The sequence below is a fragment of the Nostoc sp. genome (assembly GCF_036918245.1).
Lineage (GTDB): Bacteria > Cyanobacteriota > Cyanobacteriia > Cyanobacteriales > Nostocaceae > Nostoc.
The window spans coordinates 1-57,671 of the sequence record NZ_JBALEF010000016.1 but is presented as its reverse complement, the minus strand read 5'-3'; the positions used below and the strand labels follow the sequence as shown (position 1 = coordinate 57,671).

General features: G+C 41.9%; 44 protein-coding genes and 1 pseudogene (1 of these 45 running past the window's edge). 26 read left to right on the top strand and 19 right to left on the bottom strand.

Features of this window, described 5'->3' with window-relative positions; genetic code table 11:
• Positions 1 to 132: the 5' portion of a hypothetical protein gene (locus V7L12_RS02960; RefSeq protein ID WP_335082006.1), read on the bottom strand. 129 nt of this gene lie to the left of the window's left edge; the window shows 132 of its 261 coding nt (coding positions 1-132); its start codon is at positions 130 to 132; the stop codon falls past the left edge of the window.
• Between the two features lie 273 nt (positions 133 to 405).
• Between V7L12_RS02960 and V7L12_RS02955 the strand changes: the two genes are divergently transcribed.
• Both V7L12_RS02955 and V7L12_RS02950 read left to right on the top strand, forming a co-directional pair.
• Positions 406 to 717 carry an anthrone oxygenase family protein gene (locus V7L12_RS02955; protein ID WP_335082004.1) on the top strand — a complete coding sequence of 104 codons (312 nt, stop codon included), beginning with the start codon at positions 406 to 408 and terminating at the stop codon, positions 715 to 717.
• Positions 718 to 764: 47 nt separating this feature from the next.
• Positions 765 to 1,076 (top strand): methyltransferase domain-containing protein, encoded by a 312-nt coding sequence (locus V7L12_RS02950; RefSeq protein ID WP_335082002.1) that lies wholly within the window; start codon positions 765 to 767, stop codon positions 1,074 to 1,076.
• Here the strand turns inward: V7L12_RS02950 and V7L12_RS02945 are convergent.
• On the bottom strand, positions 1,041 to 2,054 hold the full coding sequence (locus V7L12_RS02945) for an IS701 family transposase (RefSeq protein WP_335082000.1): 1,014 nt from the start codon (positions 2,052 to 2,054) through the stop codon (positions 1,041 to 1,043). The genes V7L12_RS02950 and V7L12_RS02945 overlap by 36 nt on opposite strands.
• A 198-nt stretch (positions 2,055 to 2,252) precedes the next feature.
• Between V7L12_RS02945 and V7L12_RS02940 the strand changes: the two genes are divergently transcribed.
• Together V7L12_RS02940 and V7L12_RS02935 are read left to right on the top strand one after the other, a co-directional pair.
• Complete coding sequence (locus V7L12_RS02940; protein WP_335081998.1) at positions 2,253 to 2,657, top strand: class I SAM-dependent methyltransferase; 405 nt, start codon at positions 2,253 to 2,255, stop codon at positions 2,655 to 2,657.
• A 230-nt stretch (positions 2,658 to 2,887) separates the two neighbouring features.
• On the top strand, positions 2,888 to 3,781 hold the full coding sequence (locus V7L12_RS02935) for a lysophospholipid acyltransferase family protein (protein WP_335081996.1): 894 nt from the start codon (positions 2,888 to 2,890) through the stop codon (positions 3,779 to 3,781).
• A 10-nt stretch (positions 3,782 to 3,791) separates the two neighbouring features.
• On the opposite strand, the gene V7L12_RS02930 is transcribed toward V7L12_RS02935, so the two are convergent.
• Entirely contained in the window at positions 3,792 to 4,757 is a 966-nt protein-coding gene (locus tag V7L12_RS02930; RefSeq protein WP_335081994.1) for an SGNH/GDSL hydrolase family protein, read from the bottom strand.
• A gap of 260 nt (positions 4,758 to 5,017) precedes the next feature.
• Here V7L12_RS02930 and V7L12_RS02925 point away from each other — a divergent pair, with 260 nt between their 5' ends.
• The 3 genes from V7L12_RS02925 (at position 5,018) to V7L12_RS02915 (ending at position 8,548) form a co-directional block, all read left to right on the top strand.
• Positions 5,018 to 5,134 (top strand): RNA polymerase subunit sigma, encoded by a 117-nt coding sequence (locus tag V7L12_RS02925; protein ID WP_335082025.1) that lies wholly within the window; start codon positions 5,018 to 5,020, stop codon positions 5,132 to 5,134.
• Between the two features lie 175 nt (positions 5,135 to 5,309).
• Positions 5,310 to 8,204 (top strand): glycerol-3-phosphate acyltransferase, encoded by a 2,895-nt coding sequence (locus V7L12_RS02920; RefSeq protein ID WP_335081992.1) that lies wholly within the window; start codon positions 5,310 to 5,312, stop codon positions 8,202 to 8,204.
• On the top strand, positions 8,201 to 8,548 hold the full coding sequence (locus V7L12_RS02915; RefSeq protein ID WP_335081990.1) for a cupin domain-containing protein: 348 nt from the start codon (positions 8,201 to 8,203) through the stop codon (positions 8,546 to 8,548). The genes V7L12_RS02920 and V7L12_RS02915 overlap by 4 nt, the downstream gene beginning before the upstream one ends.
• A 92-nt stretch (positions 8,549 to 8,640) precedes the next feature.
• On the opposite strand, the gene V7L12_RS02910 is transcribed toward V7L12_RS02915, so the two are convergent.
• The gene (locus tag V7L12_RS02910; protein WP_335081988.1) at positions 8,641 to 8,997 is read right to left on the bottom strand and encodes a hypothetical protein; all 357 of its coding nucleotides are present in this window, start codon (positions 8,995 to 8,997) and stop codon (positions 8,641 to 8,643) included.
• A gap of 523 nt (positions 8,998 to 9,520) precedes the next feature.
• On the opposite strand from V7L12_RS02910, the gene V7L12_RS02905 reads away from it, so the two are divergent.
• Positions 9,521 to 10,036, top strand: a complete 516-nt coding sequence (locus tag V7L12_RS02905; protein ID WP_335081986.1) for a ribosomal maturation YjgA family protein — start codon at positions 9,521 to 9,523, stop codon at positions 10,034 to 10,036.
• Between the two features lie 346 nt (positions 10,037 to 10,382).
• On the opposite strand, the gene cobJ is transcribed toward V7L12_RS02905, so the two are convergent.
• The 4 genes from cobJ to V7L12_RS02885 all read right to left on the bottom strand — a co-directional run bounded on the left by cobJ (position 10,383) and on the right by V7L12_RS02885 (position 15,147).
• Entirely contained in the window at positions 10,383 to 12,107 is a 1,725-nt protein-coding gene (cobJ, locus tag V7L12_RS02900) for a precorrin-3B C(17)-methyltransferase (RefSeq protein ID WP_335081984.1), read from the bottom strand.
• 29 nt (positions 12,108 to 12,136) lie between these two features.
• Complete coding sequence (locus V7L12_RS02895; protein ID WP_335081982.1) at positions 12,137 to 13,000, bottom strand: hypothetical protein; 864 nt, start codon at positions 12,998 to 13,000, stop codon at positions 12,137 to 12,139.
• Between the two features lie 35 nt (positions 13,001 to 13,035).
• Positions 13,036 to 14,328: a DNA methyltransferase gene (locus V7L12_RS02890; protein ID WP_335081980.1), complete on the bottom strand. Its 1,293-nt coding sequence runs from the start codon at positions 14,326 to 14,328 to the stop codon at positions 13,036 to 13,038.
• 429 nt (positions 14,329 to 14,757) lie between these two features.
• The gene (locus V7L12_RS02885; RefSeq protein WP_335081978.1) at positions 14,758 to 15,147 is read right to left on the bottom strand and encodes a hypothetical protein; all 390 of its coding nucleotides are present in this window, start codon (positions 15,145 to 15,147) and stop codon (positions 14,758 to 14,760) included.
• A gap of 228 nt (positions 15,148 to 15,375) precedes the next feature.
• On the opposite strand from V7L12_RS02885, the gene V7L12_RS02880 reads away from it, so the two are divergent.
• Entirely contained in the window at positions 15,376 to 16,077 is a 702-nt protein-coding gene (locus tag V7L12_RS02880) for a DUF547 domain-containing protein (RefSeq protein WP_335081976.1), read from the top strand.
• Here the strand turns inward: V7L12_RS02880 and V7L12_RS02875 are convergent.
• Positions 16,062 to 16,817, bottom strand: a complete 756-nt coding sequence (locus V7L12_RS02875) for a TIGR04283 family arsenosugar biosynthesis glycosyltransferase (protein WP_335081974.1) — start codon at positions 16,815 to 16,817, stop codon at positions 16,062 to 16,064. The two genes, V7L12_RS02880 and V7L12_RS02875, sit on opposite strands and share 16 nt — an antisense overlap.
• Positions 16,818 to 16,886: 69 nt before the next feature.
• Positions 16,887 to 17,348 carry a rhodanese-like domain-containing protein gene (locus tag V7L12_RS02870; protein ID WP_335081972.1) on the bottom strand — a complete coding sequence of 154 codons (462 nt, stop codon included), beginning with the start codon at positions 17,346 to 17,348 and terminating at the stop codon, positions 16,887 to 16,889.
• Positions 17,349 to 17,547: 199 nt separating this feature from the next.
• Here V7L12_RS02870 and V7L12_RS02865 point away from each other — a divergent pair, with 199 nt between their 5' ends.
• Complete coding sequence (locus V7L12_RS02865) at positions 17,548 to 18,435, top strand: pirin family protein (protein WP_335081970.1); 888 nt, start codon at positions 17,548 to 17,550, stop codon at positions 18,433 to 18,435.
• Between the two features lie 141 nt (positions 18,436 to 18,576).
• On the top strand, positions 18,577 to 19,470 hold the full coding sequence (locus V7L12_RS02860) for a hypothetical protein (RefSeq protein WP_335081969.1): 894 nt from the start codon (positions 18,577 to 18,579) through the stop codon (positions 19,468 to 19,470).
• Positions 19,471 to 19,473: 3 nt separating this feature from the next.
• On the opposite strand, the gene V7L12_RS02855 is transcribed toward V7L12_RS02860, so the two are convergent.
• The 3 genes from V7L12_RS02855 to V7L12_RS02845 all read right to left on the bottom strand — a co-directional run bounded on the left by V7L12_RS02855 (position 19,474) and on the right by V7L12_RS02845 (position 23,495).
• Positions 19,474 to 20,034 (bottom strand): nitrate transporter, encoded by a 561-nt coding sequence (locus tag V7L12_RS02855; protein ID WP_335081967.1) that lies wholly within the window; start codon positions 20,032 to 20,034, stop codon positions 19,474 to 19,476.
• A gap of 436 nt (positions 20,035 to 20,470) precedes the next feature.
• Positions 20,471 to 21,646, bottom strand: a complete 1,176-nt coding sequence (locus tag V7L12_RS02850; protein ID WP_335081965.1) for a patatin-like phospholipase family protein — start codon at positions 21,644 to 21,646, stop codon at positions 20,471 to 20,473.
• A gap of 526 nt (positions 21,647 to 22,172) precedes the next feature.
• Positions 22,173 to 23,495: a dihydroorotase gene (locus tag V7L12_RS02845; RefSeq protein ID WP_335081963.1), complete on the bottom strand. Its 1,323-nt coding sequence runs from the start codon at positions 23,493 to 23,495 to the stop codon at positions 22,173 to 22,175.
• Between the two features lie 389 nt (positions 23,496 to 23,884).
• On the opposite strand from V7L12_RS02845, the gene lepB reads away from it, so the two are divergent.
• The 5 genes from lepB (at position 23,885) to V7L12_RS02820 (ending at position 33,166) form a co-directional block, all read left to right on the top strand.
• Positions 23,885 to 24,526 (top strand): signal peptidase I, encoded by a 642-nt coding sequence (lepB, locus tag V7L12_RS02840; protein WP_335081961.1) that lies wholly within the window; start codon positions 23,885 to 23,887, stop codon positions 24,524 to 24,526.
• 166 nt (positions 24,527 to 24,692) lie between these two features.
• Positions 24,693 to 25,487: an MOSC domain-containing protein gene (locus V7L12_RS02835; RefSeq protein ID WP_335082023.1), complete on the top strand. Its 795-nt coding sequence runs from the start codon at positions 24,693 to 24,695 to the stop codon at positions 25,485 to 25,487.
• A 524-nt stretch (positions 25,488 to 26,011) separates the two neighbouring features.
• Positions 26,012 to 29,686 (top strand): response regulator, encoded by a 3,675-nt coding sequence (locus V7L12_RS02830; protein WP_335081959.1) that lies wholly within the window; start codon positions 26,012 to 26,014, stop codon positions 29,684 to 29,686.
• Positions 29,683 to 31,518 carry a GGDEF/EAL domain-containing response regulator gene (locus tag V7L12_RS02825; protein ID WP_335081957.1) on the top strand — a complete coding sequence of 612 codons (1,836 nt, stop codon included), beginning with the start codon at positions 29,683 to 29,685 and terminating at the stop codon, positions 31,516 to 31,518. Before V7L12_RS02830 ends, V7L12_RS02825 begins: the two co-directional genes overlap by 4 nt.
• Positions 31,519 to 31,786: 268 nt before the next feature.
• Positions 31,787 to 33,166 (top strand): hybrid sensor histidine kinase/response regulator, encoded by a 1,380-nt coding sequence (locus tag V7L12_RS02820; RefSeq protein WP_335081955.1) that lies wholly within the window; start codon positions 31,787 to 31,789, stop codon positions 33,164 to 33,166.
• Positions 33,167 to 33,168: 2 nt separating this feature from the next.
• Here V7L12_RS02820 and V7L12_RS02815 read toward each other — a convergent pair whose 3' ends face one another.
• On the bottom strand, positions 33,169 to 33,843 hold the full coding sequence (locus V7L12_RS02815) for a response regulator transcription factor (protein WP_334922861.1): 675 nt from the start codon (positions 33,841 to 33,843) through the stop codon (positions 33,169 to 33,171).
• 137 nt (positions 33,844 to 33,980) lie between these two features.
• The gene (locus tag V7L12_RS02810; protein WP_335082021.1) at positions 33,981 to 35,078 is read right to left on the bottom strand and encodes a sensor histidine kinase; all 1,098 of its coding nucleotides are present in this window, start codon (positions 35,076 to 35,078) and stop codon (positions 33,981 to 33,983) included.
• 747 nt (positions 35,079 to 35,825) lie between these two features.
• On the opposite strand from V7L12_RS02810, the gene kdpA reads away from it, so the two are divergent.
• From kdpA to V7L12_RS02790, 4 genes are all read left to right on the top strand, one after another.
• Entirely contained in the window at positions 35,826 to 37,511 is a 1,686-nt protein-coding gene (gene kdpA, locus V7L12_RS02805; RefSeq protein WP_335081953.1) for a potassium-transporting ATPase subunit KdpA, read from the top strand.
• A 327-nt stretch (positions 37,512 to 37,838) separates the two neighbouring features.
• Positions 37,839 to 39,944 (top strand): potassium-transporting ATPase subunit KdpB, encoded by a 2,106-nt coding sequence (gene kdpB / locus V7L12_RS02800; protein ID WP_335081951.1) that lies wholly within the window; start codon positions 37,839 to 37,841, stop codon positions 39,942 to 39,944.
• Between the two features lie 336 nt (positions 39,945 to 40,280).
• Positions 40,281 to 40,883 carry a K(+)-transporting ATPase subunit C gene (gene kdpC, locus V7L12_RS02795; protein WP_335081949.1) on the top strand — a complete coding sequence of 201 codons (603 nt, stop codon included), beginning with the start codon at positions 40,281 to 40,283 and terminating at the stop codon, positions 40,881 to 40,883.
• A gap of 85 nt (positions 40,884 to 40,968) precedes the next feature.
• Positions 40,969 to 42,195, top strand: a complete 1,227-nt coding sequence (locus V7L12_RS02790; RefSeq protein WP_335081947.1) for a universal stress protein — start codon at positions 40,969 to 40,971, stop codon at positions 42,193 to 42,195.
• Between the two features lie 4 nt (positions 42,196 to 42,199).
• Here V7L12_RS02790 and V7L12_RS02785 read toward each other — a convergent pair whose 3' ends face one another.
• Both V7L12_RS02785 and V7L12_RS02780 read right to left on the bottom strand, forming a co-directional pair.
• Positions 42,200 to 43,699 (bottom strand): carotenoid oxygenase family protein, encoded by a 1,500-nt coding sequence (locus tag V7L12_RS02785; RefSeq protein WP_335081945.1) that lies wholly within the window; start codon positions 43,697 to 43,699, stop codon positions 42,200 to 42,202.
• Positions 43,700 to 43,819: 120 nt separating this feature from the next.
• The gene (locus V7L12_RS02780) at positions 43,820 to 45,232 is read right to left on the bottom strand and encodes a folate/biopterin family MFS transporter (RefSeq protein WP_335081943.1); all 1,413 of its coding nucleotides are present in this window, start codon (positions 45,230 to 45,232) and stop codon (positions 43,820 to 43,822) included.
• Between the two features lie 304 nt (positions 45,233 to 45,536).
• Here V7L12_RS02780 and V7L12_RS02775 point away from each other — a divergent pair.
• Positions 45,537 to 46,112, top strand: a pseudogene (locus V7L12_RS02775) (serine/threonine protein kinase); the annotation flags it as partial.
• Between the two features lie 488 nt (positions 46,113 to 46,600).
• On the opposite strand, the gene V7L12_RS02770 reads toward V7L12_RS02775, so the two are convergent.
• Entirely contained in the window at positions 46,601 to 46,723 is a 123-nt protein-coding gene (locus tag V7L12_RS02770; RefSeq protein ID WP_335081941.1) for a hypothetical protein, read from the bottom strand.
• 1,292 nt (positions 46,724 to 48,015) lie between these two features.
• Between V7L12_RS02770 and V7L12_RS02765 the strand changes: the two genes are divergently transcribed.
• The 5 genes from V7L12_RS02765 to V7L12_RS02745 all read left to right on the top strand — a co-directional run bounded on the left by V7L12_RS02765 (position 48,016) and on the right by V7L12_RS02745 (position 57,024).
• Positions 48,016 to 50,826, top strand: coding sequence for a beta strand repeat-containing protein (locus V7L12_RS02765; protein ID WP_335081939.1), 2,811 nt, complete (start codon positions 48,016 to 48,018; stop codon positions 50,824 to 50,826).
• 617 nt (positions 50,827 to 51,443) lie between these two features.
• Positions 51,444 to 52,256 carry a class I SAM-dependent methyltransferase gene (locus tag V7L12_RS02760; RefSeq protein WP_335081936.1) on the top strand — a complete coding sequence of 271 codons (813 nt, stop codon included), beginning with the start codon at positions 51,444 to 51,446 and terminating at the stop codon, positions 52,254 to 52,256.
• Positions 52,257 to 52,856: 600 nt separating this feature from the next.
• The gene (locus V7L12_RS02755) at positions 52,857 to 54,053 is read left to right on the top strand and encodes a hypothetical protein (RefSeq protein ID WP_335081935.1); all 1,197 of its coding nucleotides are present in this window, start codon (positions 52,857 to 52,859) and stop codon (positions 54,051 to 54,053) included.
• 61 nt (positions 54,054 to 54,114) lie between these two features.
• Positions 54,115 to 56,631: a phosphoenolpyruvate--protein phosphotransferase gene (gene ptsP / locus V7L12_RS02750; protein ID WP_335081932.1), complete on the top strand. Its 2,517-nt coding sequence runs from the start codon at positions 54,115 to 54,117 to the stop codon at positions 56,629 to 56,631.
• Between the two features lie 141 nt (positions 56,632 to 56,772).
• Positions 56,773 to 57,024: a hypothetical protein gene (locus V7L12_RS02745; protein ID WP_335081930.1), complete on the top strand. Its 252-nt coding sequence runs from the start codon at positions 56,773 to 56,775 to the stop codon at positions 57,022 to 57,024.
• A 58-nt stretch (positions 57,025 to 57,082) separates the two neighbouring features.
• Here the strand turns inward: V7L12_RS02745 and V7L12_RS02740 are convergent, their stop codons facing one another.
• Positions 57,083 to 57,472, bottom strand: a complete 390-nt coding sequence (locus V7L12_RS02740) for a hypothetical protein (RefSeq protein WP_334825077.1) — start codon at positions 57,470 to 57,472, stop codon at positions 57,083 to 57,085.
• Positions 57,473 to 57,671 lie beyond the last annotated feature (199 nt).

The following is a 57,671-nucleotide window of genomic DNA, read 5'->3' as shown; positions in this document are numbered from 1 at the left end:
AAACTGCTTGCGTCGCAACGGAGTAACAAGAGTGGTTGTGGGAGCAATAGCAAATAAAATAATATCATGTCCGATCGGATAAGCCCAAAACCCAGATGTAGAGACGCGATTTATCGCGTCTTGAAAAACCAATCATCTACACCAATAACCCTTAACCCAAGCGTATTGTGACATAACACTATCTACGAATAAGGGATTGGGCAGTAATTAATAGGAGGCTTTATGATAATTGTTGACAATTTGCGCTTCCCTTTGACGCTTTTTACAGCACTAGGCTGCGGGCTGGTGGCTGGCGTCTTCTTTGCCTTCTCGACTTTCGTGATGAATGCCCTTGCACGACTCCAGCCAAAGGAGGGCATTATCGCCATGCAATCCATCAATATCACGGCGATCAATCCGTTGTTCATGTTGGCACTCTTCGGAACGGCTGTGGCTTGCATCTTTCTAGCGGTTTCCTCGGTGTTAAAGTGGCATCAACCTGGTGCTGCCTACTTGCTTGTCGGTAGCCTGCTTTATCTCATTGGCACCGTTCTAGTGACGATCGCGTTCAATGTGCCGCTGAATGATGCGTTAGCGATCGCCAAACCAGATAGCACTGAAGGCGCGAACCTATGGGCTAAATACCTGACTAATTGGACGTTCTGGAACCATGTTCGGACAATAGCGGCACTTGCGGCAGCACTCACCCTGGCACTGTGCGATCGCACGGTGAAATAGGAATGATGAATACGTATGATACCTTTTGCTCGGCAAAATGAAGCTATATGAGTATTCAAGCAGCATACGATAATTGGTCAGCCACATACGATGCTGACGAAAATCTAACCCGCGATCTCGATCAAATCGTCACCAGAGAAACCTTGATGGGTTTGAGGTGTAAATCAGTTGTGGAAATTGGCTGTGGCACAGGTAAAAATACGCTTTTGCTTTCACAAATTGCTCTGAAAGTTTATGCGATCGATTTTTCAGCACAGATGATCCAGGACTTACGCAACTGTCACAAGCGATGGCGCAGCTACGCTGCGCCGAGCGCCCAACAACTAGGCGATAAACATGGGAACATTCGGACGTTTTAGTTGCTGAACTAAATAATTTGATAACAATCCATGCTTAATTTGATAGATTGTTTGATCAGTTTTATAAGCTAAATCTTTGAGCCTAAGCCAGACTAAAATAGCGCAGGCAATATGATTTCTTTGAATACGACCCTTGCGGCATTGACATGACTCAATGCCAGTCAATTGTTTTAATTCTCTATGAAACTCCTCAACCTTCCAACGAACCTTACACACTTTTTGCACAACGTCCGTAGAGTCTTGAGATAAATCGTTTGTAGCGATAAAATCCGTTCTGTCGGTGGAGACAGTTACCCGGAATAGGTTCACTTTTTTCGCGCCTGGGAACTTTTTTATTTTAACTGTTTTTCCTGATTTTAACTCTTTCTCATCCCCAGATAACAATTCAATTCTTTTATAGTCTTCTTGCTCTTCGGTATCATCAACAAGTCGATTACGTTTCAGAGGGCAATAATAATATTTCCCTAACCCATCAATATATAACATCAATTTATTTGTCGCATACCAACTGTCCATTAAGACGGCTTTAAATGGTAATTTTTTATGGTACACAAGGTTTTGCAGCATCTCTGTTACATGTTCTATCTTTGTTTTCCCATCTCTGTCTGGGTCATAAATCCGATAGTCAACTACCCAAAACTTTCCGATTTCATGATTGACATATACACAATTTACTAGCCCAATCCCTTGAATTACACCATGCTCATTGCCACTATATTGGCGTTTACTTGGCTCTATTTCAATAGCGTATCGTTTATCAATTACTGTGTCATCAAAAACTAAGTAGGCGTTATCATTTATTTCTATTAAATCTTTCACGTTATCCCAAAGAAGACGAGGTGTTAATTTTTCATTTTTTAAATAACGGTTGATTTTATCATGACTGATCTGCTCTAAATGCTCCGCCAAATTTGTCAGAGTATAATTAATCTGACTACTTAACAAGTACTGGCAATAGTTAAGTTTAGTAAATCTCATAAACTACAGGATTTATTTCATGCATCCTCAACTAATTTTCTCATGATTTGAAGAATACTTAACACACCCGATTACTGTTACTAATTTCAGCAATGCCCTCTAGGTACACCACTTACTAGATAGTACATAAATACTATCTAGATGCGATCGCGCTGTGCCAGTTGCGTAAGTCCTGTGATCGAAAAGGCGAAAGAGAAAGTGAGGTCAGCTAATGTGGTGTTTATTACAGAAGACATTACCAAGCAATGGACTTGTCGTAATCAGTCTGCCGATTTGGTCACTTGTAATCTTGTTCTAGAACATATCGAAGACCTCAGCTTGATATTTTCAGAAGCATCTCGTGTCTTAGTCAAAGGAGGATACTTTTTCATTTGTGAGCTTCATCCATTCAAGCAATATCAAGGAACAAAAGCTAATTTTCAAAGACAGCAAGAGTTCATTAAATTCCGGCATTTGTGCATCATTTATCAGACTTTTTTAACACAGCGAAAGTTTATGACTTCCTACTTGAAGATTTCCAAGAGTGGTGGCACGAACAAGATCAAAATAAACCACCAAGACTTGTGTCGATCTTGTTTAGAAAGTGAAAAATTTTTTGGCTAGGTTTCAGCTAGTGCAATCTTTGCAAATAAAAATCCCCAGGATTTGCTACTGTTTGAATTTAGGAGCGATGTCTAGGACAGGCTATGCCTACCTTCACCAGATTCCACCATGTCTGCAAATCATGTCCGACTGATGATAGACCTGAAAAAAGAACAACTGTTATTGAATAATCAGTAACAGTATTATGTAGCGGTCAAAATATACTAGTGATGGAAGATGAGCGACTAATTATGAAATTTCCAAAACAGGTAGAAAAAATTTCTGTCAGTGCTGACAATTGCTTAACATCAGAATTCTCGAAAAAGATTCATCAGTCATTAACACAGCGAGATGCTCAGTTTATTGAATTACTGATGCCTGTATGGGAATGGTTTTACCGTTATTACTTTCAAGTAATAACTGATGGATGGCATCACATACCAGTAAAAGGGAAAGTACTACTGGTTGGTTCTCACAATGGGGGAATGGCTTCTCCAGATTTAATAATGATGATGTACGATTGGTTTTCTAGATTTGGAACCGAGCGTTTGGTGTATGGTCTAATGCACCCTTCCGCTTGGAAAGTGAGTCCAGAAATAGCAGGATTAGCCCAGAAATTCGGAGCAATTGTTGCACATCCTAAAATGGCTAGTGCAGCTTTTGATCGAGGTGCTAGCGTTCTGGTATATCCTGGAGGACAATATGATATGTTTCGTCCTCATAGTCAACGCCATAAAATTCATTTTGCTGGTCATCAGGGCTTTATCAAGCTGGCTTTAAAACAAGAAGTTCCGATTATTCCTGTAATCTCGGTAGGCGCTCATGATAGCTTGATAGTCTTATGTGATTGCTATGATTTCGTCAAACAATTGCATCAGTGGGGATTGCCGTGGTTATATCAAATAGACCCTGGTGTTTTCCCAATTTACTTAGGTTTGCCTTGGGGCTTGTCTATTGGCCCTCTGCCAAATATTCCTCTACCTGTGCAGATTCACACTCGCGTCTGTCATTCAATTACTTTTGAAAGATATGGTCGAGATGCAGCTAGAGATCGCAACTATGTGAATACTTGTTATGAAATAGTTCAAAGTCAAATGCAGGAAGAGTTAAATAATTTGGTTAGAGATACTCAGAAATCTCGCTAAAACACGAATATTAGTGAGGAAGTGACGCCTCCCCCAGTATTTCTAAAAGCGATCGCTCCATAACTTCACTGACAAATTTATTACCTTGCAAGTTGAGGTGAATATGATCGTGAAACAAACCTTGCGGGTTGGTAGTTGAATTGAAGTTCGGTAAAAAGTCTATATAGTTAATTTGCTGTGCTTTGGTAAAATCGCTTAAGCGCTGACGTGCTTTGATTTCGTAATCGCGGGGGCCTGGTTCACCAATTTCTCGTAGTAAGGGAGTCATCACCAGCAGAAATTTGCTGTTGGTTTGGCGAGTCAAGGCTTGAATTTTAGCGATCGCCTCTAGATTAATCCCCACGCGATCGCCTGATTCATTTTGCACGGCTTGCAGTTCAGGAATTGGCTTTTGCTTGACGATATAACGCTGCCACACTTCCACTAATGCCAGGGGAGGTTGACGATCGGGATAATTGCGATCGCGTCCGACTGGCAAAGAAGTAGGAGGAGTTGCAAACAAATCATCGGTATTAATTATTAACACCACTGCTTGCGCGTTAAAATTGCCAAACTTCTCTAAATAAGCTAATTCATTCCTTGGTCCCCAAGAGTTAGCTGAAGCATTTAGCACTTCGGGTTCAGAATAATTACTAGTAGTGGATGATGCTAGAGAACGCATCATCAAACTAGATATTGTATTAGTCTGATCAGTCCACCAGCCACCATTAGCAATAGAATCACCTAAGAGGAGAATTCGCAGCCCAGTAGGTGCAGGTAGCATTTTTATCGGACTACCTCGCATAGAATATTCATTAATTTCGATGCGATTACCAAAACGACGGGTACGTTGGTTAGGAGCCAATAAATAACCAATCTGCTCATCGCCAATATAAATCAGGGGATTTCCAAAACCAAACAGCGATCGCAGTCCGATCTCGATTACCACAAACAATCCCACAACCACCGCCAAAATTACGCTCAGTGCTATTTTCACCTACTCACACCCTCTTATACTGAGTTGCTTTTCAATGATACTGGGGGATTGGGGATTGGGCATTGGGGATTGGGCAAGGTTATTTTCATTGTCCCCTTGTCCCCCTTGCCCCCTGCTCCCCTGCTCCCACTCCTAAATTTTTAAAGTGAATTTAGCATCATCCACAAAGAGAAGCACTACAATCGAAACGGATAAATATTTCATGCTTCAACAACACAACAGAGGATTACAAAGCTGTGTCCGACTTAAATCGCGGAATTATGAAATTTAAGGGAGCAGATTCCCCAAAAGTAGTCACTATCTCTACCGTGTTGCTTCTGGGAGCGATCGCTGCTCTCGTCATCTGGGCGCTACAAGCTGCCTATGCGCTAAACTAAAACCATTAGTAGTCTAGAAGGACACTGGCAAAAACGGTTTCCGTCTTAGCCAAGTGTCCATTTAGCAACTACTAAATAAAAGCTCTTTTATAACCATCAAAAATTTCAGAAAAACTTTAGATTTTAGATTTGAGGTTTTAGATGGAAAATTTAAATCTAAAATCCAAAACCCAGAATGTTTGAACCTTGGGGTGTTTTCGTTATTTTAATTATCTGCCCCCTTTTGGGCGGATTACCCCTGATTGCATGGATAACTTACGCCCTGAAGCGGAAGCAGTTATCACAAGTTGGTACAGGAAACATTAGTGTATCGGCTGCGTTTTATCATGGCGGTAAAATTGTCGGAATTCTGGCAGTCTTGTCAGAAGCTTTAAAAGGAGTTGCGGCAGTTTTACTCACCCGCATTTTCTTCCCAGATGGATCGTTTTGGGAATTGGTTGCCCTGATCGCTCTGGTAATCGGTAGATACTGGATAGGCAGAGGAGCAGGTACGACAAATGTTGTCTGGGGATTTGTCGTACACGATCCACTGGTAGCGATATTTGTATCTTTCTTTGCAGGTATTACTTTTACAATTCTGCAATCAAGAAAGGTAGTCAAATTTGGGGTTTTGCTACTTTTTCCTTTGTTTGTGGCACTTCTGCACCTGAGCGATATTCCCAGAATATTTGCTGCTGTGGCCTTATCTGGTTTAATGGGCTGGATTTACACCAAAATTCCAGATGATATGAAACTGCCAGCCCAAGAGGCACAAACAGAATCGCAAGCGATGTTGGAATTTTTACGCGGCGATCGCGCTATGGTTTCTCTAGATGAAGAGTTGAATGCTGCCATCGTCGGAGAAAAAGCGGCGACATTATCTCAAATTAAGCGCTGGGGCTATCCAGTGCCGAAGGGATGGGTACTAGCCCCCATCGACAATCCAGAAGGGTTAACAGAATTTCTCCAGCCATCAGAATTATCCCCCTTGGTGGTGCGTTCTTCCGCTATTGGAGAAGACTCAGAACACGCTTCTGCTGCTGGACAGTATGAAACAGTTGTAAATGTTACTAGTCCAGAGGCATTACAGTCAGCGATCGTTCAAGTTCAAGCTTCCTACAATCATCCATCTGCTGTCCAATATCGGCGCGATCGCGGCTTAAATGATACAGCAATGGCTGTGTTGATTCAACAACAAGTCCAGAGTGTATATTCTGGCGTTGCTTTCAGCCGCGATCCCATTACTCAACAAGGCGATGCGATCATCATTGAAGCCCTTCCAGGCAGCCCGACGCAAGTCGTTTCGGGAAAAGTCACACCAGAGCAATATCGCGCTTTTGTCGTTGAAACAGAAAATTCTTACTCTATACAATTAGAGGGTCAAGGACGAGTACCACAATCATTAATCAAACAAGTTGCATACTTAGCTTACCGACTCGAAAAACGTTATCATGGCACTCCTCAAGATATCGAGTGGAGTTACGATGGTCAAACGCTTTGGGTGTTGCAATCTCGACCAATCACTACTCTGTTGCCCATCTGGACACGCAAAATCGCTGCTGAAGTGATTCCTGGAGTAATTCACCCCTTAACATGGTCGATTAATCGTCCCTTAACTTGTGGAGTTTGGGGAGAATTTTTTACTTTAGTTTTAGGCGAACGCGCCTTGGGGTTAGATTTCACCAAAACAGCAACTCTGCACTATTCCAGAGCCTACTTTAATGCGTCCCTCTTAGGAGACATTTTTCTGCGTATGGGACTGCCCCCCGAAAGTCTGGAATTTTTAACCAGAGGAGCTAAATTAAGTAAGCCCTCCTTGCAGTCAACTTGGGAAAATTTGCCAGGACTAGGGAAGTTGCTGAAACGGGAATTAAATTTAGAAAAGGACTTCAAGGAAGATTATCACAAACGGTTCATTCCTGGGTTGTCGCAGTTGGCGCCAGAAGATATAGATAACTTGGAACCAGCGAAGCTGTTGACAAGAATTGATTTTATTCTGGAGTTGCTGCGTCATGGAACGTATTACAGCATTTTAGCTCCCTTGAGTGCCGCCCTGAGACAGGCAATTTTTCGGGTAAAGGATAGACAAATCGATCATAGCGTCACCCCAGAGGTAGCAGCATTGCGATCGCTCAGTGCAATCGCTACAGATGCCAAGCAGGTATTACTGGAGTTTGAGCCACAGCAAGTATTTGAGCAATTAAAGCAAACCCCCGAAGGAGAGAAGATCCTCCAAGAATTTAACGAATTGCTTCAAGATTACGGCTACTTAAGTGAGGTAGGAACCGATATCTCCGTTCCCACTTGGCGGGAAAATCCCCAGATGATTAAGCAGATGTTTGTGCAGTTAATGCAGGGGAATGAACCACAATCAGGTGCTAAAGACGCAATTAATAGTATCTTTGCTGGCAAGCGCAAACGCTCTTTTGTGCAACGGCGCGTGGATATCAAAGGACGAGTCACCGAAGTTTATTCCCGGCTTTTGGCTGAATTGCGTTGGAGTTTTGTGGCTTTAGAGAAGATTTGGTTAGACTCTGGTTTACTTAGGCAAACAGGCGATATCTTTTTTCTCAACTTTGATGAAGTGCGGCGTCTAGTTGGGGATGAAAATTCCAGCTTAATAGAACAGTTAGATGAGTTAGTAGAATTTAGGCGATCGCAATTTGTACAAGATAGCGAGATTATTCAAATACCTCTTTTAGTCTACGGCCATACACCTCCTCACCCGTTAGCTCCCTCTGAACTCTACTCTGACCAAATCTTACAAGGTATTGGAGCCAGTCATGGGCAAGCCGAAGGTAGGGTGAAGGTGTTGCGAAATTTACAAGACATTCCAGAGATTGATCGAGATACGATTCTGGTAGTGCCTTATACAGATTCCGGCTGGGCCCCATTGTTATTAAGGGCTGGAGGATTAATTGCCGAAGCTGGGGGAAGGCTTTCTCACGGTGCGATCGTTGCTCGTGAGTATGGAATTCCCGCAGTGATGGATGTTCGAGGTGCTACATGGCTCCTGCAAGATGGTCAACGAGTCAGGATTGATGGGTCTAGGGGTATTGTGGAATTATCTAACGATTTAAGACCCGAATGATTACCACTTCCCTGAAAGACTTGCCTGAAGAGTCGGTTTCTCACAATGCCGAAATCAAGAAAAAGGTGATGTTATGCTTCGGCGATTTACCTCACCTAACTAACTTTTCTCAAGCACGTTTTGCTCCTGGACAAACCGCACCAGCACACGCGCATCAAGATATGTGCGAGGTATTCTTTGTGGAAGCTGGTTCGGGAGTAATTCACATTGATGGTATAGAATACCCTTTGCTTCCGGGAAACTGTGTAGCCATCGAACCAGGAGAAGTACATGAAGTTGTCAATAATGGCTTAACAGAACTTGTTTTGACATACTTTGGTTTGCGAGTCGAAAAGTCAGCGTAATTATTTTGAATACAAGATACAGTGAGGGCACAACATTGTTATGCCCTCACAAAAGTTTGCAGATGTAGGTTATAAACTAAATTTGCAAAATCCTAATATACTAAGGGTGTCGCGCCGCGCATCTGACGTAAAGAATTTATACAAGCAGGACAATCACAGCCAAATAAGTCGATTGCCACATTGCTTTCTTCATCATTAAACTCCAGCATGGGAGCATCTTCTTGAGAAAATTCTATTTCACGCTGATAGTTAGGAATTTGAGCCAATATGGAAGCCCTGGCACATACTAAACCCACTTTATGTTTATTGCGTATACAAGATAGACGATCTGTGGTTTTGGCTCCTGGTTCTGGCTCCATCGCTTGTGCGTGATTCAGCATTACTCCCATAGAGAGAAGAGAGCTAATCAGCACAGGAGAAGAAAGCAAACTCAGTATGAATTTGTTCATTGATTTTCTTGAAAAACAATCTCGATTGCTCAGATTATCCGATTAAATCTTACAGTGCAAGTAAATGTCTATCAGGAATAGCCCAAAACCCAGATGTAGAGATGCGAGTTATCGCGTCTTGAAAGACCAATTATCTACACCAATAACCCTTAACCCAAGCGTATTGTCATATAATGCAAGTCTGTTTCTGATAACGTCAAAGCAGAAGTTGCTACAGGCTGCGCAAAACACGGAAACGTGAAGGCAGAAGCTCTTACAGGGAAGACGGAAGTTGTTACAGGCTGCGCAAAACACGGAAACGTGAAGGCAGAAGCTCTTACAGGGAAGACGGAAGTTGCTACAGGCTGCACAAAAGACAAAAGTGTTAAAGCATAAGTTGCTAAAGGGAAGATAAAACAGAGAAGTTTATCGGTATACAAAGAGTTTTACCTCCCATTGTCATTTGGAAACCTACTCAGTAATAATAGAATTTTCAACAGAGGCTATCAAAAATTGAAGAGGTTTATAGTCAAACAGGTATTTTTTGAGTATTAGACTTCTTGCAAAAATCCTTGAATCACCCCTCCCCAACCCTCCCCGATGTGTTGGGGAGGGAGCAAGATTTCCAGTTTCCCCCCTTTATAAGGGGGGATTAAGGGGGGTCTATTCGACTTATGCAAGAGGTCTATTGATTGCCATGTTTATTTTCAACAAAAAATATTTCTATCTAACACTTATACTATTTTTAATAGAGATATGTATTGCTGTTTTTGTAAATGATAGTTTCATTCGTCCTTTTATCGGTGATGTTTTAGTAGTTATACTAATTTATTGCTTTGTCAAAGCTTTTTGGAATATACATTCATCCATCGTCGCATTATCAGTTTTTGTATTTTCCTGTATTATCGAGATTTTTCAATATTTTAATTTTGTAAATAATTTAGGATTGCAAAAATATAAGATTCTGGCTGTTGCCTTGGGTAGTGTATTTGATTGGAAAGATATCATTGCTTATGCAATAGGTATCATAACAGTCCTATGGTTGGAAAATAGAACATGATTACTTGAAAGTTGTGACTAGAGACTATTTACAAAGTCAATCAAAAGGTAGGGTGTGTTATGGCTTTAGCCTAAACCGTATTATGTGGCAGTGCGTTAGGCGCTTACAGCAGTTTTCATGTATTTGAACCACATCTGTTGTAGGGGCGCAAGGCCTTGCGCCCCTACCACGTGGTCTATTTACCTGAAAATAGCTGTAAATTATGCTTTTCGTGACCAATCATATCGAAAATATGCGCCGAACACACCCTACATAAATTTTATTTTTACTTTATAAATAACCTCTTAGAAAAGTGGATTTAAAAAAGTGCCTATCTTGCTCTCTTGGCTGACAGCGCCGATCATGTTTACTGTTCGGTATAGCGGCGCGGCGTATAAACCCAGAGATTACCATCGCTGCGTTTGATGGTTCGGGTTTTTGTGGAACCAACGAGAATAATTGTCCGCATATCAGCGCTTGCTGGTGTTAACTGGTCAAGTGCGATCGCTTTCACCGTTTGTCCTGGCCGACCGAGATTCCGGGCCAATACTACTGGTGTATCTGGTGTTCGATGTCGCAGTAAAATATTTCTCGCTTCTGCCAGTTGCCAGGTACGCTCTTTGGAAACAGGATTGTAGAAAGCAATGACAAAATCAGCCTCGGCAGCAGCAGCAATTCGTTGGGCGATCGCAGACCAAGGTTTCAAGATATCAGAGAGGGAAATAGCACAGAAATCATGTCCAAGAGGCGCACCAATGGCCGCTGCTGCTGCCTGCATTGCAGAGATACCTGGAGCCACATGAATATCGATACTGTCCCATTCGGGTTTAGCATAGCGATCGCATACCTCAAAAACCGCTGTTGCCATTGCATAGATACCTGGGTCGCCAGATGAAACTACAGCTACATATCGCCCAGATGCAGCCAAATCAAGGGCCATCTTTGCTCGTGCCTCTTCTTCACGGTTGTCAGACTCATGCCGTTGCTTACCATCAGCCAGAGAACCAACTAAATCTAAATAAGTTTTGTAACCCACTAGGTCAGTTGCCGACTTGAGTATCTCCTTAACTTCTGGAGACATCCACAGCGAACCACCAGGTCCCGTACCAATAATCGCTAACCGTCCGCGTGGCTGACCGATGGTGTTAGGATCAATTACTTGGGGGGCAATAGCGATCGCAATGTCGGGAGTTGAAGGAGTAATCGGGGATGTACCTGTGGCGGCGATCGCTACGGCTTGGGCGGGGCTATAACCTTGTGAAAATAGACTTTCTAGCTGATTTGGGGTAAAAAAGCGGGCAGGTACTCCCAAGGCGCTAGCTACCGCGTGGATTGCAGGATCGGCTGCGGCGGTGATGGGTGCAAATATCCCGGCGACTGATGCTGTTTCTAGTTTGGCATCAGTTAGTAGCTGTTGTACTAAAACGACTGCATCATCAATCATGCCACTAATTGCGATCGCGATCGTTACTGGGTGATAAATAAGACAATTGGCTGTGGGAGTTACCAAACGTTCCGTAACTTGGATGGTCAAATCTCCCTTTGGATCTATCGGTAATTTACTATTACTCAACCAAGGTGCTATTCCTTCGAGCTTAACTTGCGCCCCAGCTAGCAAATCTGAGATAAATTTCTTCGCATCGTCTGGGTTTGCTAAATGGTATCCAGGGGGAGGAGATAATAGTGTTGTGCCCAAACGTAAATCGCCTGTGGTCGTAATTGCAGCTTTGACATCAAGGGCTTCAGCAATGCGGCGAGCCAAATCGTTTACTCCACCAAGTCCGCCCAAGAGAGGGACAACAGCACTACCATCTTCAGCCACAGCTAGCACTGGTGGTTCCTGTCGTTTATCCGAGATTACCGGAGCTAACGTCCTAATTAAAATGCCGGCGGCACAAATGCCAATCAGCGGCCTTCCCTGTATAAATAACTCGCGCAGCGCCTCGCCAAAATTCGTAAAGCTGACATCAACCTCCGATGTGCGACCCTCTAAACCGTATAGCGTTGCCCCTGGTAAGACGCTGATTATTTTGCGTGCTACTGTCACGCTATTTTGACCCAGTATTACAATGGCAGGTGCAATGTTAATCATTACTTAATTACGAATTATTTAATTAGCCTTTAAACAAATGTTCTCAAAAATTTAAGTGCTTCAGTTTTATTTTTAAACATCGCGTGAATTATATCGCCGTTATTATAACGAATGTCAATCTCGTACTTTATTGCTGGGGCAAACTTAGGTTGATTCTCTGAATAATTCTGAATATATTCAATAGCATTATTAATAGTTTCCGCTTGCTGAGATAGACCGTGTAGGACAATGATATTTACCTGCTGGACTAGTCTAGCAAACGATTGTTCTAAAATATTCATAAATTTATCTATTTGATATTTCTCTAAGCTGAGTATTTGATTTTTTATATTATTAATATCTGGCGTTGATAAATTTTTCCATTGTTCAATTTTATTTTGAAACTCTGATTCTAATATACTTTCATTGAAAGATGCATTTATCCCAACTGATGTAAATGATTTTACGATATTTTCATATTTAAGATACAGAATTTTAAAGCCCTTAGATTCTAATTGGTCAAGCGCTCCTTGAGTAAATACACCTGCGAGAATAGCACCTAAAAATGGATTAAGTTGACTATAGGTGTCTGCTAGAGGAATAAGCGCTCCTTCAATTTCTTGAACTTTATTTCTAGAATGTTTGGTGTAACGCCGCCATGCAGTCTCAATAAATGCCACTGGAAGACCAAGAGTTTCTTCTGTACCTCCCCGCTCCAGTACGTAGTCAAGGTCATGATAATTACCATAACGATCCTGCCATGATACCTTTTTACTAATTCGTGCCTTGCGCTTCTTCTGGTAGTCTAAGTAAAAACCATGCTCATCGGCCAGTTGCTGAAGTGTTTCACAAATAAATTCTTGGATGAGGTTCCCTAAAATCTGACCCCATTTATGTGACAATGACTCTGCCATTACAGTTGTACAAAATAATTTTTGTTGTGATTAGCTTATCCATAAACCCACAAACAACCTTCGCAAAGAGGAACTGTGTGCTTGCGATTTTTCCATTTGACATTACGATCGCGAATTTTTTCAAACTTAAAAGATTCAAATCCTGCTGCTTGTGCTAATAAACCCATCCATTCTATTACCGGAATATAAATTCCATAGGGAGCAGAATCACCAATCATAAAGCAAACTATTGCAGGACTTTTACATACTCTACGAAGTGCTGTCCAAACTCTAGCCATGTCAAGAAAATAGCAGGCAATCATCAAATGATAATTCTTTTTACCTCCATGCAAATGTCGCTCTTGGGACAATTGATGGCAGATTTCAATAATACTAGCTTTGATTGGATATAATTCATGAGATCCTAGAACTTCGTCGATGTTTACATTCTTATTTGTGACGTGCTGTGAACATGAACGAATTAAGTATTGCCTCACCGCAGTTTGCAAATCAGTCCAACCGGAAATTTCTTTCATGAAACACATTTCGAGACGTGTAGCATCGGCATAATCATAGTTGTTAGCGTATGGCGGTGAGGTGATTACCAAGTTGGTAAAATTATCAGGTATACCCTGGCAAGTCCGAGCATCAGATTGAATGAGTGTCGAACTAGAAGCTGCTGTTTTTACTGCAATTTTCATATCTGTAGCCATATTCTCTGCCATTAGCTCAAAAGCAGATATTGGTTCTAAGAAAGATTGTTTCTTTTTATTTGGTAAAATGTACTGCCAAGGTGCAGTTCCGGCATGAGAAACATGGCGAAGAATTGATACAAGTGTTAACCAAACTAACTGAGATTGAGATGAATCATCAGCAAGTTTTTTCCAAGCTTGACGCAATCTATCTAGAGATTCAAGTGAAGAGATACTAAAGCATTCATGAATCAGTTTTGGATATGTATCTACACATGGTTGCAAATCTTCAGCATATTTTATAACCTTTTTTATATGTTCAAGATAGGCATCAGAGTCAGTTTGATATAAAAGTTTAGCTCTTGCTATACGCGCAACAAAAGGATGAGCCTCAATTCCAAAACATTCAACTCCAAGTTTTTCAGATGCAAGTAAGGTTGTACCAGAACCAGCGAATGGATCTAAGACAGTAATTTCTCCTCGTTCTTGGAACTGAGTAATTATAGTTTCGACCCATTGTGCAGAGAAACCTGCACTAAATCTAAACCATCGATGAACTGGCAATTTCATGTTATCGATGAATGTAGACGAACCGTCAAAAGATTTAGAAATGCTAGAAGGAAATTTCTGAAATGGCAACTCTAATTGTTGATTCATTTGAATATTTATTATTGATTAATATTCTAGGGTAGAAGTCCATTAAAAATTGAGATCAAGGCTTTTTTTCTTGGATTAGCATAGAGCCTTTGACTGCTTGCACTAGTTCTTCTTCTGTGCATTGGGTTATAGTGCGTTAACTTGCCAATATGTAACGGGTGATGTGATTGTCGCACGATTCGGCAGTCTATCTGATGCAGACAGTCATTTGCTTATGTTAAGTTAGCTGATACTTGATGCTTGTTTTGTGGTGATTTTTGATTGTCAACGCCAAGAAGCTTTGATTTGAAGTGATGGAGAAGCGATCGCATTCTCTTAAAAAAGTGCGTAGACGCAAAGCGGCTTGTCGTGAGACATCGCTTGTTAAATTGGAGATTGGGACTCCAACCAAATCTCGAAAGAATTTCTTCCCCAATCCCCAGTCTCAACTCAATTAGCTTTACGTTCTTTCAGTACTTGATCTAGTAAGTTTCTAGCAGGTTGTGCTTTAGCCAACGCTACTTGATGGTCATTATAAGCACGAACAAGGCGAGAAAGACTGCTCACACCTGTCTTGAGTTGCTCAAGTTCTTCACCAGCAACTAGTTCTCCATCAAGCATCCGCCCAATCAACGGTTTGATATCGCCCACTTCCTGCCGGACTTTTTGGAGCTTTTCTAGAGAACTCAGTAAGGTTTTTAGTGAGTTCAATATGTCGTCAATATCTTGGGCATCCTCCACTGACTCAGGCGGATTTTCAATTGCGATCGTATTTTTGTCTGAAACTGTAGGTAATTCCTCTACAGACGTTTCACTTGTAACCCCACTTGACCGTGCCATCAACGCTTCCTCAAGGAATTTTCCTCAGTGTATCGCTGATTTCAAGTTGCCAAAGATAGTATTGTTATAATTCGTTAAATAAATACTTGTACAAATTCAACTTTACGTTGCGATCGCAAAACCAAAGAATTCCCTTAGCTCTAAATCAGGGCTATTTCATTCTATTTTTAGGATTCAACTGGTACAGGTATAAGTAAAAACAATGGACAACATATAAACACAGCAATAATGATTGATTTTGAACCTTGGGACAGGTTATTGCGTCAGTATGTCGATCCACAGGGTCGTGTAAACTATATTGCTTGGAAAACTGAGCAACCTCAAGCGATCGCAGATTGGTTGTCGAGTCAAAAAAATCTCGACTTTACATCTAATAGCAACACTTTTGAGCAATTGGCATTGTGGATCAACCTTTACAATGCGTTCACCATTTCGGCAATTTTGTCGAGATACCCGCTTGAGTCAATTCGTCCGCGAATCTTAGGCATTCCCAACTGGCTGGCTTTTTTATGGTTCTTCCAACGTCGTGCTTATTATATATTTGACAAGCATTACAGTTTAGCCCAAATAGAAAACCAGATTCTACGGGATAAATTACAGGAGCCACGAGTTCATTTTGCAATTGTCTGCGCTTCGGTTGGTTGCCCGTTACTGCGTGCTGGAGCTTATTTTCCTCAACAAGTTACTCAGCAGTTAGATGAAGATACCCGTCGCTTCATTAACAATCCTGAAAAAGTCCGTTATGACTCAGATAGTAAAACGCTCTACTGTAGCAAAATCTTTAAATGGTATCGTCAAGACTTTCTTAAGGTCAAATCCTCCATTCCGGAATATATCCGCTCCTACCTAGAAACAGACTTGCCAATGAATGCTTCAACGCCGATTTCCTATCTCTACTATGACTGGAGCCTGAATCAGCGAATATCTTGATAAAATTGTTTGAGATAATTTGCATCAACGCCAATGCCCCACAAAAAACCGATATAAAGGTAGATTGCGTTTGCTTTGCAGCTACCCCATTTTGCTACACGGCGATCTGAAGAGTGAACAATGCGGTTCACCAGATAAATACGTCCTTTTTTAACCAATCTCAGGCATAAATCTCCATCTTCCATAATCGGCAATGCCTCATCAAATCCATCGCAATCCCAAAAGTCAGTGCGACGACAAAACATTACCTGATCTCCAAACAACAGGCGCAATCCTCGAAAAAACAGGTGAGGCTTAAATAGCAGTGGTGCATAGTAGGTTTTTAAATAATTATGTAGAGAGATGCCCCAGCGAGTCGTTTGAGATCCACTCATCAGAGAAATGAACCCCCCACAAGCAATGGTTGGCTCTACTAGGGTTTGCTCGATTACAGTGATTAAGTCATCCGGCACCCAAGTATCTGCATGAAGAAAGCAAAGAATATCTCCAGTTGCAGCCGATGCTCCGTAATTCATCTGAATAGAACGCCCACGCTGTTCAGATGACAGAACTTGTACGCATAGCAACTGATTGAATGACTCAAAGCATTGCTTTGCAACTGCCAGTGTCTCATCATCGCTGCCACCATCTACTACTATCACTTCAAAAGCAGGCGGATTAAGTAAAGTCAATTGGCGCAATGTACGCTCTAAGCTAACTGCTTCGTTTAAAGTAGGAATGACAATCGAAACTTGAGACATGCAGCATAAGTAGTTTTATCGTTGCTTTTATTCTACTTGCTCAATGTTGACAAGCTCTTAATCCAAAGCTCAACACTTTTGAGCATGGTAAGTAGCTTTTAGCAGTTTTCCCCATATTGGATTGTAAGGATCTACAAGCTGTGTCGGATGACCATTTTGGAAGATCGGCCTGCCTTCGTTTGCCCACTGAAAAATCCCACCACTCAAGTTATAAATGCACTTCATCCCGGCTTCATCCAGTTTTTTGGCTAATTTTGCGCTCCGGTAGCCAACAGCACAGTACACAACAATTGGTCTATCTGGGGAAACTGTTGCAACTGCTATTAAGTCATCTGTGAGAGGATCTATGCGTACTGCTGTTTCGATATGACTAACTGCATACTCAGTCTGACTTCGTGCATCTAGCACTAATGGACGGGGCTTTGCAGAATCTGATAGTAATTGAGCTAATTGCTTACAATTAATTTCCTCAACAGTAGGAAACTGAAATCCGATCAGAAGTTTAATAAAGTTAAACGTGAGTGATTGCACTTGTCAAAAAACTCTCTGGTTGGCAAACAATACTGACGGGGGCTGTGTCTAATGTCTAATAATAAAAAACGATCACAGAATAGGCGATCGCATTGGCATCAACTCTCCAAAACAAACAGATAACTCATCAAGATTAGCTTATTTGCAAGTAAATATACTTATAATGATTACAGCATTTACTAATCACCTGCGATGATTTATGGCAATTCTTCAACTGATTGAACCCGAAGTTAAAAATCTGGGTGGTTTTTCTGCCCGCCGCAGTTTGCCATATTCTAATCGCCAAATGGTTGGGCCGTTTATCTTTTTCGATCATCTTGGCCCCTCGGTTATGCCCCCCAATCAAGGCATTGATGTCCGACCACATCCTCATATTAATCTGGCAACGGTAACTTATTTATTTGATGGTGCTTTGATGCATCGTGATAGTTTGGGCACTGTGCAGGAAATCCAGCCAGGTGCAGTCAACTGGATGACAGCGGGAAAGGGGATTGTCCATTCAGAACGCTCACCTGACTTTGACCGTCACCAAGAAGCTACTATTCATGGCATTCAAACCTGGGTCGCCCTACCTGTTGAACACGAAGAAACCGAGCCAACGTTCATTCACTATCCGGCTGAAATTCTTCCCACCTGGGAAGAGAATGGCGTTATCATCAAACTTATTGCTGGACAAGTATTTGGCTATACCTCACCTGTGAAAGTTCTCTCACCTATCCTCTATTTAGATGCAGTGTTGTCTGCAAACACCCACTTCACTATCCCTACAGATTATTCACAAAGGGCAGTATACAGTGTCACAGAGGGATTGAGGATTAATGATGAACCGATGGAGCAATATCGTCTCGCTATTCTAGAGCCAGGTGATCAGATTGAGGTTTCTGCTACAGCTGCTGCTCAATGTATTGTTATTGGCGGTGAGCCGTTAGGTACACGCTACAAATGGTGGAATTTTGTCTCTAGCCGACCAGAGCGAATAGAGCAAGCTAAAGTTGATTGGCGCGACTCTCGCTTTGCTAGCGTGCCAGATGAAACGGAGTTTATTCCACTCCCAGAAGTGGTAACAGAAGCTAATCCTTTTTCATAAGTGTGTCACACTTCGATACTCACTACCTCGCTTGAGGATGCACAAGTTTAACCCAAGTTGCCAGTTACTCTTATGAGCCATCGCTTTGAGAAAGTCAGCGTCAGGAGTAGATAATTCAACTAAAGTTTTAGGTATAACTAGATGCACACTGGTTTTAGGAGTAAGCTGCCACTACTGCTGACATTCTGCTTATTTACTAGCTTTTTGCCTGCCTCTAGTTCAGTTTTATGTCCAGCCGTTGCCTCTGACGAATACTATAAAGTAGCCAGAAACTATGGCAGAGATGGACGCACAGGAACCGATGGACGTGAGGGTAGAGATGGTACTGATACTCCAACTGTGCAGCTAGCAATTTCGGAACTGATAAACAAACAGTTCCACCTCTCGAAGAACAAGTGGAATCAACGCATGGGGGCAGCTTCTCTACTTGCGCCTGGTTCTGCGATCGCCGATGATTATCGACAGTTTGAACAGCGAAGAGAAGAGGCTTTTCAAATAGTTTGGCAAGAAAGACAACCCATTACCAGCTTTGGCAATCAAGCTGTAACACTAAATTTAACTGATAACAAACAAGTAGAAATTACTTTTTCTGAGGAATTATGGGTTGAGGGTAACAGCAAAAGTGAGACTAACTTCACAACATTTATCGTTAACCATGCCATTCCCAAAAAAGATGTCGCCCGGTTAGCTGTGGCAGAGTTTGCTGATGCCGGACAAAACCTCAACTTAAAAATAGTTGATTTGGCAGCCAAGTCTGATGCTATTAATACTCAGTTTCGCGTAAAATTTCGCGCCCAGGATAACTTGCACGGTTTTTCTGGCTACAAAACTAAATTTGAAGGGGATATTCCCACAGAACTTGTGACTCGTGACTACAACCGTTTTACTCTAGCTTTGGGCAAGCTCAAAATTCCTGACGAAGCTTTACGCCCTGGTGTCAACGTTGATATTGAAGTCATAGCAACTCGTTCTTTGGGAATACGTTCTGCCAAGCAAACTATTAACTGGCAGGGTGCAATCCGCAAGCCTAGATAAAGTTTAAGAAGATTTTTTCCCATCTGAAACCATTTGCGAGAGAATATAGGCTGCGAAATCTAGTAACTGATCCAGCAAAAAACCAATGATGCCGATGTATAAGATTACCTGGATTATGTAATCAGCATTGCCAGCTTTATAAGCATCCCAGAGGGTAAAACCAAGCCCTTTTGGGCCTATTAACATTTCTGTGGCAATAACGATAAACCATGCTACCCAAATACTAACTTTCAAGGCATGAAATATATGAAAAATAGCTACTCGAAAGTTATTATTCTGTCTCTTGAAATGCTGCATACCTATTGCTGTATTAATAATCATCGTCCAGAGAGTTCCCACAAAAACTACTACAATAGCAGCCGAATCGCTCTCTTGAAACGCGATTAGGGCAATAGGTAGCAAAGCTATAGGAGGGATACTATGAGGTATCTGAAATATCAGCCGAAATAGCTGATAAATCATGCTATTTATCCCGATTAAATATCCGATGAAACCACCCAATACAGCGGCTGGAATATAACCAACAAATAACCGTTGCAGGCTAGCTAAAATGTCTAAAAACATATTATTTTCTCTGCCTCAGTTCTCATGGAAAACATTCGGTAAATACTGCGGCAACAACACAAAACAGGGCTGAGAAAAATGTATTGGATTACACATTATATTTTGTTGCTAAAAGATTTTTTATATCTTCTCCTCGTTAATTACTAATTAAAAAACTTAGGTATTATTACGATGTGATAGTAGTAGTACAAAGAAGAGATAAAGTTTGACTTTAATAAACTTTATCAGAAAAGCAAATTTTAATTAGTAAATTAAATACAATTTCTAGAATTTATCAAATAAGGCAGTTATTGCTAGAGCTTACGTGCGATCGCTCCTTGATTATCTAAGCTGATGGAACGAGCCAGAAAAAGTCTTGAACAGGGTGTAGGGATCAATTGGATGGGTATTCAAACCCCAACCAATTGTAGACACTTGTAAATAATGACACAGCTCGCTAATTATCTTTAATAAAAGACGCGATCGCCTTTTTTATTGGAGAACCGGAATCGTCTCTAGTGTAGTACGTAAGACCTCGATCAATGAATGCAGAGGTAGTATCTATTAACTGCTGAAGAATCTCGGAATTAGTATCATCTATTTCTTCAGTAACTTTTTCCCCTGTAAATTTATTTTTCCGCTCTTCTGGAGGTAATACAATGCGAGGATCTTTATAAGTCTCTTTTGGCTTGGGTTTAAATGTCTCATTTAAGTCAAACTGAAGACGTAAGTAACGTTTAGACTCATATCCACCCATGATTTGTCGGCAAATCGTACTATCAATCTTAGATGTAGGTTCCATAAAGATGTTAGTAAGATTTTTAATCCAGTCTAAGCCTCTCCATTTGCTGATTTGCTTATATTGATATGGTTCACCAGTTTGACCTGTGCCAATAGAAAGGATAGAAATATCTTCCAATCGCAGATTATCTAGTTTATATTTTTGCTTGATTGTTGGAGATACTGAAGACTGACCGATCCTCATAACTAGACTCAAAGCTGCCAGAGCAGGGTTATTAGCAGAAACTCCTCCATCAATGTGTGGGAATTCCCAGTCACCAAATTTTTGTTTATCTACAGGTTCTAATTTATATGGTGGAAAAAAAGTAGGTGCTGAGGCAGAAGCGGTACATATTTCCCATAAATAACAGTCATCGTACCATCTGTCTCCTAAATCGGGATGACAATTTGTAAAAAAGGTTGTGTTGCGATATAGCGTATCGTAAGCAAGAATCAAAAGAATGGGTTTTTCGATATCCTTGATTCTTGTGGATTTATAGGCATCTTTGAGTACGCTAGTAATTCCATCATGAGAATATTTAGATGCAGAAAATACATCAAGAATTGATTTGATGATGGACGGAAAGTTTTTGTAGCGCTCTTTTATCTCCAGAGGGAATATATCTTTACCTCTATTTTTATACAGTTTAATGAGTTGATCACTCTCCTTTCCAATAGCAATCCCTGCTGCTAATATTGAACCAGTAGAAGTACCAGCAACCATGTCAAAATATTCGTGTAAAAACTCTCCTTTTTCCTGATTTCTAATTTCTTGTTCTACTTGTTGAAGTATTCGTGCTGCAACAATTCCACGAATACCGCCACCGTCTAAAGCCAAAATTTTGAAGGACATAGATAGCAATTCTCTTTGATTATTTTTCTGTGGACAAGCATCATGAGATGAATCACAATACGGTTCCATTAACTTGTTTACTCTTATCCGACTTATCCGACTTATCCGACTGGAAGAATACCTAAGTTTTTTTTTAACGAACCGCCTTCTCTACGAGACACTACGTATAGCTTGCTTCTCCGTAGAAGGGTACGCATAGCATTAGTGTCAACTTAACGTCAAAGCCAGCCTCGAACCAGCTTTTAGATATTGTCTCGTTCCCAGGCTCCGCCTCCCGCAATACTGTTCGGTTAAGGCAAGAGACGCGATGAATCGCCGTCTCTACAATAATCAATCTTTCATAGAGACGGCGATTTATCGCGTCTTTGTGATGATTTAACTTGAAACACTTAGAAATACAGCAAATTTCTACGTTGTGAGGTACAGAAATACCCCACCCGCGCAATCTGGCGTGAAGGTTGGGGAGGAATATATCTTATCTAGTTGCTGTAAATTCTGGGTTTTAGTAAGGTTAAATAAATATTTGCTACAAGAAAGTTAAAGCTTGACCCCGCACTTGCGTATTTACCTGGCCTTTGTCATAAACTATTTCACCACCGACAATGGTGGTTTTAGCCCAGCCAGTGAGGTTCCAGCCTTCAAAGGGACTCCAATGGCATTTGGTTAAAAGTTCCTCGCGCCGGACTGGGCGGTATGTGTTTAAATCTACAAGCACTAAATCGGCATCGTAACCAGGTGCGATCGCTCCCTTATTGGGAATACCATAAGCCACAGCTACAGCTTTAGACATCCAGTTCACAACTTGAGCAACGGTACATTTTCCTTGCATTGCCGCAGTTAACATCAAAGCGAGGGAAGTTTCTACCCCAGGCATTCCCGAAGGACTATTGGGGTATTCTTGAGCTTTTTCTTCTAAGGTGTGTGGTGCGTGATCTGTAGCGATGAAATCAATCACGCCATCGCGCAAAGCTTGCCAGAGAACTTCGTTATCGTGGGGCGATCGCAAAGGTGGATTCATCTGTGCTAATGTGCCAATTGTTTTATATGCACTAGTATTTAATAACAAATGCTGTGGTGTCACCTCTGCTGTCACCCAACTCGGTTTCTCCTGACGCAGCAAATCTGCTTCCAACGCTGTTGACATGTGGAGAATATGCAACCGACGTTGATATTTTTGAGAAAGTTTTAATGCTAGTTGGGTTGCAAGCAAAGCGGCTTGATCGTCTTGAATTTGCGAGTGAACGGCTGGATCGTGGTGAATGTTGGCAAATTCTTGACGGCGTTGGTTGATTCTAGCTTGGTCTTCGGCATGAACGGCAATCAAGCGATCGCCTTTAGCAAATATCGCCTCCAATGCTGTTTCGCCATCAACCAACAACTGACCATGCATCGACCCCATGAAAATCTTAATTCCTGGTGTTGGCTTTGCTAAAAGCAAATCTGGTAAATTTTCTGCTGTTGCCCCAATAAAAAAGCCATAATTAACCAAGGACTTGTGTGAGGCCCGTTCTAACTTGTCGTCTAAAGCCTGTTGTGTCGTTGTTAGGGGGCGCGTATTGGGCATTTCTAAAAATGTTGTGACTCCCCCTTTAGCACAGGCACAACTGGCGGTGAATAAATCTTCCTTGTGTTCTAGTCCAGGTTCCCGGAAATGCACCTGCGGATCGATAACTCCTGGCAACAAAGTTAAGCCTTCTGCGTCAACTTCAGTGGCTAGTGCTGTTTGGGAGATTTCTGGCGCAACTTCGACTATTTGGCGATCGCGCGTCAACACATCCCCAACCATCAGTTCACCATCGGGTAAGATTATGCGAGCGCGGCGAATCAGTAACATTTTTGGAGATGACATAGAGATAACCAAGTTTAGACAGGGAGCTATGTATTACAGAGAACCATGCTTTTAGGTTAAACTTATTCGCGATCGGAGTAACCAATTTTTGCCGCGCCTTAAAAAAAAGTTTATTTTTAACAAGAGAGCCAGCAAGGGTTTAAGTCCCCCACAAAATTTCCGATTTGGTGGACTGCAATTAGATAGGGTTGAACGCGAGAGCGTCTCATATAGAAGCCTTATCCAAATTCAAACCTCCTGCCCCCTGCCTCCTTCACAATCCACAATCTAAAATTGGTAGTCAAGATGCAAACATAACTAGGAAATTAAAATTTTCCCGTTAAGATTAACAGATAAAGTCTCACTAGGCTAGTTAATTACCTACATCTTTCGTTAAGTTAAGTAATTTCATGCATAATCAAGTGTCTGATAACAACTCTAGTCAACAACCCGATAATTCTTGGATCGCAGAGCTAGGTAGAACAATTGTATTGAGCATTGTTTTAGCTCTGGGAATTCGTACCTTTGTTGCTGAAGCACGCTGGATTCCTTCTGGATCAATGGAACCGACTCTGCATGGTACGCCAAACCAGTGGGAGGCAGACAAAATTATTGTCGATAAGTTGAAGTATAAATTTGCTGACCCGCAGCGGGGAGATATAGTAGTATTTTCACCGACTAAAGAGCTACAAAAAGAACAATATCAAGATGCTTTTATAAAACGTATAATTGCCTTACCTGGAGAAAAAATACAACTTAAGGATGGCAAAGTCTATATCAACGACAAACCTCTACCAGAAGCCAATTACCTCAGTTCTGGGCAGACTACAGTTATTGATGTTTGCCAATCAGGACCACAGCCACCTTTTTTGGCAAAACTCCAGACTATACCAACTGATTCATATTTAGTACTGGGTGATAATCGTAACAGTAGTTATGATAGCCGCTGCTGGGGTGTTGTCCCCCGCCAGAATATTATTGGACGTGCTGTAGTTCGCTTCTGGCCTTTAAATCATGTTGGCGGAATCGATAAATCGCCAGTATATCCATAATTAACAAACAATATTACTCAAATAGCTCATTAACAAAAGAATTTTAGATTTTAGATTGGGGACTACTAAATCACCAATCTAAAATCCAAAATCCGTCTTGAAAAGTTCAGTTCGCTCTTTGCGAGATGCTGCGACTTTTCGCCAAATCTCAAATCCAAATATTGCTATGACGCCTTACCTAGCTAAGATTTTACTGTATCCAGTTAAATCACTGGATGGTGTTGAAGTTGAGAACGCTAGAGTTCTTGCCAGTGGCGCACTACAGTATGACCGCGAGTTTGCCATTTTTGACGAACAAGGTAGATTTGTCAATGGCAAGCGTCATGCTAAAATTCATTTTCTAAGGGCACAATTTGCACTCTTAAATAGAACTATCTCGTTGCAAATCCCTGATGACAACTTACAACAAATTTTTCATCTGGATCAGGAACGGCAAGCATTAGAAGCAACTTTGAGTGATTATTTTGAGTTTGCTGTCACATTGGGACAAAACTCTTTGATGGGTTTTCCTGACGATACACACTCACTTGGCCCAACGGTAATTAGTACGGCCACATTAGCAGAGGTAGCTTCTTGGTTTCCTGGTTTAAGTGTAGATGAAATGCGCCGTCGGATGCGTGCCAACATCGAGATTGGTGGTGTACCAGCATTTTGGGAAGATCGGCTATTTAGTGAACAAGGTGATTTAGTCTCTTTTCGAGTGGGAGATGTAGACTTTTTTGGGGTTAACCCATGTCAGCGTTGTATAGTCCCAACACGCAATTCTTACTTAGGGGAAGCTTACCCAAGCTTTCAAAAAATCTTTACAACCCAGCGACAAGCAACTCTGCCAAATTGGGTTGCTTTATCGCCTTTTAATCATTTTTATAGATTGAGTATCAATACTCAACTACCCCCATCATCAGCCGGAAAAATTTTACAAATCGGCGATGAAGTTGACATACTTATACAACAAAGTTAACATTTCGTCAAAATAAAAAATACAAAGTAAATTTTTGGGGATTTTTTTTGTTTATGCTGTGTATTTGCATGACAATTCTAAAATTGTTGTAGTTAAATATAAGTTTTTGTACAAGTCTAGGGGTTTCTAGACCAGAAAATCAAGACATTAGCAATTAAAAATTAAATTTAGGATTGGGTGCTAATGGCGACCTGAATTTTAGAATGGCATACTGGAGCTTATTGGTTAAATTTCAGTTCGTCTGAGAAAATTTGTGGAAATATTGCCAGAGAAAACTGAGCAAATTCAGGTGCGATGGCGTACCCGCGTAGTCGGTTTATATAGTGGACTACTCCTGTACAAAGTTTGAAAATTAGGCGTTGGAGGAAGTCAGCCAATCAAAGAATTATAAATATTTAGTACTATTTTATACTAAAGATATAAAATTTTCATAAAGAGGAGTGGATGCCGTAATTATACTTATATAGAATGTAGCTATCACGGCAAAATGCACCTAATAGATGCTGGGGAAGAATAAAACTACAATGTTATCCAAACTTCAGCCCGTCAAATCATTTAATCGCTTAGTTGGCAAAGTTTATGGCAAGATGCCCCTGAGATATGTTCTGATTGTGCCCTTTATCTTGGAAATTTGTGGTGCGGTGGGACTTGTGGGCTATCTTTCGTATCAAAACGGCCAAAAAGCGGTAAGGGAGCTTGCTACTCAATTAGAAAATGAAATCTGCGATCGCATTGAACAGCATCTTGATAGCTATTTAACAACCCCGAAGCAAATCAATCAAATCAACTTAGATGCGATTGAGCTAGGTTTGCTCAACCTTTCGGACTTTCAAACCACTGGCAATTACTTTTGGAAACAAATGCAGGTTTTCAATGTTGGCTACAACAGCTTTGCCAATCCCAAAGGTGAATTTATCGGTGTTGAACGTCTAGATAATGGCCAGCTCTTAATTAATGAAGTTAGCGAAAAGCATGGTATAGGCAAACTTTATGTTTATCCTACAGACAAGCAAGGAAATCGCCGCCATTTGCAGGAAGTCAAAAATTACGATCCTCGTGTAGAAGCTTGGTATGCAGATCCAGTCAAGATAGGCAAACGAGTTTGGAGTCAAATTTATCAATGGGAAGATAAACCAGAAATTTTATCCATATCTTCCAGCTATCCTGTTTACGATAAAAATCACAAATTCGTTGGGGTAATTAGTGTTGATTTGCTCTTGTCACAAATCGGCAACTTTTTAGCTAAGTTAAAGGTCAAAGAGTCGGGTAAAACTTTTATTTTAGAGCGTTCTGGGTTAATAGTGGCTTCTTCTACTAGCGAGCCACCATATACAATCGTTAATGGTAAAGGAAAACGTCTATCAGCATTAGATAGTCAAAATCCTTTGATTAAACTCACAACACAGTCTTTGATCGAACACTTTGGCAGTCTTAAATTGGTTGTAGGGAAGCAACAACTAAGTTTTACCGCCGATGGAATGCATTATTTTGTGCAGGTAAAAAGTTGGAAGGACGAACTGGGTTTAGATTGGCTAATCGTGGCGGTGATTCCCGAAGGCGAATTTATGGAGCAAATTAATGCCAACACCCGCATCACTATTTTGCTGTGCATAGTTGCTTTTTTAGTGGCTACAAGAATTGGGATTTTGACTGCTCGTTGGGTAATTAAGCCGATTTTACAATTAAACAGATCGGCGAAGAAAATTGCTCAAGGTGAATGGGAGGAAATACCAGACATTCAGCGTTCCGATGAACTGGGGGAACTAGCCAAATCATTTGAAACTATGGCAAAGCAACTCCAAGCATCCTTTAGTGCTTTAGAAGCAAAGAATGCCCAGATGCAAGTTTTAAATGAGGCGCTATCTCATAATCAGAGTCAGCTAACTCAATTTTTAGAAGCTATACCGGTAGGTGTATTTATCATCGATGCTGAAGGTGAGCCTTATTATACAAATCAGATTGGGCAGCAAATTCTCGGTCAAGGAGCAATCGCAGAAGTTAAAGTCGAAGAATTGTCAGAGATATATCAAGCTTACCTTGCCGGCACAAATCAACTTTACCCCAGCGATCGCTTACCGATTTTGAGAGCATTGCTTGGGGAAAGCACCAGGGTTGATGATATGGAAATTCGCTGTTGTGGCAATATTACTCGCATTGAGGTTTTAGGAAAGCCAATTTATGATGAATCAGGGAATGTGGCTTTTGCGATCGCCACATTTTTTGATATTACCCAACGCAAACAAACAGAAAATTTATTAGCAGAATACAATCGCACCTTAGAGGCTCAAGTAAAAAAACGTACTGAAGAGTTCCAGCAAGTTATCGAGCAACTGCAAACCACCCAAGAAGAACTGATTCAATCGCAAAAAATCGCTGCACAGGAACAACAAGCAGCCGTTCGGGAAGCGGCGCGAAGTGCTGCCGCCAACCTCGCCAAAAGCGAATTTCTTGCTAACATGAGCCACGAACTGCGTACCCCACTCAATGCCATTCTTGGTTTTACCCAAGTCATGAGTCGAGATTATTCGCTATCTAGCGAACATCAAGAAAACTTGGCAATAATTAATCGTGCTGGCGAACATCTACTCAAATTAATTAACGACATTCTAGAAATGTCTAAAATCGAAGCTGGCAAAATCACATTAAATTGCAGCAGCTTTGACTTAATTCATTTGTTGAAGAACTTAGAAGAGATGTTGCACTTGCGTGCTACATCTAAAAATTTAGAATTACTCTTTGAATGTGCGCCAGATATTCCTAAATATATAGAAACGGACGAAAATAAACTGTGTCAAGTATTGCTCAACCTCTTAGGAAATGCGATCAAATTTACCGATCAAGGGAGGGTGACGCTACGGGTGAGACTGGGGGCTGGTGAGCAGGGGAGCAGCACTTCTCTACGAGACGCTGCGCGTAGCTTGCTTCCACAAAGTGGTACGGCTACGCTCAGTGACCGGGGAGCAGGGGAGCAGGGCGAGCAAAATCTTTCTTATCCCTCTCTTCTTTTTTTCGAGGTACAAGATACTGGCTGTGGTATTGCCGCACAAGAACTTGAATTGCTGTTTGAGGCTTTTGAACAAACCGAAATCGGGAGAAAATTCCAACAAGGGACGGGACTGGGTTTAGCAATTAGCCGTAAATACGTGCAACTGATGGGAGGAGATATTACTGTCAGCACGATGCCTGGTGTCGGTAGTACATTTGCCTTTGATGTTCAGATTGCTCTAACTTGCCCCAGAGAAATTCCGATAAACCAAATTAAATCACAAATTAGAGCTTTAGCACCTAGTGAAAAAGTATACCGCATTTTAGTAGTTGACGACTCCAAAGAAAGCCGGATGTTACTAGTTAAAATTCTCACATCTCTCGGCTTTGAAGTTAACGAAGCTACAGATGGTAGTGAAGCGATCACTAATTGGGAATCTTGGCAACCACACCTGATTTTTATGGATATGCGAATGCCAGTCATGGATGGTTACGAAGCCACAAGAATTATTAAAGCTAGACAAATCGGGCATGGGACAGCCAATACGTCGCGGAGGTTCCCAAAATTGAAACAACTGGTGTCATCGGGGAGCCAGTACCTTGCAGAAGAGTTAACCGATTCAGGCGAGGATGAGGTTCTGAAAGTTGTACGCAAAGAGTCTTCCACACCAGAAACAACTGGTGTTATAGAAAATGATGCTTCTGGTGCGTCCAATTTGCGATCGCGGATGCCAACAGCCTGGGCTCCCCCTTACGACTTCTCTAGAACAATGCCGGATAGCTCTAATACAAATACAATCATTATTGCCCTAACTGCTAGCGCCTTTGAAGAAGAACGCCAGAAAATTTTGTCCATTGGCTGTGATGATTTTATTCGCAAGCCATTCAAACAGGAAGTATTATTGGAAAAACTGAGCAAACATCTGGGTTTAAAATATACCAATCAAGTAGAAACCACAAACACAGTAGTTGTCGATCAAGCTACACAGATTTTTGTCAGTGTTGCCGAACTCCTGGGGCATTTATCACAAATGTCACCTGAGTGGCTCCAACAGATTCACTATGCCGCAGCCAGCTGTAGCGATGAACTGATTTTAGAGTTACTCAAGCAAATTCCATCAGATAATGCTCAAGTTTCCCAAGTTCTCAGGGATTTAGCAAATAACTACCAGTTTGAGAAAATCATGGAATTGACTACAACAAACTTAGAATGAATTACGAGCATTTAGACCCTAAGAAAAAAGATATTTTGATCATTGATGATATGGCAGATAACCTTCGGGTTTTATCCTCCATATTGACAAGGGAAGGGTATAACGTTCGTAAAGCTTTGAACTGGCAAATGGCATTGACAGCAACTCAAACATTATTACCTGATTTGATTCTACTCGATATCATGATGCCAGAAGTAGATGGCTATGAAATTTGCCAGACCTTTAAAGCTTGGGAACTAACAGCCGATATTCCGGTGATTTTTATTAGTGCTTTAGATGATGTTTTTGACAAAGTTAAAGCCTTTAAAGTGGGTGGTGTAGACTACATCACCAAACCTTTTGAGTTTCAAGAAGTTTTAGTGCGTGTGCAAAATCAACTGGCATTGAGATCGGCGCGGTTAGAAATATTGAAATTAAATGTTGAACTTGAAGATCGGGTAAAACAGCGGACTGGGGAGCTAGAAAAAGCTCTCCAAAAACTCCAGCAAGAAATCGATTCCCGCCAGCAATTGCAAAGTCAGTTGCTAGATATAGCACTGCATGATTCCCTGACTGGATTATCAAACCGAGTTTTGTTTATTAGGCAATTAGAAAATGCTCTCAATCGCGCCAAGCAAGAATCTAGTTATCAGTTTGCGGTACTTTTTTTGGACTGCGATCGCTTTAAAGTAATCAATGATTCTCTTGGTCATCCGGTAGGAGATGAATTGCTGATAGCCATTGCTCAACGCTTACAAGCATGTATCATACCTGTTGATACTTTAGCACGATTGGGCGGGGACGAATTTGGAATTCTCTTAGAAAATATCACAGATATCAATATAGCAATCCAAGTTGCAGAAAGGATTTTGCAACAGTTATCACTCGCTTTTCAATTGTCAAGATATGAAGTATTTATGAATGCCAGTATTGGTATTAGTTGGGGCAATAAAGATTATGATCGCCCAGAGTATTTGCTGCGGGATGCTGATACGGCAATGTATCGAGCTAAGGCTCAAGGAAGAGCCAAATATCACGTTTTTAATCCAGTGATGCATCAGGAAGCTATTCAGCTTTTAGAGTTAGAAAATGACCTGCGGAGAGCTGTTGAAAGGCGAGAATTCCTCGTTTACTATCAGCCAATTATTTCCCTGGCTACAGGCAGAATTTCTGGATTTGAAGCCTTGGTGCGGTGGCAACATCCGATTCGTGGTTTGGTTTCTCCTATAGAATTTATTCCTGTGGCCGAAGAAACAGGTTTAATTAATGCCATCAATACTTGGGTATTACAGTCAGCTTGTCATCAATTAAGCATCTGGCAACATTATCCAGTGACACCAGAACCTCTAACTATGAGTGTCAATTTGAGTGCAAGATTATTTTTACAGCCGAATTTGGTAGAACAAATTGACCGAATAATTTATGAAAATAAAATAAATCCGGCATATTTAGAATTAGAAATTACTGAAAGTGTAATTATGGAAAATACAGATGCAATAAAAATAATTCTTCAACAACTAAAGCAGCGAAAAATCAAGTTGATTATGGATGACTTTGGTACAGGATTTTCCTCTTTAAGTTACCTGCACAGCTTTCCTTTAAATGCACTCAAAATTGATAAATCCTTCGTCAAACGGATGCAGGAGAACAAAGAGAATATGGGGTTAGTACCAGCAATGATTGGCATTGCCAACTCAATGGGGATGAGTGCGATCGCTGAAGGTGTCGAAACACAAGAACAGTTAGCCCAATTGAGAAGTTTAAACTGTAATTTTGCTCAAGGATATTTATTTTCTAAACCCATAGAACAACAACTAGCTCTTGAGTTGCTCACCTCAGCACCTCAATGGTAACTATCAACTAGCACCTGGGAAAAATTTAATTGTTTATCCTTGGCTAGATAATCTGTGAGTGCTATCTACTATAATCATTACAGCAGTTTCTCAGGTTGCCAAAGGTGATAACTGGCCAATAGCTTCGATAATCTGCAAAACTCTCCAGCCACGTGAGAGTTAAACTATAAATATAAGTATTTCGGTGAAATCAGTCAACAAATTTTAGGGTGATTTCAAAAAAGGATTTACTATCATCAATAATTATACGCATAACTTTTGATAAATAATGCATTTTAATCAAACTAACCATCAGAAAAGAAATATTTTGGTGGTCGATGATACCCCAGATAATTTGCGGCTTTTATCGGCGATGTTGACTGCACAAGGTTTTGAAGTTCGCAAAGCCTTAAACGGTAAAATGGCACTGACTGCATGTCAAATGGTTTTGCCCGATGTGATTTTGCTAGATATCAATATGCCAGGTATGGATGGCTACCAAGTTTGTCAACAACTGAAAGCTGACGATAAAACTTCTGAAGTCCCAGTAATTTTTATTAGCGCTCTGGATGATGTTGTAGATAAGGTAAAGGCATTTGATGTTGGTGGTGTAGATTATATTGCAAAACCTTTTCATGGTGCAGAAGTGGTGTTGCGAATTGAAAATCAGATTAATTTACGTTTACTCCAAGTTAAACTGCAAGAAAAAAACTTTTTACTCCAACAGGCTCTTGACAACTTGAAAGCCTCTCAAGTTCAACAAATTCAGAACGAAAAGATGGTGGCACTGGGACAGTTAGTGGCTGGGCTGGCTCATGAGATTAATAACCCGATCAGTTTTATTTATGGAAATCTCCAATATGCTGGTCAATATGTGGAAGACCTAGTAAATATAATTGAGGTATATCAACAGGAATATCCCAAACCCACACAAAAAATTCAGCAAATAGCCAAAGATGTAGACTTGAATTTTATTATTAAGGATCTACAAAATCTGATAGGTGCAATGTATAGAGGTTCCGATCGCATTCGGGAAATTGTACTGGCGCTACAACATTTTTCTCGGCATGATGAAGCAGAGATGAAACGGGTAAATATCCATGAAGACATCGAAAATACTTTAGTGATGTTACAACATCGGCTCAGGGAAGCAGCCGATCGTCCGGCAATTGTTGTAGTCAAAGATTATGGTAACTTGCCCCTAGTCACTTGTTATGCGAGTGAACTAAATCAAGTATTTATGCATTTGTTGAATAATGCTATTGATGCAATAGAAGAGGGAGTGGAGAGTGGGGAACTTGGGCCTTACTCTGGGGATCGGGGGCAATGGGGAGTGACGAATCAATCTTCTACTTCCTACTCTCTACTCCCTACTCCCCAAATTCGGATTCATACAGAAGTGACAGACTTGAACATAGTCAAAATTGCGATCGCTGATAATGGTCTTGGTATTGAAGAGTCGTTGCGATCGCGCTTATTTGACCCATTTTTTACCACAAAACCTGTGGGTAAAGGTAGTGGGCTAGGATTATCTATTAGCTATCAGATTATCGTCCAAAAACACCGAGGAAATATTAGCTGTAACTCATCTGTTGGCAAAGGAGCAGAGTTTGTGATCGAAATTCCTATAGAGCAGCCTGATATCTCATCACAATTTTCAAAATCATGAATCTAATTAATCAACAATTCTGGTGCTACCAATCCTTTTTGGATAGCTAAGACTGCGGCTTGAGTGCGATCGCGTACTTCTAGTTTCTGTAAAATAGCATGGACATGAACCCGCACTGTACCAGGGGCAATGTAGAGAATTTCAGCAATTTCTTGATTGCTTTTGCCAGCTGCTACTAGTGCCAAAATTTCTTGCTCCCGCTTTGTTAAAGGATTTTCTAAAGATTCCTCAGTTTTTGCTCCCTGCACCGCCATCGAATTGCCCTCAAAAGCGGCTCTAATTTCAGTTGTTGCTGTTTGATCCCACCAAGAAGCGCCCGCTGCAACCGATCGCACTGCCAATATCAAAGACTCAGCCGGAATACCTTTAAGGCAGTAACCTTGCGCCCCCGCAGCAATTAACCGCGAAATCAGGGGTTTTTCAGAACGAGACGTTAAAACAAGAATTGGTAAATTTGGGTGCTTCTGCTTGATTTGGCGACAAGCCTCAATCCCACCAATTCCCGGTAAACCTATATCCAGCAAGACCAAATCCAGAGGATAGTGATTTGCTAATTCTACAGCTTGTTCCCCATCTTCTGCTTCTGCAACAATCTCCAAACTGGTTTCTTGTTGCAACCGCATCCGTAGACCAAGCCGAAATAATTCATCATCTTCAACTAGTAAGATTTTTGTCATTTGTTATTGGGCATTGGTGATTGGTCATTGGTCATTAATTATCCTCCCCTGCTCCCCGGTCACTGAGCGTAGCCGTACCACTTTGTGGAAGCAAGCTACGCGCAGCGTCTCGTAGAGAAGTGCTGCTCCCCCACTCCTCATCTCCCCGGTGGTGGACAAGCCGGGAGTCGGAAACCAAACAGTGCGCCGCGTGGTGAGCGATTCTCTGCCCAAATTGTACCCCCATGAGCAGTAATAATTTGCCTGGTCAAATAAAGTCCTAGCCCAGAACCGGAGACGTGGCGATCGCTATTTCCTTGATAAAATCTCTCAAATAAGTGAGGTAACTCTTTTTCGGTAATGCCGGAACCAGTATCGAGTATTTTTACCACTTGATCGCTAGAATAACCTTCAAATACTACTTCCACTTTACCGCCACGAGGGGTATGGTTAATGCCATTACTCAGGAGATTACTAAAGACTCGCCCAAGTTGCAAAGAATCGCCATTTACCCAGAGAAAGCTGCGAAAATCTGATTCGCCATAATGCAGAGAAATATAAACCTGACGTGTTTTCGCTAGCTCAGCCAAGCTAGCAACAATCTCCTCCGCCACTGTCACCAAGTTAACTGGTGATATCTGTAGTTTCAGCCCTTCGGCATCATTGCGGTACACATCTAAAAGTGTTTGGACTAATTGCAATGTACTGCCATGACTACGAGCCATTGTTTGTAGGACTTTTGCTTGCGTGGGCGTGATTTCACCAAATTGCTCATTTTGAAAATATTTCAGCGTTTCAATTGCTCCTAATAGGGGTGTTTTCAAATCATGCGTTAGGGTAGAAACAAAATCTTCACGCATGGTAGCTAGTTGTTCTTGGGAGCGTAATTGTGCTTGGGTATAAGCGATCGCTTCTTCATTACGGTGGTTGCGGTCACTTAACCAACCCGTTACCAGCAACGCCAATACTGCAATCAATCTATTTGCCAACGTTGGAGAATTAATCATTTCTCCTCCGGGAATAAACAAATTCAACAATGTTAATCCTGTTGCTGCAACAGTGATCCCCAAAACTGCTCCCCGATTCAATCGAGAATCTGCTAATAAAATCGTCCCTGTGTAAAGGTAGCCAAATACGTACTCAGGGGGTGTCAAATATTCTAGTATTATCACGATCGCAAAGGCGATCGCTATTAGTCCATAGGTTTTTCCCCGCTCATTTATCGCTTCTTTCATAGTCAATAATCGACTTAACATCGTCATTTATGATTTACTAAAAAATTGTGATTATCCAATCTGGATAACTATTTAATTCACCAATTACGATCTATCTGCAATCTATATCTGCAAATGCCAACTTAAGAATTAACCCGAAAATTACGATTATCCAAATGCAGGAAAGGAGACTGGAGAGTGGAAACTCGGTAGTTGCGACAAGAAGCGGCGTCTCTACCACTATCTTCCCAAACCCTAATCCCATTAAGAAAATACTTTATGATATTTATATTCTTTGAAAGTAGCAAACTTGGAAAATGTATTGTATAAACAAATAATCCTAAGTAGTGAGATATATAAATTACAGCTATTTTCAGGTAAATAGACAACGCGGTAGGGGCGCAAGGCCTTGCGCCCCTACTACAACAAATGTGGTTCAAATACATGAAAATTGCTGTAAGAGTCAAAATTAAATATTCTTAACGAAAACTTTAATAAGTATCTGGAAAATAGTCATAACTGAAAATATTCAGGAGTTATGTTAGCCGCAGTGGGACGTTGAGCCAGTACTGAGTAAAAAGTAATAAGTAAGAATTAATACTTATGAATCTTCCTGCTTTCAGCCGAGGCACTCATTACTCCGAACTGATTTGATGCTGGGTGCGATTATAGCTTTTTTTTACTCAGTACTGCTGAGGAAAATCCCTTGAAATCAAATACTTCTACAGTTAATCTATTATTTTTAAGAATTGGCTTGCTACTACTGAAATTTAATTTAGCGCAAAATATATGGGACAAGGTTTTTTGCAAATTGGCTTAACGCTGTGTATTGTCATAGTAATCACTCCGCTATTCGGAAGATACATAGCGTCTGTTTTTTTGGGAGAAAAAACACTGCTTGATTTTTTAATGAACCCCATAGAGCGAAGTATGTTCGTACTTGCGGGTGTTCGGAGAAAAGATGACATGACGGGTTGGCAGTATATCCGGGCCGTAATCTTTTGCAATACGATTATGGGTATTTCAGTGTATTTTCTGATATATTTTCAGAGACTCTTACCCTGGAATCCAAACGGCTTCGGTGCTATCAGTTGGGATGTATTACTGCATACAACGATTTCATTTGTAACAAATACCGACCAACAACACTATGCAGGTGAGACAACCTTAAGCTATTTTAGCCAGGTAGCGGCTTTAGGCTTTTTGATGTTCACCTCCGCAGCCACCGGTTTAGCCGTGGGAATTGCCTTTATTCGCGGGTTGACGGGTAGAAAACTGGGAAACTTTTACGTCGATCTCGTCCGTGGAATTACGCGAATATTGCTGCCGATTTCGATCATTGGAGCGATCGCTTTGCTGGTAGCAGGTGTACCACAAACCTTAGCTCAGACTATGGATGTGAGAACCTTAGAAGGCGGGACGCAATATCTGGCCAGAGGCCCAGTGGCATCCTTTGAAATGATCAAACTTTTGGGCGAGAACGGCGGTGGCTTTTTTGGCGTCAACTCAGCTCACCCCTTTGAAAATCCCAATGGCGCTTCTAACTTGATAGAAATGCTCGCCATGATTTCTATCCCAGCAGCTTTGATTTACACCTACGGTATATTTGCCAATAACATCAAACAAGCTTGGCTACTTTTTTGGATGGTGTTTGTGATTTTTGTGATTCTGGTGGGAGTTACAGCCGTGGGAGAACTGCAAGGTAATCCCCTAGTTAATACCGCCTTTGGATTAGAACAACCCAATTTAGAGGGTAAAGAAGTTCGATTTGGTTGGGCACAGACAGCATTTTGGGCAGTGATGACTACCGCTACTATGTCTGGTGCTGTGAATGGGATGCACGATTCTCTGATGCCCCAAGGAATATTTTCGACTCTCTTCAACTTATTTATCCAGGTTATCTGGGGTGGTCAGGGAACTGGAACAGCTTACTTATTTATTTACTTAATTCTCACAGTCTTCCTAACTGGACTCATGGCGGGACGTACCCCAGAGTTTTTAGGACGCAAAATTGAAAAGCGGGAAATTGTTCTCGCCAGCGTAGTGCTGTTGATTCACCCAATTCTAGTTTTGATTCCCAGTGCGATCGCTTTGGCTTATCCCATCTCCCTATCTGGAATTAGCAACTCTGGTTATCACGGTATTTCTCAAGTAGTTTATGAATATGCCTCAGCAGCAGCAAATAATGGTTCGGGCTTAGAGGGCTTGAGGGATAACACCCTGTGGTGGAACTTGAGTACTTTAGTTAGCCTAATCGGAGGACGCTACATTCCGATGATTGCCATCCTGCTGTTAGCTGACGGGATGTCTCGCAAACAACCAGTACAAGAAACCCCTGCTACTTTAAGAACTGATTCTCTGGTATTTACTGGGATCACGGCTGGAGTAACGCTGGTTTTGGGAGTATTAACTTTCTTTCCCGTTCTGGCTTTAGGCCCCATAGCTGAGGGTTTAAAACTAGCATCTGGCAGTTAGAAAAGTTATGAGTTATAAGTTTGAAATTAAGAAAATATCAAAAAATAATTCAGGAGGCAGGAGAAAGGAGTAACCCAGACTTAAAAGTGTGAGATTGAAGCAAGAAAGGTTTATGTCTTGCACTATGCGTCTCGTACCAGTATCTGATTTTTAACTGGGTAATTACCCAGAGCCAAAGTTTTTATTCATACTTTTTTCCTCCTCCCTACTGCCTTATCTTATAAATTATCCGGTTTCGTAGGATGCGTTAGTAACGCATCCTACAGTTTGGATATTTTTTTATTAGAAGTTCCTATAACTCCTAACTTCTCACTGCTAACTTTATTTATGAATCAAGTGGCAACTAACTTCAAAGCTAGACGCCCAAGTTCTCGTTCTGGCGATCGCCGCCAAAAACGTAAAAAGACCAGGGCAAATAATAAGTGGCTGTACTTAAGGGCAATTAGAGATGCTTTTGTCAAGCTCAACCCTAAGTATGCAATCAAAAATCCAGTAATCTTTGTGGTTTGGGTAGGGACAATCATCATCCTATTGCTAACGATCGATCCCAACCTATTTGGCCCAGCCCTTCAAAAGAACCCGCAACTTTTCAACGCCTTGTTGTCGGGGATTTTATTCTTTACAGTTTGGTTTGCCAATTTTGCCGAAGCAGTGGCAGAAGGACGGGGTAAAGCCCAAGCCGATGCCTTGCGGTTAACAAAGTTAGAGGCGATCGCTAAAAAACTTGCTGCCGATGGCACACTTAGTGAAGTTTCATCCACCAGCCTTAAACAAGGCGATACCATCTACGTCGTTGCTGGCGATATCATTCCCGCCGATGGTGAAGTCATCATGGGTGTTGCCTCAGTAGATGAATCGGCAATTACTGGGGAATCCGCACCAGTATTAAAAGAATCAGGCTCCGATGTTGCCAGTTCCGTCACTGGTGGGACGCGGATTATCTCAGATGAACTAATTATCCGTATCACTACTGACCCAGGCAAAGGCTTTATTGACCGAATGATTACCTTGGTAGAAGGGGCAGAACGCAGCAAAACACCCAATGAAATTGCTCTCACGGTATTGTTGGCAGTTCTCAGCTTAGTGTTTTTATTAGTCGTAGTAACCTTGCCTGCACTTGCTTACTATGTCAACAGTCCAGTCAGCGTCCCAATTTTAATTGCCTTATTAGTAGCGTTAATTCCTACCACCATTGGCGGCTTACTAAGTACCATCGGTATTGCTGGTATGGATCGAGTTGCCCAATTTAACGTCATTGCCACATCAGGACGAGCAGTCGAAGCCTGTGGTGATATCAACACTTTACTTCTCGACAAAACAGGTACAATTACCCTCGGCAACCGTCTGGCGGAAGAGTTTATTCCCCTCAACGGTCATTCAATGTCGGAAATTGCCAATGTTGCCTGGGCAGCTAGTGTCTTTGACAATACACCAGAAGGTAAATCCATTGTCCGATTGGCAGAAAAGTTGGGCGCGCGGTTTGATTTTGACTCCAGTCAGGCAGAAGGAGTCAGTTTTTCCGGCAAAACCCGGATGAGTGGCACGAACTTACCTGGTGGGTATGAGGCCAGAAAGGGAGCAGTAGAAGCTATTAAAGGATTTGTCCGTTCTCGCAACGGACGCGATACACCAGAAGTGGATGCTGCCTACGAACAAGTTTCTCGCCTGGGAGGTACACCCCTAGCGGTTAGCCTAGATAACGAAATCTATGGGATTATTTATCTCAAAGATATAGTTAAACCTGGTATCCGCGATCGCTTTGAGCAACTGCGAAGGATGGGAGTGCGTACCATCATGCTAACTGGAGACAACCGAATTACCGCTTCTGTGATTGCCAAAGAAGCTGGGGTTGATGACTTCATCGCCGAAGCCACACCAGAAGACAAAATCAGTGTCATTAAACAGGAACAAGCCGCAGGCAAACTGGTGGCCATGACGGGAGATGGAACTAACGATGCTCCAGCATTAGCCCAAGCTAACGTCGGCGTGGCGATGAATACAGGAACGCAAGCGGCAAAAGAAGCCGCCAACATGGTCGATTTGGACTCCGATCCCACAAAACTGCTCGATATCATTGGTATTGGTAAACAATTGTTGATTACTCGCGGGGCATTGACGACATTTTCCATCGCTAATGATATTGCTAAATACTTTGCAATTATCCCAGTGATATTTGTCGCTGCTAATCTGCAAAGCATGAATATTATGAATTTGACTAGCCCTAAATCTGCTGTACTCTCAGCACTGATCTATAATGCTTTGATTATTCCCGCTTTGATTCCCTTGGCATTAAAGGGAGTGCGGTTTAGACCGCTGACAGCTAATCAGTTACTCCAACGCAATATCTTAATTTACGGCTTAGGTGGGGTGATTGCGCCGTTTATTGCAATTAAATTGATCGATGTACTGATTACACTTGTGGGCTTGGCTTAAGGATAGCAAAAGTAGAGACGCTGGCAAACGAGTGCATCTTGACCATAAGTAAAATAATAAACATTTTTACTTTTACCTATTGAGAGGGGGAACAAGAAGAATATGAAGAAACATCGTTTTCACTCAGCACTGCTTTGGCGATATCCTTTGTTTAGTCGCAATGGCATAAACAAAGGATATCGCTCGCTATTTTTATCTTGCTGTGCTTGAATGTGGTAACTCACCCAGTTGTTTATGCTGTTGCTAACAGCATCTTGTAACGTCCTGCTAGGTGGGCAAAAGAATTAAAAATTAAAAATTAAAAATTAAATTCTAGGCGCAATTGGAAAACTTTTTATGGCTATTATTCGAGAAACCATCAGAGCAATTTTTATAACTCTAATGCTTTGGTTGTTGACTGCAATCATCTATCCGCTGGTAATTCTTGTAGTGGGCCAAGTTTTTTTGCCCTATCAAGCTAATGGCAGTATCATGCGGAATCTAAATAATGAACCAATTGGTTCTGCTTTAATCGGTCAGGTGTTTACATCTGAGCAATATTTCCATTCTCGTCCTAGTACTGTTAGATATAGCCAAGGGAAAAAAGCCAAGCCAACTGGCATATCTGGAGCTAGTAATCTCGCTGCCAGCAATCCAGAACTACTGAAGCGGATTTTAGAAGAGGCAGAAAAATTACAAGAGGAAAATCTTAAACCAATAGCTGATACAATTTATACCTCTGGTTCTGGTTTAGACCCGCATATTTCCTTTAAAGCAGCACGGCAGCAATTGACGCGGGTTGCTGGTGCGCGGGGAGTAAAAGAAGAGGAGATCCTACGTTTAATTAATAAGTATACTGATGGCAGATTTGTATGGATTTTTGGCGAACCGGGAGTCAATGTTCTCCGATTGAATTATGCTCTAGATTTGCAAGATATTAATCGTCAGCAAAATCAGTAAATGGGCATGGAGCACTTGTACTGAGCGTAGTCGAAGTATGGGGCATTGGCAATGATGGTTTTCCCATGCAATAGGAGTGCTATAAATGTCAGATAATACTAATATTGGTTCGGCTGGGAATGCGCCTTTAAATTCTGCAAGTTACTCGCTTTATCCGGCACGACGACGGGGTAAACATAAAATCTTTATTGGCATGGCTCCTGGAGTAGGCAAAACCTACCAGATGCTGGAAGAGGGACACGCATTCAAACAGGAAGGAATTGATGTTGTCGTTGGGCTTTTGGAAACCCACGGACGTAAGGAGACAGCCCAAAAGGCAGAGGGACTGGAAATTATACCCCGTAAGCAATATCCTCGCGGTGAGTTGACGCTGACGGATATGGATACAGATGCTATTTTAAAGCGATGTCTAGCGACAAGCCGCTTCTCTACGTTCGCGCAGCGTGTCGCAGACAGACGCTCCGCGAATGCGTCTACGCCCCAATTAGTTTTAATCGATGAACTTGCCCATACCAATGTCCCTGGTTCTCTACGCGAAAAGCGCTACGAAGATGTAGAAGTAGTTTTGGCAGCCGGGATTGATGTCTACTCCACAATGAATGTGCAACATTTGGAAAGTCTCAACGATCTAGTAGCCAGAATTACAGGTGTGGTAGTCCGTGAGCGGGTTCCTGACAGAATTATGGATGAAGCAGATGAAATAGTGGTAGTAGATGTCACGCCGGAAACACTACAAGAACGGCTATTAGAAGGGAAGATTTACGCACAGCCCAAAATCCAACAATCCCTCGATAATTTTTTCCAACGCCGTAACCTGATTGCTTTACGGGAGTTGGCTTTGCGGGAAGTGGCAGACAACGTGGAAGGAAATGCGATCGCCTCTACTCCCAACGGACAATTTTGTAATATTCACGAGCGCGTTTTGGTGTGTGTATCTACTTATCCCAACTCAGTGCAGCTGTTACGCCGGGGTGCAAGGTTGGCTAACTATATGAACGCGCCGCTTTATACCTTGTTCGTTGCCGATCCAGAACGCTTCCTCACCAAAGAGGAAAGCTTACACATCCACACTTGTGAGAAACTTTGTAAAGAATTTGAAGGTACTTTTCTTCGTGTTACTAACGGTAACATCGCCAATGCGATCGCCCAAGTCGCCGAGAAACATCGGATTACCCAAATTGTAATTGGTGAGAGTCAGCGATCGCGCTGGCAAATGCTCCTCAAAGGATCTTTGACGCAAAAATTGGTGCGCTTGCTCAAAAACATCGATTTGCATATTATTGCCAGCGAAAAAATAGTTTTACCCAAATAGGGGATCAAATTTCCACAAAAACCTCAGAAGTAAAGCTTCCATGCAGACCATAGGGGATGTGATGCTTGAGATGTAGCCGCGCGATCGCTCCTTTAGAAAAATCACTAGCATCTAAAATTACCAAATCTGAGCGGTGATGGGCAGCATCATAAACCAAAGCTAATACCCAACCATCATCTTCCTTTTCAGAACCTGGGCGCGGGACAAAAATCGGTTCACCTACAAAACCACGGGGTGCAGCACTCCAAAGTTGTCTTTCTCCAGACTCTAAATCAATTTTCAGCAATGCTTGTAAGGGAGCATTCCCAGTGTTTGCATGAGCTGCACCTATATATAGATATCGATAAGAGTGTCCCACATTCGCCGGATGTATGCTGGGAAATTCACAACAACGCCCATCAATCAATTCCTGCCGTACCGTCCCATTCTTTAGATTCAGACAAAATCGCCAAAGTTGCCCAGGTGAAGAAGCTTCAAAATCAACTTGTCGAAAATCGCTTTTGGGTTCCACTTCTGGTAAATTTTGGTAACAAATGGAGTCAATCAAAACTTCCTCTCCTACCTCAAAAGCATTAACGTGGTGGAAGACGAAACCCGACTGAGTTTCCAAAAATTTTATCTCTTCTTGCCCTTCTTTGGGGAAGCGGGGAATAATTAGAATTTGAGTTGGCTGATTTGGCTGAAATTTGATACATTCTCCCGCCGCACGTATTCCCAAGGCGAAAGGTATGGGATTAAATGTGACAGGATTTTGAAAGAAGATGCAGTAATTGCGAGTAATGACAAAATCGTGGATGAAACAGAAACCTGGCACACTATGAGCGTGCTGTCTGACAATTTTACCTGCTGAGTTTAGCTCGAAAATAGTAATTATGGTAGATAATCCCGGCTTAATCGAGAAGTTTACCAGGCAAGGTGCGCCCCCATCTTGGTTACAATTCTTTTCCACGCGGGGATGTGCAGCGAAAGCTTCACCTGCTGACAAAACACCGTTAAAATATTCATTACCCAATGTTTCAAGAGTATAAGGATCGAGGCGATGTGCTTCAGCCCCTTCCCACAGTGCTAGCAGTTTACCACCCCAATAGATAACATTTGTATTGGCGATATTTTTGAGTTTGAAGTCAAAGATATTAGCTAGCCAACCGCCGGGTTTTTGAGTGCCAAAAGTACCGCGATAGAGAATTTTTCCTGCCTTTTGCTCTGCCAAATAGCCAGTTGTGTGGACAAAGCGATTGCGAAAATGGGCACGACCGTTCGTAAAGGTAATTTTGCTAATCATTCCATCCCCATCAAACGGGTGATGAAGACGTTGCCCATTCACATCCAGCAAACCAGGGCCATTTCTAAACAGCGTACCTTGTAATTCTCTGGGAATTTGTCCTTCTATATCATCAATCCAATAATCAAACTCTTGGGTGAGAGATTGATATCCTCCTTGCCAGTCTGCACGGGTGTAGGATTTTTCTGTAAGTAGGTTCTCTTGACTTTGAAAACTCTGCATATACTTCATTTTTTCTTGTTATTTTGCACGAAGATATGTAGCTGCTCCAAATAATTTCTTTGCAGCTTTACTATAACGGGAAGGCAGCGCACTCACTTATTTAATGTGATAGTTATTACACTATTCCACTATTTCCGACTCCGGTTCTCTAAGTATTAACTCAGACATCAAATCTGGCAAAAACGCTTGTTCGTTATCTTTGGGTGTCTCAGTTTGCTCCTCAGCAGGTAGCCAGTTGATAAATGGTAAGGGTAACAGCGTACTGAGGTTAGTAATTACCACCAAGATCCAAAGTGACTCAAAGTTTGTTGCGGTAATCCCCAGCCAATACGTGATTAATGCCCCAAATGCATGGGAAACTGTTCCGGCTGAATTATAGATTGACATTAACAAGGCAAATAACGTCGCTTCTACACCAGAAGGACAAAGCCTTGCTGCTAGCACCATCACTTGCATAAAGGCAATTTTCCCCATCACAGTCAGAATCAGGCTATCACCCAAACTAAACCAGTGGTCATCTATACCCAATAGCCTGTTTGTGTGAGTCACCAACAACAGCATCGTCATCCCCAAAATTGACGAAAGGACTGTACTCCAAGCAAAAATCACGCGAAAAGGGATGTTTTTGAGGAAACGTTGAAAAATCCAAACACCTGCCAAAGAAGCGAAACTTCCCACCAAGTGTACTCGCCCCAAAAATTCTGGTTCAAAGTGGAGTTCGTTGGTAGTGAAGTAGAAAAAGGCTGAGTCAGCATTTGGGGTAGCTTGCCAGATGAAGATAAACGCCGTTGGTAGCCAAATTGTTTTTTGGCTAATGGCTTGGCGTAGCTGCCCCAGTTGATGTTTGATTGGTAAAGAGTTGGTCTGCTCGCTATCTTGAGCATCTTTGCTAACGGGGGACTCAGCGATTAACCAAGCCACTCCTGAAACGATCAGCGGAAATAAAGCGGTAATTCCAAAGACAGTACGAGTAGTAAAGTATTGGAGCAGCAGACCGCTAAAGTAGGCTGTTATTAAACCTCCGATCGCAGAAGCACCCCAGCACAGAGATTGTAGTGAACCAGCTTTTGCTTGCGATTCGCCTCTGGCTCGTTCCACAACTAGCGAGTCAACTATGACATCACTCATGGCGACGGAGAGAGAGCCAAGAGCGATCGCTAATGTAGCTGCCCAGCTAGTATGAACTATTGTGGCCAGACTGATCCAAGAAGCAGTTCCCAATATCCCGGATAAAATCAAGTAAGGACGGCGACGATAGCCAAATATAGGCAAGCCATCAGAGATAAAACCAAACACCGGCTTGATCATCCAAGGTAGGAAGACAATTCCCAATAGTGCCGATACCTGGACTGGACTCAGGAGTAGTTCATCTTTGAGAAAAAAGCTAACGGCTAGACGCGATAGCCCTAAAATTCCTTGGACAAAGTAAACGGTGAGAATTGCAATTAACTCTGCATTCGGTTCATTACCCAAGAAGAGTTTTTGTGTTAATGAGTCTTTGACCTTGGACAAGCCAGATGATTGATCTACCATTCGATAAATATTTTTTAAATTTTGTTTACTTTTCTATCATATCGATTCTTAGGAGGTGGGTTTTTTCTAACCTTTTTCCTTTTGTTTCTTCTTTGAGTATTATTTAAGGCTTTTCTAACAACTTTTCTTTCTTCTAGCAAGATGTTCTCGTTTCTGACCGGCTATTCGCCTTTGAATTTGGGACATCAAATACAGTTCTATCTACTGCGATGATTTGCCTCTATTAGCTGTATCAAAAAACACATATAAGTTTGCGTTACTGATTTGGGAACAATAAATTCAGAAATCACCAGCGTTTAGCAGTATGGTCAGCAGCATGGTCAGTATTCCCGGATACGACATAACTAAAGAAATCTACAATGGTTCCAGAACTCTAGTTTATCGGGGGTATCGAGAAACTGACTCATTACCTGTAGTAATTAAACTGCTAAAAAATTCATATCCCAGTTTCAGCGAACTGTTGCAGTTTCGCAATCAGTACACAATTGCCAAAAATCTTAACTCATCTGCGATCGTCCAAACCTACAGCTTGGAGGCGTATCAAAATGGTTATGCGTTGGTGATGGAAGATTTTGGTGGGATTTCTCTCAAAGATTATTTTGCTTCTTACCAGACGCTAGATATCGGGTCTTTACAAGAGTTTTTACAAATAGCGATCGCTCTGTGTGATGCATTAAATATTCTAATTCATCATCGGATTATTCACAAAGATATTAAACCCGCCAATATTTTAATTAATCCAGAAACTAAAGAAGTTAAGTTAATTGACTTTAGTATTGCATCTCTGCTGCCACGGGAAACTCAAATCCTGATGAGTCCTAATGTATTAGAAGGGACACTCGGTTATTTGTCTCCAGAGCAAACTGGACAATCTGACCGAGATCAATTAGCAGAGTTAAATTTGCTGGCTGGGCAAAAAGCCAAACTATCCACTGCTTATACGAATGCAATAGAATATATCTGTTGCGGTATTCAACTATTAAGAACAGATAGCTGGCAACAACAGTATTCACTCACATTAGCTTTGTATGAAGAAGCTGCTTCGGCTGCCTATCTTATGGGTCAGTTTGACCAGGTAGAAGAGTTTGTTGAGCAAGTGCAACAACATGCTAAAGTCTTAAAAGATCGGGTGAAATCGATTGAGATTCAAATCCAATCTTATTTAGCTCAGAGTCGTTTTGATGATTCGATTCGGACTGCGATCGCACCAAAGTTATCCAACTGCTATGCGGTCAAGCCGCCATTTCTCTAGAGAATGCCCATCTTTATCAAGAATACCAAAATTATGCTCTTCAACTAGAGCGATCGCTGCAAGAACTTGAGCAAGCCCAAATCTCTTAGTTTGCGATCGCACGAGCCTTGAAATAATCAGAGTTCGTGCATTACGCCAATAACGATCTCGAACAGTTCGCGTGCAGATATACCACCACTACCTTCGCCAATGGGGATTCGCAATGCACCCAGCCGTGAACGAGGGATCGGTTCGACCACATCATAAGGAAGGATGCGATCGCGATCGTACCCTTATAGTTAGCATTGCTAGAAGAAAATAGCACCGACTGAGCTTTGAAATTGCATTCTTTTTTCAAATTGGCATGATCAAACAAATCCATTATTTAATACGCCTTCATTCCCTGGCGACTGTTATTTTTAATAAAAATCTATTTTTGTTCAAAATCTACTAATATAGTCCAGTTTCAGATCCACCGTCCTCAGTAGTTTCTATGCGATGGCTAGGACGGGCTACGCCTACGCTACGAAGGTATATTTGGTGGAGATAGTTATCCCTAAGTAGCTCTTGATAACGTGCCAATGCTCCGGTGCGATCGCTTTCGACTCCTGTAACTCGTCGTCAGAACCTCACAGTATAACCCCAGGTTTCAAAAACTTTTATAGCTTGCTTGTCTACTAAGGAGACGACACGCTACACGAGCAGATAAAACAACTGTTTAGCTGCTGTTTAGCTGCTGTATTTTTATTATTAGTGGCTATCAAGATATGAAGAATACATAAAGATAAGTACTGACATTATACTGGTCGGCAAATAATATGAAGAGTATGCAAAGATATGTCTTTAAGTGTGGACATCTCAGTAAATGTTCAGATATGGTTATCAAAGTGTTATTTAGATGTTCCCTATTTTTAAGCTACACACCCACGGGCAATAGCTCACAACGACTGTATAAAAATTCTTTCCCTATCAGAAGTGAATTATTCTCTATATTTACGACAGTAGGGCTTACGCTTTGATAAAAAATATGAAGTGTGGGTTTTAGGCATTCAAGCTTGATTTTTCGACACTTTGTCAGTGATGGCTGGGTTGATCTGCCGGATCAAGGATGATAAAAAAGCGTGAAACCATGTGTTTTCCTAAATACACGCTCATAAATATGTACAGTGCTTAAGACTTAGATAGTCGTAACTAGCATTATTAACGCGTACACAAATAACGGATGAAAAAGGGAATAGGGAATAGGGAATAGGGAATAGGTAAAGAATTTAACTTTGAACCTCCTGCCCTTCGGGTTCGGCAGTCCCCCATCGACGGGAACCGCCAAGACGGGGGCTGCCGAACCTCCTACTTTTTTCAAGTCAGTTAGATAAGTCCTACTTACAAGCTCATCAATAGGGTAAATCTTCGAGAAAATTGCTAGCCCTCAAGGGTGACATAAAAGTATGTCGAAAGCGTTAACTCTCGGCGATTTCTGTGTGTCCTTAAACAACATTAACAACAAGTTAATAGCTGAAGTTACTCAAAAAATCGATTCAGGAAGATAAAAGTTATGGTGAATATCATTGGAACCAACGGTAAGGATACTCTACTGGGTAGCCAGGACGCAGATACAATTAACGCTAAAGTAGGTGATGATATCATCGATGGCAAAAATGGCAACGACCTTTTAAGCGGTGATGCCGGAAATGATACCCTCATTGGTGGTGCAGGGAATGATACTCTCCTTGGTGGTACGGATAGCGACTCCCTGCGTGGTGGTACAGATAACGACTCCCTGCGTGGTGGTACTGGTAATAACCTGCTGCGGGGTGATGAGGGAAATGACACCCTTGATGCTGCCTATTCTTCTGGAAATAACATCCTTAGTGGAGATGCTGGGGATGACTACCTTGATATTAGCTATTCTGCTGGCAACAATACGGTTTCAGGCAAAGACGGCGATGATTCCTTTTACGCCAATGAAGTCCAGGGTAGAAACACTCTAAATGGAGGCGCTGGTAATGACACCTTCTATTTGTCCGCCTCAAAAACTGCCCCTTCTTCCTTAACGACTCAAAGCGTAAATGGAGAAACTGGTGAGGATTACTTGTCTGTATATTACACCAGTGCTACTAAAGGAATCACTTCGAGTTTCGATGCTGCTACTAACACTGGCTCGATTAGGGCTGGCACAAATCAGATTTACTACAACAATATCGAACAATTAGAAATTAGAGGTACAACCTACGCTGACTTTATTGTTGGGAGCAATGGCAACGATTTACTCTTCGGAGGCAGTAGTGGCAATGATTTAAATTATGGCAATGATACGATTTTTGGCGGTGAAGGTAACGATTACTTGAATGTTGATTATTCAACAAGCGATAACATCCTTAACGGTGGTGTTGGTAACGATCAATTCAGTGCTACCTCTTCAACAGGCGATAACATCCTCAATGGAGAAGATGGCAATGATAATCTCTCTACGTCTAAGACAGATGGCAATAACACCCTCAACGGTGGTGCTGGTGACGATCAATTAAATGCTAACTTTTCAACAGGCGATAACATCCTCAATGGAGGAGATGGCAATGATTCTCTTAGTGCCTCTCGCGACTACGACTATTCCGCCTCTTTTACCTCCGGTAATAATACTCTCAATGGTGGTGCTGGTGACGATCAATTGAGTGTTAACTATTCAACGGGCGATAACATCCTCAATGGGGGGGATGGCAATGATTCTTTCTTTGCCTCTGGCTACTACGACGACAAAAAAGCCTATGGCACGTTTGGTAATAACATTTTCAATGGAGGGAATGGTAATGATTCCTTCTCTTTCGTTTTATATACTTCCCCATCTTCCTTAGCGACTCAAACAGTAGATGGGGGGACAGGTAACGATTTGTTGAGCGTTTCGTATATCTATCCTAGTGAGGGAATCACAACAACATTCAATGCTACTACTAACACTGGCTCGATTAGGGCGGGCACGGATCTGATTAACTACAAAAATATTGAAGGATTACATATCTCAGCTACAGTCTACAATGACTTGATTGTGGGGAGCAATGGCAACGATACCATCTCGCTCTACGGAAGTAGTAGTGGCAATGATACTATCGATGGGGGAAAAGGTGATGATTTATTGGAAGCCTATTGTTACAGTAATTCTAGCAAAGGTGAGGGAATCACAACGACATTCAATGCTGTTACTAACACTGGCTCGATTACATCAGGCACGAATCAGGTTAGCTACAAGAATATTGAACGATTAAATATCTCAGGTACAGCCTACGATGATTTGATTGTGGGGGGCAATGGCAATGATATACTCACCGGAGGCGATCGCGGCAAAGATACCATAGATGGAGGGAAAGGTGACGATTTGTTGTCCTTCTATAACTATTCTATCGGCCAGGGAATCACAACGACATTCAATGCTACTACTAACACTGGTTCGATTACAGCAGGCCCGAATCAGGTTAGCTACAAAAATATCGAACAATTAAATATCTCAGGTACAAACTACGATGATTTGATTGTGGGGAGCAATGGCAACGATACCCTCGCTGGGGGACGTGGAAATAACACGATTCTCGGCGGTGCAGGTAAGGATTACTTGAGTACTGACTACTCAAATGGTAATAATTCGCTCTCTGGTGGTGATGATAATGATTCTCTTAACGTCTCTGGCTCCTACGATGACTACCGAGGCGATTTCTATCTCGATGCTATCTCTGGTAAGAACACCCTCAATGGTGGCGCTGGTGACGATAACTTAGTTACTAACTACTCATCAGGCAATAACCTACTCTCTGGGGGCGATGGCAATGATACTCTGACAGCCGCTGGTTCAGCCTCCTTATATTCCTCGTACGGAGCTTATACTGTCTCTGGGAATAACACGCTCAATGGTGGTGCTAATGACGATCGCTTGATTGTTGACTATTCATCAGGCAATAATCTACTGGATGGAGGCGATGGTAATGATACTCTCACAGCCTCTGGCGCTTCTGGTAAAAACACCTTCAAAGGTGGCAAAGGTAATGATAACCTCTATGGAGGATCTGGTACTGATACCTTTGCTTTCAATAGTTTCAATGAAGGTGTTGATAGTATTTATAACTTCAACGCAACTAATGAACTGATTCGGGTATCGGCTGCTGGTTTTGGTGGCGCGTTATCATCAGGTTTACTCTCAGCTAGCTCTTTTACCCTTGGAACATCTGCAACAAAGATCGATCAGCGATTTATCTATAACAACACTACAGGTGCACTATATTTTGACCAAGATGGCAGTGCGGGTGGATTTACTCAGGTACAATTTGCACAACTATCTGGTGGAGTGTCACTAAGCCAAAACAACTTTCTAGTTGTTTAATCCTCTACGCCACAGTCAAATAAAAATCTTCAGAATGCGAGGTGCTATATTAAGCACCTCGCATTCGATTCATTAATGGAATTATTAAACCACGCGGTAGAATAATTACTCCAATCAGCGCAAATGGCGAGGCGATGTGCTACCGCCCAGACCCTTTTTGGACAAACCCAGATGATCCACACATCTCAACTGCTGCTAAAACATTAATTGAAGGTTCAACGCAGTTGTTTTATAAAGTAAATACACTAGTAGCACCGTTCACTCCCTAGCTAAAGTGGCTTACAAACCTAGTCATTCAATTCCTGATAGCTTGCATAGAGTAAACTGTCTTGGCGCGTTGGTACATTACTAGAGATGACAATATTTTTTTGTTAACGCCTTCATCTGTGGTTTGCCCAAACCGCCCATTTTTTCTAGCAGACTCTGTACAATTTACATATAGCTATCGTTCCAGTGCTTGTTTGTTCTAATCAGTACCCTAATGGATCGATAGCTTTCTTGTAGATTGGCTCAATTAAAAACTGTCCGAAGTATTGCTCTATTGTATTTGCAGTTTATTTCTCGTTCCCAGACTGGAAGGAACGCCAATAACGAGTCTAAGTAGGAGATGTTTATTTATGCCGAGATGGAACGCAGAGAAAAAACAAGCGTATCGAACCGAGGTAATTCAACGCATTACCGCAGCGATGCCCTCAGTAATGCAGGAATATGCCTCAATTAATTGGGCGGAGGAACTCAAAGGCTACCGTACCGACCATGAATATTACCCTGACTACATCCACGCTCCCATTCATGGGGTAAGCGATTCCTACACCAACCCTCAATCGTGCTTAGGTTGGGATGCTGCTATGGATGCCATTATTCCCCTCAGCCACAACGTTAGTTGCCAGCAGTTGCGCGAGAAAATGGCTGAACTAATTCCTCAAGACACTCAAATTGAGACGGTGCTAGAGCTTGGTGCAGGTACGGCTGGTGGAGCGTTAGCCCTGGCACAGCGGTTTCCACAGGCCACTTTTCACGTTACTGATGTTTCCCCTTACATGCTGGTGATTAGTCAGCACAAGTTTAACAAGGCTGGATTTAGTGAGCGGGCTGACTTCGAGCAGGTGGACGCTCGTAACACTGGCTACCCTGACAACTCCTTTGATCTTGTCACATCGTCACTACTCTTGCACGAGACACCTAAAGAGTGGACGCCTAAGATTCTTAAGGAGATGTACCGCATCACCAAACCCGGTGGTTGGATACTATACGCTGATACCTATCGGGGTGAATACGCCCTGAGTGCTTCTTTTCAAGAACCGTGGTTGGATGACTTTATCCATTTCAACTTCGAGTACGAGTTTGCGAAAGCAGGTTTTACAGAACTCAATTACATCCGCTATGCCGTGGGTTTGTGGTATATGGTTGGCCGTAAGCTAGAAATGTGAAGACAGACAAAACAATAGACCTCTTACACAAATGCAAAATTCGCCCACCCTGCGGGATATTGCTACATCCCCCAACCCCTTCTCCCAATTTTGGGAGAAGGGGAGCCAATTTCAAAGTCCCTCTCCCAAGCTTGGGAGAGGGATTTAGGGTGAAAGCTCATTGATTCATGCAATAAGTCTAATCACAACAGAAGTTAGCTCCGCCTCAGAAGAAGTTTTTTCTAGGCTAACGAGTGTTTCACCTTTTTTGTACTCGCTGACCATCTTTGACTAGAATCTCGTTGACAACACCATGAATCGGAGCCTGAATTTTTTTGACTGCACCCTGTGGTTCTAACTTGCCAGTAGCATGAATTGATTCATCAATTTGGAAGACTGAAGCCCAAATTACTGTGAAGGTGCTAACTCCAACAATAGTCCAAGCGATCGCTTGATAATAGCTAATCGAAAAAATTGATAAATTCTTCCCATTTTAATTGCCAAATCTGAAATTGAAACAACCCAATACTATACCACAAAATATTTATGCAATAGTTCTATTCAGGTAAGTTGGTAAAATGACGTAAACGCCATTTTTTGTGGAGTTGCGATCGCAAGACGATGAATGCTCTAATCAATTTACTACTTTTTTTGCTGCCGATTCTGAGTAGCTTTTGGATTGCCCAAACTTTCAATCCTTTATCGTCTTATCAGCCTCTCCAAGCTGTAGACGGTGCAGCTTTATATCAAAAACAATTAACGAATGGTAACGAAGCGTATTTACAAGTTATTAATCTCCGCAAAATGCACATAGACCAAATTATCAAAGAGGTAGATAATATGGGTCTAAATGAAGGGAAGTATTATCAAGGAGAAGGTGGACATTACAGCCCTTTTTTCCAAAATAAGTTGTTTTCTGAAGTTACAGACGAATATCAAAAACTTTATGCAAACAACGTTTTTTCGATGATTAATTGTTCTTTCTTTGAGCAATATAAATCTAGTACTCAATTATCTTTTCCAATTAAACTCAATGGTATAGTCATCACTGGCGGTACTAGCCCCTATGGCCCAATCAAGGAACCAAAAGATAAATATTATCGTAATATTCGCCTCAAGACTTTAGTCTGGGATGATAAGCAGGCATATATTACCGATTACAACCAAGCTAGTGGTGCGCCTCTTAACCAAAAAGCAGTCAAGAATGCGATTGTTACTTACCGATATAGCGATCATCCAGCGAAAGTCTTAGCCCAAAACCAAGCGAATAAGTATCAAGTCATCAGTACTCTGAACAAAGATGGTGTTAAAGGTGACGAGTTGTTATTGATTATGACGGTGAACCAAGCAACTCTGGATGAGGCAGCCGATTTATTACGGAAATTAGGAGTCAAAGGCGATATCATTACCGTTGACGGCGGTAAATCAACTTATTTGTTCAATTCCCAGAAGGGAAACATTATTGTTCCCCAACTGTCTAATCTGCAAGAAAATCCTACTTTCCGACACCTACCTCATTATCTGGGATTCCGTAAGAAAAGCAAAAATCAGGTTGCGCCAAAAATCTTGATCAGTCAACCAGTTGGTAAAGTACTTCCAAAGAAGGATCAACCTTTTTTAATATTGTGGCAGGATAATTTTGACGGTGATGTCTCGATTAAGTTGTACGATGGGGACAAACTTATCCAAAACATTTCTTCCCGTACTGCTAGCGATGGAGTTTATGAGTGGACACCACGTATTTCCATGAAAGAAGGCTATTTTATTCGCATTTCTAGCTGGAAAGACCGGAATATTTTCGGGCAGTTGCAATTGTAGCAGAATGGGAAAATGAAATGGGTAACTAGCTAAACGCAAACCTCTCAACAAGGTTGACGGTGTGGCCGCGATCGCAATTGTTCTCGTTTCTCACAGTAAACAACTAGCTTTGGGTGTGCGGGAACTCGCCGCGCAAATGGTTCAGGGCCAAGTTCCCATTGCTGTTGCAGCAGGTATTGAAGATTCTGAAAATCCATTGGGTACTGATCCGATTCAGGTTTATGAGGCGATCGCTTCTGTTTTTTCTGATGATGGTGTCTTGGTGTTAATGGATTTGGGTAGTGCTTTGCTGAGTGCGGAAATGGCAATCGAGTTTCTGCCAGAAGCACAGCAGGAGAAAGTGTATTTGTGTGAAGCACCTTTAGTAGAAGGCGCGATCGCTGCTGTAGTGGCGGCGGGGGCTGGTGGAGATATTCACCAAGTTATGGCGGAAGCACGCGGCGCCCTCTTAGCAAAAGCAACTCAATTGGGTGTAGTTAGTAGGCCGTTGTCTGTTGTTAGCCCAATAACAACCAATATAGAATCGCCAACGCCAGAAATCCAGCTGATTGTGAGCAATCGCTTAGGATTACACGCCCGCCCCGCAGCCCAGTTTGTCGCAACCGCAGCCCGGTTTCAATCCCAAATTCTGGTGCAGAATTTAACGAGAAATACTGAGCTAGTCAGGGGTGACAGTATTAACCAAGTCACAACTTTAGGGGTGCGTCAAGGAGACGAACTGCTGATTACTGCCACTGGTTCTGATGCAGATGAGGCACTGGCAGCATTGCAGGGATTATTTGCCAATAACTTTGGTGAAGATAATGTTGCCTTGAATCATCCATCAGCTTTTCACCATAAAGTTACTCCAGCAACTCACGGCGAACTTTCGGGAATTGCAGCTTCTGGTGGAGTAGCGATCGCACCTGTTGTTCATTATCAACCTACTCACATTGCTATTACGGAATACCACGTAGACAATCCTGATGCAGAGTGGCAACGATTACAGGCAGCGATTAACACTGCCCGACAAGAAATTCAAGCAGTTTTCTCACAAGCATCTCTGCAAATTGGTGACGCTGAAGCCGCCATCTTTGATGCCCAACTACTATTTTTAGAAGATCCAGTACTGTTGTCAGCGGCTCATCAGCGCATTTTAGATAACCATATAAATGCTGAAGCAGCTTGGCAAGCTGTAGTCGATCAAGTAGCGACTTCCTACCGCGCACTTGAAGATTCTTATCTGCAAGAGCGAGTTGACGATGTTGTGGATGTCGGGCAAAGAGTGCTGCGATTACTAGCTGGGAATGCTGCGGCTAACCTGCATCTTGAGTCACCTGCAATTTTGGTGGCGACTGATTTAACCCCCTCAGATACCGCTGGACTAGATCCGACAAAGGTGTTGGGAATTTGTACAACTTCTGGTAGCGCCACTTCCCACAGTGCAATTATCGCCCGGACGTTGGGTATTCCGGCAGTTTTGGGAGTAGATGCCCAGGTGTTGCACTTGGCTGATGGTACACTGATGGCACTTGATGGTGAAAGTGGCAGAGCTTGGGTAGAACCAGAATCAGATATCCTGGATTTACTGGCAGCAAAGCAAGAAGCTTGGCAAACTGCCCAACAGGAAGCACAAGCTACGGCACATCAGCCAGCGATTACTCGTGATGGTCGGCAAGTTAGCGTCTTCGCCAATATTGGTAGTATAAATGATGTGCAAGTTGCTGTGGCTAGCGGTGCAGAAGGTGTGGGACTACTCCGCACTGAGTTTCTGTATTTAGACCGAATAAGCGCTCCAACTGAAGAAGAACAATTATTAGTATATCAGGCGATCGCCCAAGTTTTAGATAATCGTCCGCTAATTATTCGTACCCTCGATGTCGGTGGTGATAAGCCACTTCCCTATCTCAGAGTAGGGTTTCCAGAAGCTAACCCTTTCTTAGGTTGGCGGGGAATTCGTTTCTGTTTAGATCATTTGGATTTGTTCAAAACTCAGTTACGGGCAATTTTGAGAGCTAGTGTCGGACACCAAATTAAAATCATGTTGCCAATGATTTCTACGGTGACAGAGGTGCGTGCAGCTAAGGTGATTTTGGGTGAAGTGCAGGCTGAACTAAATCAAGCTGGTATTTCCTTTGATGCAGCGATGAAAGTCGGAATTATGGTGGAGGTTCCGTCAGCAGTAGCGATCGCCGATCGGTTAGCTACTGAAGTAGACTTCTTTAGTATAGGGACTAATGATCTGAGTCAGTACGTTATGGCTAGCGATCGCACTAATCCCCGCGTGGCAAATTTGGTTGATGCCCTACATCCAGCCGTATTGCGAATGGTGCAGCAAACTGTCCAAGCTGCCCATACAGCAGGGATTTCGGTAGGATTATGTGGAGAATTGGCAGCAGATACTTTAGCAACACCAATTTTATTAGGTTTAGGGCTGGATGAATTGAGCGTGAATCCCCAAAGTATACCTGGAGTGAAACAGGCGATCGCTCGGTTAAGTATAGCTGAAAGTGAAGCGATCGTGGCATCAGCATTACAACAAGATTCCGCAGAGCATGTTAGAGAACTAATCTCAACTTCAATTACTTCCCCTGCATAATTTAGTTATGCTAACCACAGTCAATACACCCCACCCCCAGCCCCTCCTGAAGAGCCTACGGTGTACATACAAGTTCTAAAAACCTAGCTTGATGAGGCTTAACTCATTCTTATACAAAGCATGGGAACCAGAGAAATAGCATTGTTAGTCGATACAATGCCATTGTTAGTCGATGCAATGCCATTGTTAGTCAATGCAATGCCATTGTCAGTCGATGCAATGCCATTGTTAGTCAATGCAATGCCATTGTTAGTCGATGCAATGCCATTGTCAGTCGATATCAATGCCATTGTTAGTCAATGCAATGCCATTGTTAGTCAATGCAATGCCATTGCAGGTCAAGAAACTTGTGTGTACGCCGTAGCCCAAACGGGGAGGGGAGACAAAGCATAGCTTTGGCGGGGGTGGGGTTCTTCAGGTTTAATAAATAATTAAGCGGACATGATATTAGTTAAAATCTTATTCCCAGTTGCCCGTTAAAGCCACGAATAGAATTGTAACCAGCACCGACAAAAACGTTATTAGTAGCACTTACCTGAACGCCACCTGAAACTGCAACGCCTTTATCCTCTGAATAAAGTCCGACTCCTACATAAGGTGAAATTACAGGCAAATTGATAAATTTTAAAACATCTACTCCCGTAGCACCATCAGCACCAGTTCCTATTTCAACTCCGAAATTCAAAGCCCTAGCTCCGACAGCATAAGTTATATCACCATCTTTTCCACCGACTGAAACCCAAGGTTGCGGTATCAGTTGAGCCGATGCTTGACTTGGGACAAATAAAGTTAACAAAGATATAGATGTAATTAATGTTTTAGCAATAATCGCTATTTTCACGTTGTTCTCCGATTAATTTTTTTTAGGACTTATACCGAATGGTACTAAGTTAAGATACATCTCTTGCCCCGACTTGTTCCCAGGCTGGAGGCTAGGAACGAAATAACAAATGCGATCGCCGAATCAACAAATGCGATCGCCGAATCAACAAATGCGATCGCCGAATCAACAAATGCGATCGCCGAATCAACAAATGCGA

Coding starts and splice junctions, on each gene's coding strand:
- V7L12_RS02955 (WP_335082004.1), top strand. CDS start 406: ATGTTGGCACTCTTCGGAACGGCTGTGGCTTGCATCTTTCTAGCGGTT.
- V7L12_RS02950 (WP_335082002.1), top strand. CDS start 765: ATGAGTATTCAAGCAGCATACGATAATTGGTCAGCCACATACGATGCT.
- V7L12_RS02945 (WP_335082000.1), bottom strand. CDS start 2,054: ATGAGATTTACTAAACTTAACTATTGCCAGTACTTGTTAAGTAGTCAG.
- V7L12_RS02935 (WP_335081996.1), top strand. CDS start 2,888: ATGAAATTTCCAAAACAGGTAGAAAAAATTTCTGTCAGTGCTGACAAT.
- V7L12_RS02925 (WP_335082025.1), top strand. CDS start 5,018: ATGAAATTTAAGGGAGCAGATTCCCCAAAAGTAGTCACTATCTCTACC.
- V7L12_RS02920 (WP_335081992.1), top strand. CDS start 5,310: ATGTTTGAACCTTGGGGTGTTTTCGTTATTTTAATTATCTGCCCCCTT.
- V7L12_RS02915 (WP_335081990.1), top strand. CDS start 8,201: ATGATTACCACTTCCCTGAAAGACTTGCCTGAAGAGTCGGTTTCTCAC.
- V7L12_RS02910 (WP_335081988.1), bottom strand. CDS start 8,997: ATGAACAAATTCATACTGAGTTTGCTTTCTTCTCCTGTGCTGATTAGC.
- cobJ (WP_335081984.1), bottom strand. CDS start 12,107: ATGATTAACATTGCACCTGCCATTGTAATACTGGGTCAAAATAGCGTG.
- V7L12_RS02895 (WP_335081982.1), bottom strand. CDS start 13,000: ATGGCAGAGTCATTGTCACATAAATGGGGTCAGATTTTAGGGAACCTC.
- V7L12_RS02890 (WP_335081980.1), bottom strand. CDS start 14,328: ATGAATCAACAATTAGAGTTGCCATTTCAGAAATTTCCTTCTAGCATT.
- V7L12_RS02885 (WP_335081978.1), bottom strand. CDS start 15,147: ATGGCACGGTCAAGTGGGGTTACAAGTGAAACGTCTGTAGAGGAATTA.
- V7L12_RS02880 (WP_335081976.1), top strand. CDS start 15,376: ATGATTGATTTTGAACCTTGGGACAGGTTATTGCGTCAGTATGTCGAT.
- V7L12_RS02875 (WP_335081974.1), bottom strand. CDS start 16,817: ATGTCTCAAGTTTCGATTGTCATTCCTACTTTAAACGAAGCAGTTAGC.
- V7L12_RS02865 (WP_335081970.1), top strand. CDS start 17,548: ATGGCAATTCTTCAACTGATTGAACCCGAAGTTAAAAATCTGGGTGGT.
- V7L12_RS02860 (WP_335081969.1), top strand. CDS start 18,577: ATGCACACTGGTTTTAGGAGTAAGCTGCCACTACTGCTGACATTCTGC.
- V7L12_RS02855 (WP_335081967.1), bottom strand. CDS start 20,034: ATGTTTTTAGACATTTTAGCTAGCCTGCAACGGTTATTTGTTGGTTAT.
- V7L12_RS02850 (WP_335081965.1), bottom strand. CDS start 21,646: ATGTCCTTCAAAATTTTGGCTTTAGACGGTGGCGGTATTCGTGGAATT.
- V7L12_RS02845 (WP_335081963.1), bottom strand. CDS start 23,495: ATGTCATCTCCAAAAATGTTACTGATTCGCCGCGCTCGCATAATCTTA.
- lepB (WP_335081961.1), top strand. CDS start 23,885: ATGCATAATCAAGTGTCTGATAACAACTCTAGTCAACAACCCGATAAT.
- V7L12_RS02835 (WP_335082023.1), top strand. CDS start 24,693: ATGACGCCTTACCTAGCTAAGATTTTACTGTATCCAGTTAAATCACTG.
- V7L12_RS02830 (WP_335081959.1), top strand. CDS start 26,012: ATGTTATCCAAACTTCAGCCCGTCAAATCATTTAATCGCTTAGTTGGC.
- V7L12_RS02825 (WP_335081957.1), top strand. CDS start 29,683: ATGAATTACGAGCATTTAGACCCTAAGAAAAAAGATATTTTGATCATT.
- V7L12_RS02820 (WP_335081955.1), top strand. CDS start 31,787: ATGCATTTTAATCAAACTAACCATCAGAAAAGAAATATTTTGGTGGTC.
- V7L12_RS02815 (WP_334922861.1), bottom strand. CDS start 33,843: ATGACAAAAATCTTACTAGTTGAAGATGATGAATTATTTCGGCTTGGT.
- V7L12_RS02810 (WP_335082021.1), bottom strand. CDS start 35,078: ATGTTAAGTCGATTATTGACTATGAAAGAAGCGATAAATGAGCGGGGA.
- kdpA (WP_335081953.1), top strand. CDS start 35,826: ATGGGACAAGGTTTTTTGCAAATTGGCTTAACGCTGTGTATTGTCATA.
- kdpB (WP_335081951.1), top strand. CDS start 37,839: ATGAATCAAGTGGCAACTAACTTCAAAGCTAGACGCCCAAGTTCTCGT.
- kdpC (WP_335081949.1), top strand. CDS start 40,281: ATGGCTATTATTCGAGAAACCATCAGAGCAATTTTTATAACTCTAATG.
- V7L12_RS02790 (WP_335081947.1), top strand. CDS start 40,969: ATGTCAGATAATACTAATATTGGTTCGGCTGGGAATGCGCCTTTAAAT.
- V7L12_RS02785 (WP_335081945.1), bottom strand. CDS start 43,699: ATGCAGAGTTTTCAAAGTCAAGAGAACCTACTTACAGAAAAATCCTAC.
- V7L12_RS02780 (WP_335081943.1), bottom strand. CDS start 45,232: ATGGTAGATCAATCATCTGGCTTGTCCAAGGTCAAAGACTCATTAACA.
- V7L12_RS02765 (WP_335081939.1), top strand. CDS start 48,016: ATGGTGAATATCATTGGAACCAACGGTAAGGATACTCTACTGGGTAGC.
- V7L12_RS02760 (WP_335081936.1), top strand. CDS start 51,444: ATGCCGAGATGGAACGCAGAGAAAAAACAAGCGTATCGAACCGAGGTA.
- V7L12_RS02755 (WP_335081935.1), top strand. CDS start 52,857: ATGAATGCTCTAATCAATTTACTACTTTTTTTGCTGCCGATTCTGAGT.